General features: G+C 66.8%; 55 protein-coding genes and 5 pseudogenes (2 of these 60 only partly in view). 20 read left to right on the plus strand and 40 right to left on the minus strand.

Translation table 11 applies throughout. The annotated features are described in order from the left end of the window. The 4 genes from ROV95_RS12875 to ROV95_RS12890 form a co-directional block, all read left to right on the plus strand. A protein-coding gene (locus tag ROV95_RS12875; RefSeq protein WP_312544723.1) for a DUF3299 domain-containing protein crosses the window boundary here: on the plus strand, positions 1–559 show its 3' portion. It extends 62 nt beyond the left edge of the window; the window shows 559 of its 621 coding nt (coding positions 63–621); its start codon lies off the left edge, out of view; the stop codon is at positions 557–559. Next, on the plus strand, positions 559–1,305 hold the full coding sequence (locus ROV95_RS12880; RefSeq protein ID WP_312544725.1) for a hypothetical protein: 747 nt from the start codon (positions 559–561) through the stop codon (positions 1,303–1,305). The genes ROV95_RS12875 and ROV95_RS12880 overlap by 1 nt, the downstream gene beginning before the upstream one ends. Before the next feature lie 151 nt (positions 1,306–1,456). After that, a complete protein-coding gene (locus ROV95_RS12885) occupies positions 1,457–2,989 on the plus strand; it encodes an MFS transporter (RefSeq protein ID WP_312544726.1) in 1,533 nt (510 codons plus the stop codon). A gap of 4 nt (positions 2,990–2,993) precedes the next feature. Then, entirely contained in the window at positions 2,994–3,557 is a 564-nt protein-coding gene (locus tag ROV95_RS12890) for a TetR/AcrR family transcriptional regulator (protein WP_312544727.1), read from the plus strand. A 331-nt stretch (positions 3,558–3,888) separates the two neighbouring features. On the opposite strand, the gene ROV95_RS12895 is transcribed toward ROV95_RS12890, so the two are convergent. Beyond that, a complete protein-coding gene (locus ROV95_RS12895; RefSeq protein ID WP_312544728.1) occupies positions 3,889–4,785 on the minus strand; it encodes an AraC family transcriptional regulator in 897 nt (298 codons plus the stop codon). Positions 4,786–4,891: 106 nt separating this feature from the next. Here ROV95_RS12895 and ROV95_RS12900 point away from each other — a divergent pair, with 106 nt between their 5' ends. Beyond that, positions 4,892–5,428, plus strand: a complete 537-nt coding sequence (locus ROV95_RS12900; protein WP_019659816.1) for a peroxidase-related enzyme — start codon at positions 4,892–4,894, stop codon at positions 5,426–5,428. A 39-nt stretch (positions 5,429–5,467) separates the two neighbouring features. Here ROV95_RS12900 and fdhD read toward each other — a convergent pair whose 3' ends face one another. Further along, positions 5,468–6,316: a formate dehydrogenase accessory sulfurtransferase FdhD gene (fdhD, locus tag ROV95_RS12905; RefSeq protein ID WP_312544730.1), complete on the minus strand. Its 849-nt coding sequence runs from the start codon at positions 6,314–6,316 to the stop codon at positions 5,468–5,470. 244 nt (positions 6,317–6,560) lie between these two features. Between fdhD and ROV95_RS12910 the strand changes: the two are divergent. Continuing rightward, positions 6,561–8,848 (plus strand): annotated as a pseudogene (locus ROV95_RS12910) (FdhF/YdeP family oxidoreductase). 18 nt (positions 8,849–8,866) lie between these two features. Here ROV95_RS12910 and ROV95_RS12915 read toward each other — a convergent pair. Continuing rightward, on the minus strand, positions 8,867–9,883 hold the full coding sequence (locus ROV95_RS12915; RefSeq protein WP_245151398.1) for a DUF4034 domain-containing protein: 1,017 nt from the start codon (positions 9,881–9,883) through the stop codon (positions 8,867–8,869). A 632-nt stretch (positions 9,884–10,515) separates the two neighbouring features. Between ROV95_RS12915 and ROV95_RS12920 the strand changes: the two genes are divergently transcribed. Beyond that, complete coding sequence (locus ROV95_RS12920; RefSeq protein ID WP_019659812.1) at positions 10,516–11,052, plus strand: DUF411 domain-containing protein; 537 nt, start codon at positions 10,516–10,518, stop codon at positions 11,050–11,052. Positions 11,053–11,168: 116 nt separating this feature from the next. Here the strand turns inward: ROV95_RS12920 and blaL1 are convergent, their stop codons facing one another. Continuing rightward, complete coding sequence (blaL1, locus tag ROV95_RS12925) at positions 11,169–12,038, minus strand: L1 family subclass B3 metallo-beta-lactamase (protein WP_134729117.1); 870 nt, start codon at positions 12,036–12,038, stop codon at positions 11,169–11,171. Positions 12,039–12,241: 203 nt separating this feature from the next. On the opposite strand from blaL1, the gene ROV95_RS12930 reads away from it, so the two are divergent. Next, positions 12,242–12,508: a hypothetical protein gene (locus ROV95_RS12930; RefSeq protein WP_312544736.1), complete on the plus strand. Its 267-nt coding sequence runs from the start codon at positions 12,242–12,244 to the stop codon at positions 12,506–12,508. 9 nt (positions 12,509–12,517) lie between these two features. Beyond that, positions 12,518–13,690, plus strand: coding sequence for a low temperature requirement protein A (locus ROV95_RS12935; RefSeq protein ID WP_312544737.1), 1,173 nt, complete (start codon positions 12,518–12,520; stop codon positions 13,688–13,690). Between the two features lie 101 nt (positions 13,691–13,791). On the opposite strand, the gene ROV95_RS12940 is transcribed toward ROV95_RS12935, so the two are convergent. From ROV95_RS12940 to pip, 9 genes and pseudogenes are all read right to left on the minus strand, one after another. Continuing rightward, on the minus strand, positions 13,792–14,307 hold the full coding sequence (locus ROV95_RS12940; protein ID WP_134729121.1) for a DUF1697 domain-containing protein: 516 nt from the start codon (positions 14,305–14,307) through the stop codon (positions 13,792–13,794). Beyond that, a complete protein-coding gene (locus ROV95_RS12945) occupies positions 14,304–14,945 on the minus strand; it encodes a response regulator (RefSeq protein WP_312544738.1) in 642 nt (213 codons plus the stop codon). Before ROV95_RS12945 ends, ROV95_RS12940 begins: the two co-directional genes overlap by 4 nt. Then, the gene (locus ROV95_RS12950; protein ID WP_019659806.1) at positions 14,938–15,993 is read right to left on the minus strand and encodes an ATP-binding protein; all 1,056 of its coding nucleotides are present in this window, start codon (positions 15,991–15,993) and stop codon (positions 14,938–14,940) included. The genes ROV95_RS12945 and ROV95_RS12950 overlap by 8 nt, the downstream gene beginning before the upstream one ends. A 234-nt stretch (positions 15,994–16,227) precedes the next feature. Further along, positions 16,228–16,965: an MgtC/SapB family protein gene (locus ROV95_RS12955; RefSeq protein ID WP_312544739.1), complete on the minus strand. Its 738-nt coding sequence runs from the start codon at positions 16,963–16,965 to the stop codon at positions 16,228–16,230. 30 nt (positions 16,966–16,995) lie between these two features. After that, a complete protein-coding gene (mgtA, locus tag ROV95_RS12960; protein WP_312544741.1) occupies positions 16,996–19,476 on the minus strand; it encodes a magnesium-translocating P-type ATPase in 2,481 nt (826 codons plus the stop codon). Continuing rightward, positions 19,464–19,754, minus strand: a pseudogene (locus tag ROV95_RS12965) (cation-transporting P-type ATPase); the annotation flags it as partial. The gene mgtA and the pseudogene ROV95_RS12965, both read right to left, overlap by 13 nt. A 63-nt stretch (positions 19,755–19,817) precedes the next feature. Next, positions 19,818–20,117 (minus strand): hypothetical protein, encoded by a 300-nt coding sequence (locus ROV95_RS12970; RefSeq protein ID WP_155029611.1) that lies wholly within the window; start codon positions 20,115–20,117, stop codon positions 19,818–19,820. A gap of 290 nt (positions 20,118–20,407) precedes the next feature. Beyond that, the gene (locus ROV95_RS12975; RefSeq protein WP_019337231.1) at positions 20,408–20,707 is read right to left on the minus strand and encodes a hypothetical protein; all 300 of its coding nucleotides are present in this window, start codon (positions 20,705–20,707) and stop codon (positions 20,408–20,410) included. A gap of 206 nt (positions 20,708–20,913) precedes the next feature. Then, positions 20,914–21,861: a prolyl aminopeptidase gene (gene pip, locus ROV95_RS12980; RefSeq protein WP_312544743.1), complete on the minus strand. Its 948-nt coding sequence runs from the start codon at positions 21,859–21,861 to the stop codon at positions 20,914–20,916. Between the two features lie 114 nt (positions 21,862–21,975). Between pip and ROV95_RS12985 the strand changes: the two genes are divergently transcribed. Next, positions 21,976–22,641, plus strand: coding sequence for a TraX family protein (locus ROV95_RS12985; protein WP_233652787.1), 666 nt, complete (start codon positions 21,976–21,978; stop codon positions 22,639–22,641). Between the two features lie 458 nt (positions 22,642–23,099). After that, entirely contained in the window at positions 23,100–23,456 is a 357-nt protein-coding gene (locus tag ROV95_RS12990) for a hypothetical protein (protein WP_312544745.1), read from the plus strand. Between the two features lie 221 nt (positions 23,457–23,677). Here ROV95_RS12990 and ROV95_RS12995 read toward each other — a convergent pair whose 3' ends face one another. Next, entirely contained in the window at positions 23,678–25,873 is a 2,196-nt protein-coding gene (locus ROV95_RS12995; protein ID WP_312544746.1) for a TonB-dependent siderophore receptor, read from the minus strand. A gap of 256 nt (positions 25,874–26,129) precedes the next feature. On the opposite strand from ROV95_RS12995, the gene ROV95_RS13000 reads away from it, so the two are divergent. Then, the gene (locus ROV95_RS13000) at positions 26,130–26,732 is read left to right on the plus strand and encodes a TetR/AcrR family transcriptional regulator (RefSeq protein WP_312544748.1); all 603 of its coding nucleotides are present in this window, start codon (positions 26,130–26,132) and stop codon (positions 26,730–26,732) included. Positions 26,733–26,744: 12 nt separating this feature from the next. Then, entirely contained in the window at positions 26,745–27,857 is a 1,113-nt protein-coding gene (locus ROV95_RS13005; protein ID WP_239502409.1) for a crosslink repair DNA glycosylase YcaQ family protein, read from the plus strand. Between the two features lie 252 nt (positions 27,858–28,109). Here ROV95_RS13005 and ROV95_RS13010 read toward each other — a convergent pair whose 3' ends face one another. The 3 genes from ROV95_RS13010 to ROV95_RS13020 form a co-directional block, all read right to left on the minus strand. Beyond that, positions 28,110–28,703 (minus strand): mechanosensitive ion channel domain-containing protein, encoded by a 594-nt coding sequence (locus ROV95_RS13010; protein WP_180876819.1) that lies wholly within the window; start codon positions 28,701–28,703, stop codon positions 28,110–28,112. Positions 28,704–28,709: 6 nt separating this feature from the next. Beyond that, complete coding sequence (locus ROV95_RS13015) at positions 28,710–29,576, minus strand: glucose 1-dehydrogenase (RefSeq protein ID WP_312544752.1); 867 nt, start codon at positions 29,574–29,576, stop codon at positions 28,710–28,712. Between the two features lie 100 nt (positions 29,577–29,676). Further along, a complete protein-coding gene (locus ROV95_RS13020; protein WP_312544753.1) occupies positions 29,677–30,060 on the minus strand; it encodes a sensory rhodopsin transducer in 384 nt (127 codons plus the stop codon). A gap of 59 nt (positions 30,061–30,119) precedes the next feature. Here ROV95_RS13020 and ROV95_RS13025 point away from each other — a divergent pair, with 59 nt between their 5' ends. Beyond that, positions 30,120–31,106 (plus strand): TIGR03885 family FMN-dependent LLM class oxidoreductase, encoded by a 987-nt coding sequence (locus ROV95_RS13025; RefSeq protein WP_312544754.1) that lies wholly within the window; start codon positions 30,120–30,122, stop codon positions 31,104–31,106. Here ROV95_RS13025 and ROV95_RS13030 read toward each other — a convergent pair. Continuing rightward, positions 31,076–32,662: an alpha-amylase family protein gene (locus ROV95_RS13030; protein WP_312544755.1), complete on the minus strand. Its 1,587-nt coding sequence runs from the start codon at positions 32,660–32,662 to the stop codon at positions 31,076–31,078. The two genes, ROV95_RS13025 and ROV95_RS13030, sit on opposite strands and share 31 nt — an antisense overlap. Positions 32,663–32,822: 160 nt before the next feature. Between ROV95_RS13030 and xth the strand changes: the two genes are divergently transcribed. Then, on the plus strand, positions 32,823–33,614 hold the full coding sequence (gene xth, locus ROV95_RS13035) for an exodeoxyribonuclease III (protein ID WP_312544757.1): 792 nt from the start codon (positions 32,823–32,825) through the stop codon (positions 33,612–33,614). On the opposite strand, the pseudogene ROV95_RS13040 reads toward xth, so the two are convergent. The 16 genes and pseudogenes from ROV95_RS13040 to ROV95_RS13115 form a co-directional block, all read right to left on the minus strand. Further along, positions 33,615–35,332 (minus strand): annotated as a pseudogene (locus ROV95_RS13040) (diguanylate cyclase). Between the two features lie 120 nt (positions 35,333–35,452). Further along, complete coding sequence (locus ROV95_RS13045; protein ID WP_312544758.1) at positions 35,453–35,647, minus strand: hypothetical protein; 195 nt, start codon at positions 35,645–35,647, stop codon at positions 35,453–35,455. Next, positions 35,647–36,282, minus strand: coding sequence for a DNA-3-methyladenine glycosylase (locus tag ROV95_RS13050; RefSeq protein WP_312544760.1), 636 nt, complete (start codon positions 36,280–36,282; stop codon positions 35,647–35,649). The genes ROV95_RS13045 and ROV95_RS13050 overlap by 1 nt, the downstream gene beginning before the upstream one ends. Positions 36,283–36,354: 72 nt before the next feature. Further along, a pseudogene (locus ROV95_RS13055) lies at positions 36,355–37,313 on the minus strand (cation diffusion facilitator family transporter). A gap of 69 nt (positions 37,314–37,382) precedes the next feature. Further along, positions 37,383–37,967, minus strand: coding sequence for an AprI/Inh family metalloprotease inhibitor (locus ROV95_RS13060; protein ID WP_312544762.1), 585 nt, complete (start codon positions 37,965–37,967; stop codon positions 37,383–37,385). Between the two features lie 209 nt (positions 37,968–38,176). After that, positions 38,177–38,434, minus strand: coding sequence for a hypothetical protein (locus tag ROV95_RS13065; protein WP_046983345.1), 258 nt, complete (start codon positions 38,432–38,434; stop codon positions 38,177–38,179). After that, a complete protein-coding gene (locus tag ROV95_RS13070; RefSeq protein WP_312544766.1) occupies positions 38,431–39,783 on the minus strand; it encodes a TFIIB-type zinc ribbon-containing protein in 1,353 nt (450 codons plus the stop codon). The genes ROV95_RS13065 and ROV95_RS13070 overlap by 4 nt, the downstream gene beginning before the upstream one ends. 20 nt (positions 39,784–39,803) lie before the next feature. Then, positions 39,804–40,943, minus strand: a complete 1,140-nt coding sequence (locus ROV95_RS13075; RefSeq protein ID WP_312544767.1) for an SPFH domain-containing protein — start codon at positions 40,941–40,943, stop codon at positions 39,804–39,806. A 101-nt stretch (positions 40,944–41,044) separates the two neighbouring features. Then, positions 41,045–41,473, minus strand: coding sequence for an NAD-binding protein (locus ROV95_RS13080; RefSeq protein ID WP_312545134.1), 429 nt, complete (start codon positions 41,471–41,473; stop codon positions 41,045–41,047). Continuing rightward, a pseudogene (locus tag ROV95_RS13085) lies at positions 41,462–41,935 on the minus strand (NAD(P)-binding domain-containing protein); the annotation flags it as partial. The gene ROV95_RS13080 and the pseudogene ROV95_RS13085, both read right to left, overlap by 12 nt. A 45-nt stretch (positions 41,936–41,980) precedes the next feature. Next, complete coding sequence (locus tag ROV95_RS13090) at positions 41,981–43,273, minus strand: transporter (RefSeq protein ID WP_312544768.1); 1,293 nt, start codon at positions 43,271–43,273, stop codon at positions 41,981–41,983. Between the two features lie 46 nt (positions 43,274–43,319). Further along, the gene (locus tag ROV95_RS13095; RefSeq protein ID WP_021202351.1) at positions 43,320–44,069 is read right to left on the minus strand and encodes a hypothetical protein; all 750 of its coding nucleotides are present in this window, start codon (positions 44,067–44,069) and stop codon (positions 43,320–43,322) included. Positions 44,070–44,081: 12 nt separating this feature from the next. After that, positions 44,082–44,786, minus strand: coding sequence for a C39 family peptidase (locus tag ROV95_RS13100; protein ID WP_049481097.1), 705 nt, complete (start codon positions 44,784–44,786; stop codon positions 44,082–44,084). 100 nt (positions 44,787–44,886) lie between these two features. After that, positions 44,887–46,203, minus strand: a complete 1,317-nt coding sequence (locus ROV95_RS13105; RefSeq protein ID WP_049409613.1) for a hypothetical protein — start codon at positions 46,201–46,203, stop codon at positions 44,887–44,889. A gap of 43 nt (positions 46,204–46,246) precedes the next feature. Continuing rightward, positions 46,247–46,864: a hypothetical protein gene (locus ROV95_RS13110; protein WP_312544772.1), complete on the minus strand. Its 618-nt coding sequence runs from the start codon at positions 46,862–46,864 to the stop codon at positions 46,247–46,249. Then, positions 46,861–47,391 carry a hypothetical protein gene (locus tag ROV95_RS13115; RefSeq protein WP_171953058.1) on the minus strand — a complete coding sequence of 177 codons (531 nt, stop codon included), beginning with the start codon at positions 47,389–47,391 and terminating at the stop codon, positions 46,861–46,863. Before ROV95_RS13115 ends, ROV95_RS13110 begins: the two co-directional genes overlap by 4 nt. 396 nt (positions 47,392–47,787) lie before the next feature. Here ROV95_RS13115 and ROV95_RS13120 point away from each other — a divergent pair, with 396 nt between their 5' ends. Beyond that, positions 47,788–49,143, plus strand: coding sequence for a sigma-54 dependent transcriptional regulator (locus tag ROV95_RS13120; protein ID WP_312544773.1), 1,356 nt, complete (start codon positions 47,788–47,790; stop codon positions 49,141–49,143). Here ROV95_RS13120 and ROV95_RS13125 read toward each other — a convergent pair whose 3' ends face one another. The 4 genes from ROV95_RS13125 to ROV95_RS13140 form a co-directional block, all read right to left on the minus strand. Beyond that, positions 49,144–49,452, minus strand: a complete 309-nt coding sequence (locus ROV95_RS13125; RefSeq protein WP_312544774.1) for a hypothetical protein — start codon at positions 49,450–49,452, stop codon at positions 49,144–49,146. Beyond that, positions 49,445–49,981: a hypothetical protein gene (locus tag ROV95_RS13130; protein WP_312544775.1), complete on the minus strand. Its 537-nt coding sequence runs from the start codon at positions 49,979–49,981 to the stop codon at positions 49,445–49,447. The genes ROV95_RS13125 and ROV95_RS13130 overlap by 8 nt, the downstream gene beginning before the upstream one ends. 68 nt (positions 49,982–50,049) lie before the next feature. After that, positions 50,050–50,931 carry a hypothetical protein gene (locus ROV95_RS13135; protein ID WP_312544776.1) on the minus strand — a complete coding sequence of 294 codons (882 nt, stop codon included), beginning with the start codon at positions 50,929–50,931 and terminating at the stop codon, positions 50,050–50,052. Further along, positions 50,928–51,968 (minus strand): twin-arginine translocation signal domain-containing protein, encoded by a 1,041-nt coding sequence (locus ROV95_RS13140; protein ID WP_312544777.1) that lies wholly within the window; start codon positions 51,966–51,968, stop codon positions 50,928–50,930. Before ROV95_RS13140 ends, ROV95_RS13135 begins: the two co-directional genes overlap by 4 nt. 92 nt (positions 51,969–52,060) lie before the next feature. Here ROV95_RS13140 and ROV95_RS13145 point away from each other — a divergent pair, with 92 nt between their 5' ends. The 4 genes from ROV95_RS13145 to ROV95_RS13160 are packed head-to-tail and all read left to right on the plus strand — an operon-like array spanning position 52,061 to position 54,108. Next, positions 52,061–52,987 (plus strand): LysR substrate-binding domain-containing protein, encoded by a 927-nt coding sequence (locus tag ROV95_RS13145; RefSeq protein WP_180876848.1) that lies wholly within the window; start codon positions 52,061–52,063, stop codon positions 52,985–52,987. Next, positions 52,984–53,445, plus strand: a complete 462-nt coding sequence (locus ROV95_RS13150) for a helix-turn-helix transcriptional regulator (RefSeq protein WP_180876850.1) — start codon at positions 52,984–52,986, stop codon at positions 53,443–53,445. Before ROV95_RS13145 ends, ROV95_RS13150 begins: the two co-directional genes overlap by 4 nt. 10 nt (positions 53,446–53,455) lie before the next feature. Then, entirely contained in the window at positions 53,456–53,881 is a 426-nt protein-coding gene (locus ROV95_RS13155; protein WP_005409768.1) for a VOC family protein, read from the plus strand. Then, positions 53,878–54,108: a hypothetical protein gene (locus tag ROV95_RS13160; protein ID WP_021202364.1), complete on the plus strand. Its 231-nt coding sequence runs from the start codon at positions 53,878–53,880 to the stop codon at positions 54,106–54,108. Before ROV95_RS13155 ends, ROV95_RS13160 begins: the two co-directional genes overlap by 4 nt. Before the next feature lie 7 nt (positions 54,109–54,115). Here ROV95_RS13160 and ROV95_RS13165 read toward each other — a convergent pair whose 3' ends face one another. Then, a complete protein-coding gene (locus tag ROV95_RS13165; RefSeq protein ID WP_312544781.1) occupies positions 54,116–54,811 on the minus strand; it encodes an HAD family phosphatase in 696 nt (231 codons plus the stop codon). A gap of 104 nt (positions 54,812–54,915) precedes the next feature. Next, a protein-coding gene (locus tag ROV95_RS13170; protein WP_312544783.1) for a DNA/RNA non-specific endonuclease crosses the window boundary here: on the minus strand, positions 54,916–54,927 show its 3' end. 729 nt of this gene lie beyond the right edge of the window; only the last 12 of its 741 coding nucleotides appear in the window; its start codon lies beyond the right edge, outside the window — the gene reads right to left on this strand; it ends in the stop codon at positions 54,916–54,918.

The raw sequence follows: 54,927 nt of genomic DNA on the forward strand, positions 1-54,927 counted from the left end.
GGGCGGCGATGCCTTGGTGGTCGGGCCGCAGGACAAGCCGGCGCCCTCCGCCACGGCCGAAGCCCCCATCGACCGTTGGGACGCGTTGCGACCCGACGAAGTGACCTACCAGCGCCCACCCCCGCAGATCGGCCTGTCACGCAATGGCATGGATGGCGTGGGTGGCCTGATCGACGACACCGGCTCGGGCACGCCACCGGGGCTGGAGATCGACCATTCCAGCCCGGACCGGGTCAAGCAGTTCGGCTCCTCGCGCGTGGTCGACGCTGTCGACGGTCGCGCGGTGGATCTGGATGGCTACGTGGTGCCGCTCGGCACCAACGATGCCGGCCTGGTCGATGAACTGCTGTTCGTGCCGTTCTACGGCGCGTGCATCCATGTGCCGCCGCCGCCACCCAATCAGATCATCCACGTGACCCTGGCGACACCGATCGCGCTGGGCGATCTGTGGGATCCGTACCGGCTTGCCGGCCGCCTGCAGGTGAAGCGTTTCGACGCGGACATCGCCAGCGCGTCCTACGATGCCGCGGCAGCCACGCTGACGGCGATCCGCAACTGATGCGCAGTCGATGGCTCATGGCTACCGCGGTGCTGCTGGGCGCAGTTGTGCTGCTGGTGTGGTGGCAGCGGCGGGCGGCACCCGCTGCTCCGCCGGCAGTCGCGTTTCCGGCACCGGCGTCCGATGCCAGCCAGCGTATCGAACAGCGCCTGGGTGATGACCCCGCGTTTCGCAACGACGTGCTCTTCCTGCTCGCAGCAACATTGCGCGACCGCTGCCAGCCGGCGCAGGCGGGGCTGCTGGCGCGCATGGCCAATCGTGCATCGCTGCCGGTGCTGGCGGCAGTCAGCGCGGTGACCCAGCAGGACCCATCGCTGGACCGGCCGATCTACCAGTACATTCAGCACCGCGCCGATGCGACGCCGTGCGGGCAGCCGCTGCAGATGCCGTTGGCCGGTGGGCGCAGCATGGCGGTGGATATCGAACAGTACGCGCGCACGTTCCCGGACAGCTACTTCGACCCGCAGCGCAGCAGCGAGCCGCGGGATTTCGGTGGACTGCCGTTGCAGCAGCGTGCCGGCAATGCCTGCAACAGCGTGGTGTATTCGGTGCTGCCACTGGGTGGCGCCGACTGGCGGTGCAGCAGCCTGCGCGCGAATGCCCGTGCGCGGGTGCGCGGCCTGTGCGAGGACGAGCTGCGGCGCCAGCACGGGGGAACTGGCGGGGAACTGGACATGGCCGTGGGGAAGGGCATGCAGGCGGCGGTGGTATCGGCGATTGCCGCACTGCCGGAAGATTGCCGGTGATGATCCCTGACACCGGGCACGACCCGGCATGAGGGGCACGACAACATGAACATTGCCCGGGCCCCAATCTGAATTGGTGGTGCTGTTTTCATAACTATACAGGACATCCTGTATAGTTATGGCCGTATTCCACCCCCGATCAGGTTCTCCCATGGCTTTGTCCCAGCCCTTGGCCGGTGCGCCGGCCCTGTCGCGTGCCCGTCGCTGGGCACTGTTGTTCACCGTCGCCGCTGGCCTGCTGCTGGTCACGCTCGACAACTCCGTGCTCTACACCGCACTGCCCACGCTGACCCAGGAACTCTCGGCCAGTGCCGGCCAGGCGCTGTGGATCATCAACGCCTATCCGCTGGTGATGGCCGGCCTGCTGCTGGGTGCGGGTACGCTGGGCGACCGCATCGGCCACCGCCGCATGTTCCTGATCGGCCTGGTGGTGTTCGGCGTGGCCTCGCTGGCAGCGGCGTTCGCTGACTCCGCAACGCAGCTGATTGCCGCGCGTGCATTCCTGGCGATCGGTGCCGCAGCGATGATGCCGGCCACGTTGGCGTTGATCGGACTGAGCTTCAACGAAGAACGCGAACGCAACATCGCCATCGCGATCTGGGGTTCGGTCGCCATTGTCGGTGCGGCGCTCGGACCGATCATTGGCGGCTGGCTGCTGCAGCACTTCTGGTGGGGCTCGGTGTTCCTGATCAACGTGCCGGTGGTGGTGGTCGCGTTCGTGGCCACGCTGTTGCTGGCGCCGGAAGGACGGCGCGACACCTCGCGGCCATGGGACCTGGTGTCGTCAGTGCTGGCATTGGCTGCACTGTCCGGCCTGGTGCTGGCGATCAAGTCGCTGATCGCCACGCCGACCTCATATGCGCTGGGCGCAGGCGCGCTGGTGTTGGCCGTCATCAGCGGTGCGGCGTTCGCGCGCCGCCAGCAGCAGCTGCCGTACCCGCTGCTGGACTTTGCGATCTTCCGTAATCCGGCGTTCCTGGCCGGCACGCTGTCGGCGGTGTTCACCCTGTTCGCGATGGCCGGCCTGCAGTTGGTCACCACGCAGCGCTTCCAGCTGGTGGCAGGTTTCACGCCGCTGCAGGCGGGCCTGCTGGTGTCGGTGGCGGCACTGGGCAGCCTGCCCAGTGCGCTGCTCGGCGGCAGCATCCTGCACCGGGTTGGCCTGCGCCCGCTGATCTGTGGTGGCCTGGCCGGAGGTGCACTGGGCGTCGGCGTGGTGGCGTTCGGTTTCCCGCACGGCCTTGGTTGGGTGGTGGCTGGCATGGCCATCACCGGCTTCGGTATGGGTTCGGCCATCTCGGTGGCGTCCACCGCCATCCTCAACAACGTGCCGGCGCACCGTGCGGGCATGGCCTCGTCGGTGGAAGAAGTGTCCTATGAGTTCGGTGGCCTGCTGGCGGTGGCGATGCTGGGCAGCCTGAGTGCCGCAATGTACAGCGCGTTCCTGCCGGTCTCGGCCGATATGCCCGCGCTTGCCCGCGAGGGTTTCACCCAGGCGCTGCATGCCGCGCGCGAGAGCGGGCAGGGCGAGTGGTTCGCACAGGCTGCGGCCGCGTATGACCGTGGCTACCAGATCGTGCTGCTGGTGATCACGGCGGTGCTGGCGCTGGGTGCGGCGATCATCGCGCGCCTGCTGCGCGGCCGCGTCGGCAGCCGCGAGGGCGCGGCCGATCGCGTAAAATGAAGCGATGAGAACCAGCAAGCGCGATCGCATCCTCGACGCCGCCGTCAACGTGATCAATCGTGACGGCGTGCGCGCGGTGACCTTCGAGTCGGTGGCGGCCGAGGCCCAGCTGACACGTGGTGGCCTGCTGTATCACTTCCCGTCGCGCGAGGCGCTGCTGCGGGGGATCGACGAACACCTGGTACAGGCCTGGGAGACGTCGATGGAAGCATTGCTGGGCAAGACCGCCGAGCAGGCCACTGCGTTGGAGCGTTACCAGACCTTCGTGCGCGTGTCTGCCCAGAGCGCCACCCGTGCCGAGCTGATGTTCATGCTCGAATCGGCCGACCCGGACGCCGAAGAGCGCCCGTGGGGACCGGCGGTGCGTCGCTGGGCACCGCTGCCGCCGGAGGCGGGTACAGCGGAAGACAGCGCAGCGCTCGACAATTTCGTGGCGCGGCTGGCCGCCGATGGCCTGTGGATCTACGAGGCGATGTACCAGGGCCAGCTGGATGCAGGCGTGCGCGCCCGTGTTGCCGAGCGCATCGCCGGGCTGTTGGCGAAGTCTGACCGATCACCGCACTTGTAGAGTCGACTGTCAGTCGACTGCTCTTCGCTCAGACAACGAAACCCCGCGCTTCGCGCGATAGTCGACTGACAGTCGACTCTACCGCTCGCGCGTCTGCCCAGCCTGGCCCCCAGCCGCTTGCGGAACGCCTTCGACAGCGAGAATGACGGAACGTCCAGTTGAGCGGCCCGCCGGCGCGCAGACATCGCCCGTGGTAGAGCCGACCGCTGGTCGGCTGCCCTTCGGTCAGGCCACGAAAATGCGCTTCGGTAGAGTCGACTGTCAGTCGACTGCCCTTCGGTCAGACAACGAAAACCCCGCGCTTCGCGCGCTAGTCGACTGACAGTCGACTCTACCGCTCGCGCGTCTGCCCAGCCTGCGCGGCGCCCGCGGCCAGCCACGCCCTCGGCGATACCCCCAATCGCTTGCGGAACGCCTTCGACAGCGAGGCGGTATCGGCAAACCCCACCTCGATCGCCACCTGCTTGACCGCCACGCCTGCCCGCAGCTGCGCGCAGGCCAGGCTCAGCCGCCAGTCCAGCAGGTAGCTGGCTGGCGTTGCCTGCATCACGTCCTTGAACACGGCCGCGAACGCGCTGCGCGACATGCCGGCGGTCGCGGCCATGCGCGGCAGCGTCCATTCGTCCTGCGGTGCCTGGTGCATCGCCACCAGCGTGCGTGCCAGCCGCGCATCGGACAGCCCCCGCATCAACCCGTGGCTGACGCCGGCTGCATCCGGGTGGTCGACCACCCAGCGCAGGATCTGGATCAGCGCCACCTCGAACAGGCGGTTGGTCAGCAGCCGTGACCCGCAGCGCTGGCGATCGGCTTCGGCGAACAGCAGCTGCAGGGTGTCATCCAGTTCGGTGATCGCGGCCAGCGGCACCACCATCACCGGTGGCAGCGACTGCACGATCGGATTGCGCGCGCCACCATCGAAATCCAGCGTGGCACAGGTGAAATCCGGGCCGTCCAGCGGAGCGTTGAAGAACACATGGTGCAGCGGCTGCGGATACAGCAGGAGGCTGGGTGTATCGATCTTCAACCGGGGCAGCGTGCTATCGCCCCCAGGATGACGGACTTCCATCTCACCCTGGCGCAGGATGTGCAGGAACGCACGACCGGGCTGCGGCTCGAAGACATGCTGCCCGCACAGCGGGCCACTGTGGAACAGGGCCGCCTGCACCCGGAAGCGTTCCAGCAGGGAGGAGAGTCGATCTGGCGCAGGGGTGGCGGCGCGCATGCTCATGGACGTATGGACAACATATGTGGCGCATTGAGGATGTTGCGTCCAGGGAGTCTACCTAGGATGAGCGGGTCGTCCAATCCCGGGCGCTTTCCCAAGGAGATCCACCATGTCCCGTGTCCCCCTGATCGATGCCGCCAACACCACCGCCGACCGCCAGGCCCTGCTGGGCCAGGTCCACGCTGCCTTCGGCGCCACCCCGGCCATGTTCCGCGCCGTGGCCAACTCGCCGGCTGCCCTGCAGAGCATGTGGGGTTCGTTCGGCGCGCTGGGCGGCGGTCGCCTGTCGCCGCTGCTGGGCGAGCAGATCGCCGTGGCCATCGCCAACCGCAACGCCTGCGAGTACTGCCTGGCCGCGCACACGGCATTGGGCCGCAAGGCCGGCGCCAGCAGCGAGCAGATGGCTGCCGCGCAGATCGGCCAGTCCAGCGACCCGGCCACTGCGGCGGCGCTCGACTTCGCGTTGAAGGTGGTCGAGCAGCGTGCGCAGATCGCCGACGGCGACGTGCAGGCGCTGCGCGCGGCTGGCTTCGATGATGAGCAGGTCGTCGAGATCCTCGCGCATGTGGCGCTCAACCTGTTCACCAACTACGTCAACGTGGCGTTCGACGTGCCGGTGGACTTCCCGAAGGTCGCGCTGCGCTGAGGTGTACCGGGCCGGGGGACGCAGTGCTCCCGGCCATCCTCAGCGGGCGTGGCCGTCGTGCGCCTGCAGCCGCTCCGGATGGGTATACACATTGAACCCGCTTTCCCGCGCGAACCCGACCAGGCACAGGCCGGCGCTGCGGGCCAGATCGATCGCCAGCGCGGTCGGCGCGGACACCGCCGCCAGCACGCTGGCGCCGGCGCGCACTGCCTTGCTGACCATCTCGTAGCTGGCCCGGCTGGAAATCACCAGCAGGCCGCCTTCGATGGCGTGTTCGTTGTGGTGCAGGGCACCGATCAGCTTGTCCAGTGCATTGTGGCGGCCCACGTCCTCGCGTACCCAGCCGATGCGCCCACTGGCGTCGGCCCAGGCCGCGGCGTGGATCGAGCCGCTTGCCGCATTCATCGGCTGGTGCTGCGCCAGGCTGGCCAACGCCCGCTGCAGGGCGGTGGCGGAATAGCTGCGGCGCTCGCGGATCTGCGGCAGTGGGCGCAGCACTTCTTCCAGCTGGCGCGTGCCGCACAGGCCACAGCCACCACGGCCGGGCAGCAGGCGCCCCTTGTCGGGGTCGAGGTTTGCGCCGGGCGCAGCCTCGTCCACGGTCATCTGCAGCTCGACGCCTTCCAGCTGTGGGTGGATATCGATCGACAGCAGCTGCGAGGGCGCGCTGATCAGGCCTTCGCTGAGCGAAAATCCGAGTGCGAAGTCCTCCAGATCACAGGGTGTGGCCATCATCACGGCAAAGGCGGCATCGTTGTAGCGCAGCGCCACCGGCACTTCCTCGGCCACCACGTCGACCTGCTGCTGTTGCGTGCCGCCGCGCCAGCGCTGCAACGGGCGTTGGGCGGTGCCGGCAGGCGGGGTGTGCGGCGGGATCGAATCAGGCATGCAGCGCGTCCGGACAAGGGAGAAACGCGGGCGGGCCACCGCCTGCGGTTTTGAGGATAGCGCAGTGGTCGCGCGCAGACGCGGCTGTAACCGTTGCCATGGCAGGTTGTGCTGAAATCAGGCTGTGCCCTCTGGCGAAGCGCCGTGGGCCGTGCTTGACTGTGCGGCTGGTCGTGCCACTGAATGCACCGCCGGACCGCGTTGTGCCGCTCGTTGCTGCGTTCCTTCCGCCAGGTTCCCGAACATGTCCGAGCAGAAACCGCCGCGCTACAAGCCCTACAAGCAGCCGGCCGGAGGCTGGGGTGCCGCTGGTGCCACCGCCAAGGTGCTGCTGCAGCAGAGTGTGATCGGCAAGGGGTCGAAGGCGCTGCTGGCGATGAACCAGCCCGGTGGCTTCAAGTGCCCCAGCTGTGCGTTCCCCGATGCCGACGAACGCAGGAAGCTGGAGTTCTGCGAGAACGGCGCGAAGGCACTGGCCTGGGAAGCCACGCAGTTCCGTGCCGGTCGTGAGCTGTTCGCCCGGCACACCGTGACCGAGCTGATGGCGCAGACCGACTACTGGCTGGAGATGCAGGGGCGGCTGACAGAGCCGATGCGCTACGACGCTGCGACCGATCACTATGTGCCGTGCAGCTGGGACGATGCCTTCGCACTGATCGGCCGTCACCTGCGGGCACTGGACAGTCCTCACCAGGCCGAGTTCTACACCTCCGGGCGCACGCCCAACGAAGCGGCGTTCCTGTATTCGATCTTCGTGCGCGAGTTCGGCACCAATAATTTCCCGGACTGCTCGAACATGTGCCACGAGCCGACCAGCCGCGGGCTGCCGCCGGCCATCGGGGTGGGCAAGGGCACCATCGTGCTGCAGGATTTCGATCACGCCGAGGCCATCTTCGTGATTGGCCAGAACACCGGCACCAATTCGCCGCGGATGATGAGCAACCTGGTGGAGGCACGCAAACGCGGCATCCCGATCGTGGCGGTCAACCCGATGCCCGAGCGCGCGCTGATCCGCTTCGCAGAACCGCAGGACGTGGTGCAGATGGCCACGTTCGGTTCGACAGAGATCAGCAGCGAGTTCGTGCACATCCGCATCGGCGGCGACCTGACCTGGCCCTGATCAAGGGCATGATGAAGGTGATGTTCGAGCGCGAGGCGCAGGGTGAGCGTGTGCTCGACCATGCATTCCTCGCCGAACACACGGTGGGCCTGGAGGCGCTGCGCGACGACGTGATGGCGCAGGACTGGGATCAGATCGTGCAGGTGTCCGGCATTTCGCAGGCGCAGATCCGTCGCTGTGCGGAGATCTACATCCGCTCCAATGCCACCGTGATCTGCTACGGCATGGGGCTGACCCAGCACCAGTACGGCTCGCGCCTGCTGCAGCAGGTCGCCAACCTGCTGTTGCTGCGTGGCAACTTCGGCAAGCCCGGTGCTGGCATCGGGCCGATCCGGGGCCATTCCAATGTGCAGGGCGACCGCACTGTCGGCATCGATGAAAAGCCGAAGCCGGCCTACCTGGACCGCGTGCAGCAGGTATTCGGCTTCGACCCGCCGCGCGAGCATGGCCATCACGTGGTCGAGTCGATCGAGGCGGTGCTGGATGGCAGTGCCAAGGTGTTCATCGGCCTGGGTGGCAACTTCATTCATGCGGTGCCTGATACACCGCGCGCGTACGAGGCAATGCGCGGCCTGGACCTGACCGTGGGCATCGCTACCAAGCTCAACCGTGGGCATCTTGTTCATGGCCGCGATGCGCTGATCCTGCCGGTGGTGGCGCGCTCGGAGCGCATCGTCACGCCGGCCGGCGAGCAGTTCATCACCATTGAAGACGCGATGTCCAATGTGACCGCCTCGCGGGGCGTACTCGAGCCGGTCAGCCCCGATGTGTTGCCCGAGGTCGAGATCGTCTGTCGCATGGCGATGGCCACGCTGCCACGCAGCAGGGTCGACTGGGCAGGCTGCATGCACGACTACGCACACATCCGTGAGTTGATCGCGGCCGTGTACCCGGAGATCTACACCGGCTTCAACCAGCGCATCCAGCAGACGCACGGCTTCCATCTGGATATCCCGCCGCGTCGCCGCGTCTGGCCCACGCCCAATGGCAAGGCCAACATCCTGGTGATGCCTGGCCTGGACGTGGATGATCCGGTTCACGACCCCGACATGCTGCGGCTGGCCACCGTGCGCTCACACGATCAGTACAACACCACCATCTACAGCTACAACGATCGCTATCGCGGCGTGTACAACGATCGCATGGTGCTGTTCATGAACATCGAGGACCGGCTGGCGCGCGGGCTGCGGAAGGAGGCGCTGGTCAGCCTGGAGACGATCAGCAGTGATGGCGTGCAGCGACGCATTGAAGGCTTGACCGTGCTCGATTACCCGATGCCGCGCGGCGCGCTGGCCGGCTACTACCCCGAACTGAACCCGTTGCTGCCGCTGGATTACCACGACCGGATCAGCGGCACCCCCGCAGCCAAGTCGATCCCGGTGCGGATGCGGGCGATGCCGGCGGTCACCTAGCAGTGGATCAATCCAGTCCTATGGGCTTCCGGCATGTGGATTGGGTTCATCCAGCGCAAAGGAGCAACGGAAATAGTTGGCGGTATCCCGCCAGGCGCCAACGATCGGTTCCTGGATCTGCGCCAGCAGTTCACGGGCCTTGACGGGATCGTTGGCCTGGCAGGCGAAGTACGCGAATGATTGCAGGTTCCATGGCGAGGGATAACGTGACAGCACGTCTTCGAAGCCGCGTTTCATGGTCGGCCAGTTCACTTTCGACTCGGTGAACAAACGGTCCTCGTACTCCCGCTGCGAGGCGACCCAGTAGATACGGGCGTACAGCATGTATTGGTCCTGCGGTGGGGCCGCAGCCATGACCCTGCGTGCATAGGCTTCCAGGCCAGCCGGATCGCCGCCCCACTTCGGAGCGAAATAGCGCACGGCAGCAAAGTAGAGCGGGAAGTAGCCCGGATAGCGCGCGATGCCTTCGTCATGCAATGCGAAGAAGCGGTCTGCATCCCAACTCTGTTCGATTGCCCGGTGTTCCATCGACTCGTACCAGTACGGGTCCGTGCTGGCGATGTCCTTGTACTTCAGCAGGTAGTCAACGGCCTGCTGCTGCAGCGCCTTGAACGGAGCCCAGTCCTCTTCCTTCACCGTATTTGCATAGCCGGGGCCGCGGATGCTCCATCCCTGGTGGCTGAGCATCTCAGCCATGGCCAGGCGCGCCGACGGCGACCTGGGGTAGCGCGAGATCCATGCCTGCACGAGTTTCTCGCGACCCTGCCAATAGGCCGGGTCACGGTTGCTCATGCTGAAGGCATAGCCGATGCCAACGTAGTACGCCGAGAGCTTCCAGACACCGCTGCTGAAGTAGCGATCCGTATCCCGGTAACGACTGGCGAGTTGCTCCAGTCTGGCGAAATCCTGCTTCTCCAGCAGTTGCTTTGCCTGCCGGGAGACTTCGGCGCGTTCGCTTGCTTCATCTTCACCGGATGCACCGGCGTGGGCGATGGTCGCGCACGACAACAACAGCATCACAAGCAGTGTTCGCATGAATCCATTCATGGGAGAAACTCCGTGTCAGGGACAGGGGCATGGCAAGGCAGTGGGCCACGATCGCCATCTCGCCATAGCAGGGGCCGTCGCGCAAGTCGGCAGCGTGGCTGCCAGGCGGGCGTGGGCGCTGCCACCCCATGCTGTGCAGTTGTGCATCGGCTATCATCGGCGGGTGAACCTGCCTGGCCTCATACTGCGATGGATGCTGCTTGTTGCCCTGGTGCTGAATGCACCGGCGCTGGCGCTCGCCGCGTCTTCCTACAGCGGTCCGGCCAGCCAGGACCATTGCGTGGCACCGCACTCGGCCGGGATAGCTTCGGCGGGGTGTTGCGATGATGCAGGTCCGGCGGCTTGCCAGAGTGGCCAGTGCGAATGCCCGCCGGCGTGCTTGGGCATGTTGGCAACGCTGAACGGGACACCAGCCTCCCTTTGGCGCGGGGCGCCCGCTCCAGCCAGTAGCCAGCAGCGCGCGCCCCCGTTGATGCCGGATCCGTTACGTCCCCCCATCGCGTGAATTCCTGCAGGCCTCAAGCGCCTGCCATGACTGTTCGACTTTCTCTCGACGCTACCTGCGCCTTCAATGCGTGGGTGGCGGGCCGCTTTGCCCGCCTCTGCAAAGGAATCACTCAATGAACCGTACTCTTTCCCTCGGCCTGCTGCTGGGCACCGTGCTGGCCACGACCGCCTGCGCTCGTGCCGCCGAAGAATCCTCCGCGGCACCGGTCGCGAGCGAAGCACCGGCACCGGCCCAGGCCAGCCCGGCCAAGATCGATCCAGCCTTGCCGGTCGCCATCGTGCACAAGACCGCCAGCTGCGGTTGCTGCGGCATCTGGGTCGACCACCTGAAGGCCGCCGGCTTCCAGGTCGATGTGCGCGACACCGATGACATGAATCCAATCAAGGTCCGCCTGGGCGTGCCGGTCGGCAAGGCCTCCTGCCATACCGCCGAGATCGGCGGTTACGTGGTCGAGGGTCACATCCCGGCCGAGGACATCAAGCGCCTGCTGGCCGAACGCCCGGCCGCGCGCGGGCTGGTGCTGCCCGGCATGCCAGCCGGTTCGCCGGGCATGGAAATGCCGGACGGCTACGTGCAGCCGTACACCGTCGAGCTGGTGCGCACCGACGGCAGCACCGAGCCGTTTGCCCAGCACGGTCAGGGCGGCTGATGGACGGAGGGTGCCGGTCGTGCTGACGGGCACTCTCCGACGCGTCTTGTGTAGAGCCGAGCCTATGCTCGGCTGTGTTTGGCCGGCAAGCCGAGCATGGGCTCGGCTCTACAGGATCAGCGTGCCGTGGCCGTTTCCTTGGCCAACTGCGCGTCGAACTTCTTCTCGGCCGCATCCGCGTAGGCTTTGCAGCTCAGTACCTTCTCGCTGGCGTTGCTGCCAGCAGCATAGTTCCAGTTGCTGGCGCCCGGATGCGGAGTCAGCAACAGGTCGCAGGGCAGGCCGCGCACCATGGCGAAGCTGCGTCGGTAGTCCTGGACCAGGCGGGGATAGCGGGCGTTGCCCTGGAGCTGGTAGCCCGGCGCGCTCAGACTGTCGGCATAGGCGATGCGCACCGGCTTGCCATCGCGGGTATCGGTCCAGGTCCAGGCAGTGCTGCCCGGGGTGTGTCCCGGCATGAAGTGCGCGGTGAACGCGATGCCGCCCACGTTGACCACCTCGCCATCCATGATGATGCGGTCGGGGCTGACCGGCGGAAAGGTGATGCTGTCGCCAAAGTGCAGGTCGTTGCTGCCACCGCGCGCCAGCAGCACCGCCGTTTCTGCATTGGCCGCCACATGCGCGCCGGTGCGACGCTTGAGCTCGGCGACCGGGCCGGCGTGGTCGGCGTGCGCATGGCTGAGCAGGATCAATCGCAGGTCCTGCGGGGCCACGTCGCGCAGCTTCATGTTGTCCAGCAGGTGACCGGCCATCTGCGGCATGCCGCCGTCAAGCAGCACCGCACCGTCGGCGGTCTGCACCAGTAGCGCGGTCAGATCCTCGGTGCCGATCTGCCAGGTGTGGTCGGCAATCTGCAGCGGTGCCATCGGCTGCAGCCATGAACTGTCCACCGTGTAGGCCCGGAGCTGGGGCAGCGGTTCGTCGGCGGCAGTGACATCAAAGGCAAGCGTGGCAGCCAGGGCGAGGGTAGTCAGGCAGAGGCGCATGGCAGAAAGGTGTCTGGACTGGGGCCGATGAAGCTAGCACGCGGGCCGCGCCGGCCGTTTCGCGAATAATTCATGGCTGCCATAAGCTCCGCCGCAGTCGATGCAGGGATTGTTCGCTTGCTGTGGATTGTGAATCCATCTCCACAGGCTGGAGCGCAGAATCGGCCGGGGCTAGCCTGCTTTCAGGCTCAAGGAGGTGGACCATGCATGTGCTCATGGTGATGCTGGGTGGCGTGCTCCTGCTAGGGGTGTTCCTGCTGTTTGGCCGCCTCTGGAGCGTGGGCACCTCGCAGCTGCCCACGGCGCTGATCGCCTTCATTGCCACCTGGCTGCTGGTGGCCGTGGCCAACATGTGGGTGGGGGTCAGCAGGGCCGGTTACGCACTAGGCGAGGAGCTGCCGATCCTGCTGCTGGTGTTCGCCGTGCCGGCGCTGCTGGCCAGTTTCCTGTACTGGCGCCTGGCGCGCTGAAGGAGTTGCATGAGTACCCGACTGCGCCTGCCCGCGCTGCGCCACCGCGATGGCCATCATGCCCGCGTGACCTACGAAGAACTGTTCTTCGACCTGGTCTACGTGTTCGCGGTCACCCAGCTCAGCCACCATCTGCTGCATCACCTGGACCTGGCCGGCGTGCTGCAGACCCTGGTGCTGTGGTTCGCGGTCTGGCTCGGCTGGCAATACGCGTGCTGGGTCAGCAACTGGTTCGACCCGGAGGCGCCGCGCATCCGGGGCCTGATGTTCGGCACCATGCTGCTGGCGTTGTTGATGTCCTCGTCCATTCCCGAGGCATTCGCCGATCGTGCGTGGATCTTCGCCGGGGCGTACGCCACGATGCAGGTCGGACGCACCGCGTTCGTGTTGCTGGAGGTCGGCCGCAAGCATCCGTTGGCGCCGAACTTCCGCCGCATGCTGGCCTGGGTCAGCGTGTCGGCCTGCTTCTGGCTGGCCGGCGCGGCGGCCGAGGGCCACCTGCGGCTGGCACTGTGGGCGGTGGCGGTGGCCTGCGAATACATCTCGCCGATGTTTGGCTTCGCGTTCCCGGGCATGGGTCGTTCGCACACTCGCGACTGGACCATTGAGGGGGGTCACCTGGCCGAACGCTGCCAGCTGTTCGTCATCGTCGCACTGGGTGAGACGTTGCTGGCCACCGGGGGTGTGCTCAGCGACGTCGAGCACTGGGACCTTGAAGTGGTATCGGCGGTGCTGGCCACCTTCGCCGGCACGATTGCGATGTGGTGGCTGTACTTTGGCATCTCCAGCCACGATGCCACAGAGGCCATCACCCACGCGGAAGACCCCGGACGGATGGGGGCCAACTTCCATTATGTGCATGCATTGCTGATCGCCGGCATCATCGCCACCGCGGTGGGCAACGACCTGGTGATGGATCACCCGGAAGCGGCGGTGACGCCGGTATATGCAGCGGTGCTGGCCGCCGGGCCGTTGATCTACCTGCTTGGCAGCGCCCTCTACAAGCGCGTTGTGTACGGGCGCGCCCCGTATTCGCATCTGTTCGGTGCCATGGCGCTGGTCGTGTTGGGCGTGGTCTTGCCGCACAGCCATCTGCTGGCCGCCGGTTGGCTGACCAGTGCGGTGCTGCTGGCCGTGGGGTTGATGGATACGCGGTTGAAGCGTCGCCTGCAGCGGGCGTGATCCGTTGCGTCAGCAAAGCGCTCCAGCCGCCATCGAGCGCAAGCGCTGAGCAGTCGATTGACACTCGACTTCAACACCGCTGCACAAGAAATGCTGGCAGGCTAGGCGAGCGCGGCGGCCATCGCTGCAAGCTTGCCCACCGTGTTCATGTTGCGGGCAGTGCCTTGCTGGGCATAGGGCATCCGCAGGCGCGAGCCGGCCATGCCGTCTCCGTAATGGATGAAGATCTCGCGCGTGCCGAGTGCGAGCTGTTCGTCGCGCAGGCCGGTCACGCCGTCGAGCGGATCGGCGGGCGGGCTGCCGTCGAGGAACAGGGCGACCACACGGTTGCCGGCCGCCTGCGGAAATGGATTGCGCGCCACCACGCCGGCGATCTCGTTGGCCGAGCGCACCAGCACGCCCACCGGCTTGCCAGCATAGACCTTGAGCCGCTCGCCGAGGGCCTGGCGCACGCCCGCCTCGTCGAGCGAGCTGCGGAACACCACGTTGCCGCTGGCGATGTAGGTGCGGACATCGGCGAAGCCTGCGTCCTCGCACATCGCCACCAGTTCGCGCATCGGCAGCTTGCCGGTGCCGCCGACGTTGACCGCGCGCAGCAAGGCGACGTAGGCGTTCATGGCGTCCCCGCCTGCAGGCGGTCGTACATGCGTACCAGGTCAACCAGGGTGCGCGCGCCCATCTTGCGCATCACCTGCGCACGACGCACCTTGACCGTGATCTCGCTGACCCCGAGGTCAGCGGCGATCTGCTTGTTGAGGCGGCCGCGCACCACGCCATCGACCACCTCGCGCTCGCCCGCGCTCAATGAATCCCAGCGCTGCTGCAGGGCGCCCAGCACGTCGCCGTCGCGGCGGCGCTGGCGGTCGATCTCGATGCCCCTGTGGATGGCATCGAGCAGCTCCTGGTCACGGAAGGGCTTGGTCAGGAATTCGATGGCGCCATCCTTGATTGCGTTGACACCCATGGTGATGTCGCCGTGGCCGGTGATGAACACCACCGGCAGCCGCAACCCAAGGTTGCCCATCGTGCGGTGGAATTCCAGGCCGCTCTGGCCGGGCATGCGCACGTCCAGCACCAGGCAGGCCGGTGCGTCTACCAGGTCGTGTTCAAGGAACGCCTGGGTGGATGCAAAGGCGTGCACCCGCAAGCCCATCGATGCCAGCAGGTCTTCCAGCGCCGCGCGCACCGACGGATCGTCGTCGACCACATACACGATGGGTGCCGGATCGACGGCAGGGGTAGCGGGCCTACGCATGTTGGGCATCCGTGACGATGGGCAGGTCGAACACGAAGCAGGCACCGCCGCCTGCCGGCCGTTCGGCGCGGATCTGGCCGTCGTTGGCTTCGATCATCGAACGGCTCAGGCTGAGGCCCAGGCCCAGCCCGTGTGACTTGGTGGTCCAGAACGCATCGAAGACGCGTTCGGGATGGTCGGCGGGCAGGCCGACGCCACGGTCGCGTACGCTGAGGCTGACACGCTGGCCGTCGCGCCGGGTCAGCAGCGACAGACGCCGGTCGCCTGCGGGTATGGCTTCCATTGCATCCACTGCATTGAGGATCAGGTTGCCGATCACCTGCTGCACCTGCACGCGGTCGGCGTGTACCTGTGGCAGGTCGGGGTCCAGCAGCAGGGCTACGGCCACGCCATGCCGGTTCAGTTCGCTGCGCGACAGCGCCAGCATTTCCTCCACCGCCTGGTTCAGGTCGAAGGCGCGTCGTTCCGGTGCCGCGCCCTGGGTCAGACCGCGGATGCGGGCGATCACGTCACCGGCGCGGTGCGCGTCGGCGAGGATGCGGGCCACGGTCTGCCGGGCCTTGTCCACGTTCGGCGGGTCCTGCGCCAGCCAGCGCTGGCAGGCTTCGGCGCTGCTGGCGATTGCGGCCAGTGGCTGGTTGACTTCATGGGCGATGGAGGTGGTGAGCTCGCCTACGGTGGACGCGCGTGCCACCCGCAGCAGGCGGCCCTGCGCTTCCTGCACGGCGGCCTTGGCCGCTTCCATGTTCAGGGCGAGGTAGGTGGTGATGCCGATCACCAGCATGCCGATCACCGAGTTGACCAGGCCGATGCGGTAGGTGCCGAAGCGGGTCAGGAAGAAGCTCAACCCGGTCAGCGCGATGCAGGCGATGGCCAGGGTGATCAGCCCGCGCGCGCCCAGCACGCGCGACGCCGCAAGGATGACCGCTGCATAGAAGCAGGCCGCGGCAACCGCATAATCGGTGACGGTGTCGATCAGGAAGATCGCCGCCATCACGACGATCAGGGCCAGCAGCACCAGCGGGCGGCGGGGCGACAGCGATGGCATCGGGGAGCTCCCTGGTGTGGGGGAAAAGGATAGCAAAGCCATCACCGTTGGATGCCGACCTTGGTCGGCGTGCTCTCGTGCGGTGGGTGCCGACTCCTGGCAGGTGCCGACCGTTGGTCGGCACAGCAATTGAATGGCGGGGGCGATGAGGGTTTGTGCCGACCAACGGTCGGCACCCACCAAAGCGATGCACGGTGCGTCCGGGGATCATGGGGTTGCCGGCCGGCGGGCCCACTACTCCTCCAGGCTGGCGTTCCAGAAGCCCTGCAGTACGCCGGGCGTGGTCGCCAGCGTGGCCAGCACGGCATCGAGCTCACCGGCATCCACCGTGGTGGCATACAGCACCGCTTCGATCTCCACGTCACGCTCGCCGAATGGCCGCTGGTCCACCGCGCGCACCGGGTACTGCGCCTGCTCAAGCAGCAGCAACAACCGGTCCAGTACCTCGGCCTGCTGCTCGCGCTGGCAGACCACGTTGATCGCATAGGTCGCCTCGCTGAACGCTTCCGGCAGCGGCTGCCGCTGGATGCGGTTCACCACCGGCCGCAGCAGGGTGTTGGCGGCCAGCACGAACACTGCCGCCAGCACCGCTTCGGGCAGCAGCTTGATACCGGCACACGCACCCACCGCCGCCGAGCCCCACAGGGTGGCGGCGGTGTTCAGGCCGGACACCTGGGCGCCGTCCTTCATGATCGCGCCGGCGCCGAGGAAGCCGACGCCGGAGATCACATAGGCCACCACATGCAGCGGCGAGGGTGAACCACCGTACAGGTCATGGAAGCGCACCGCCAGATCGACGAACACTGCCGCGCCCACCGCCACCAGCGTGTTGGTGCGCAGGCCTGCGGTGCGCTGGCGCAGCTGCCGCTCCAGGCCGATGACCGTGCCCAGCACGAACGCCACCGACAGGCTGATCAGCGAGCTCAAGGTCGCGCCGGCGTTGAAGGCCGGCAGGTTGGGATTGATGTCCATTGTGTTTCTCCCTGGACAAGCGGCGGGCGTTTACTGCCAGCCGTACCGGCGGATGTAGAACTTCTTCAGCGCGGTGGTCAGCACCGCATAGCCGAACAGGATCGCCACCAGGAACGGCCAGTAGCCGGCCGGCAGCGCCTGCAGCTTGAAGTAGCCGGCCAGCGGGCTCATCGGCAGGGCCACGCCAATGGCCATGATCAGGCCGGTCATCAGCAGCAGTGGCGGCGCGGCGATGCTCTGCAGGAACGGCACCTTCGGCGTACGGATCATGTGCACGATCAGGGTCTGGGTCAGCAGGCCGACCACGAACCAGCCGGACTGGAACAGGCTCTGGTCGCCGGCGGTGCGCGCATCGAACACGTACCACATCAGCGCGAAGCAGGTCAGGTCGAAGATCGAGCTGATCGGCCCGAAGAACACCATGAAGCGGCCGATGTCCGCCGGGTTCCACTTCAGCGGCTTGCGTACCAGTTCCTCATCCACGTTGTCGAAAGGAATGGCGATCTGCGAGATGTCGTACAGCAGATTCTGCACCAGCAGCTGCAGCGGCAGCATCGGCAGGAACGGCAGGAAGGCCGAGGCCACCAGCACCGAGAACACGTTGCCGAAGTTGGAACTGGCGGTCATGCGGATGTACTTCAGCATGTTGTTGAACGTGCGCCGGCCCTGGATGACACCTTCCTCCAGCACCATCAGGTTCTTTTCCAGCAGGATGATGTCGGCCGCCTCCTTGGCGATGTCCACCGCACTGTCCACGCTGATGCCGATGTCGGCCGCGCGCAGCGCCGGTGCATCGTTGATGCCGTCGCCGAGGAAGCCGACTACCTTGCCCTGTGCGCGCAGCTCGCGCACCAGGCGCTCCTTGTGCAGCGGCGTCAGCCGGGCGAACACGCGGTGGTGGTGCAGTGCCCGCGACAATGCGCCATCATCCATGCGCTCGATCTGAGGGCCGGTCAGGATGGTGTCGGCGTCCAGCCCCACCTGCGCGCAGACGCGGGCGGTCACCAGTTCGTTGTCGCCGGTGAACACCTTGACCTCCACGCCATGCGCGGCCAGCGCCTGCAGCGCCTGCGCTGCCGATTCCTTCGGCGGGTCCAGGAAGGCGACGTAGCCGACCAGGGTCAGGCCACATTCGTCGGCCTGCGAATAGGTGGTCTGGCTTGCGGCGGTCTCCTTCATCGCCACCGCCACCACGCGCAGGCCCTGTTCGTTCAGTTCCTCGGTGGTCTGCCGCACGCGGGCCAGGCGGTGCTCGTCCAGTGGCATGTCCTGGCCGTTCTCGCGCACGGTGCTGCACACCGCCAGCATTTCTTCCACCGCGCCCTTGCAGATCAGCTCATGGTGGTCCTCGCGCTCGGAGACCACCACCGACATGCGGCGGCGCTCGAAGTCGAACGGGATCTCATCCACCTTGTGGTAGTCCTGCGACAGCCGCAGTGAACTCTGCAGCTCCACGTGTTCCAGTACTGCACGGTCGAGCAGGTTGATCAGGCCGGTCTGGAAGTGGCTGTTGAGGTAAGCGAACTTCAGTACGTCTTCCGAATCGTGGCCGAACACATCAGTGTGGCGCTCCAGCGCGATCCTGTCCTGGGTGAGGGTGCCGGTCTTGTCGGTGCAAAGCACTTCCATCGCGCCGAAGTTCTGGATGGCATCCAGGCGCTTGACGATCACCTTGCGCCGCGACAGCAGCACCGCACCCTTGGCCAGGGTGGAGGTGACGATCATCGGCAGCATTTCCGGCGTCAAGCCCACCGCCACCGACAGCGCGAACAGGAACGCCTCGGTCCAGTCGCCCTTGGTCCAGCCGTTGATCAGCAGCACGAACGGCACCATCACCAGCGCGAAGCGGATCAGCAGCCAGCTGACACTGTTGACGCCGGCCTGGAACGCGGTGGGCGCATGGTCGGTGGCGGTGCTGCGCTGGGCCAGCGTGCCGAAGTAGGTGCGGTTGCCGGTGGCCAGCACCACGGCAGCGGCGGTGCCGGACACCACGTTGGTGCCCATGAACAGTAAGTTGTGCTGTTCCAGCAGGCCAGCCAGGCCATCGCCGGGGGATGCGAACTTTTCCACCGGCAGCGATTCGCCGGTCATCGCTGCCTGAGCGACGAACAGGTCCTTGGCGGTCAGCACGCGGCAATCGGCTGGAATCATGTCGCCGGCCGACAGCACGATGTGGTCACCGGGCACCAGTTCGCGGATCGGCAGGTCCAGCAGGCGCGCCGGGCGCGGCTGTGCAGGTGCGCGCCGAAGTACTGGTCGGCCACATCCGCAGCCTCGGTGCCCGGATTGCGGCGCAGCACGCGTGCGGTATTGCCGACCAATGCCTTCAGTCGCTCGGCGGCGCGGTTCGAGCGACCTTCCTGCACGAAGCGGATCAGCGTCGACAACAGCACCATCGCGCCAATCACGATCGTCGCCTTGATGTCCTCGGTCAGCCAGGACACCGCCGCCAGCACGGTCAGCAGCAGGTTGAACGGATTGCGGTAGCACTGCCACAGATGGCGCCACCACGGCAGCGGCTTTTCGTGATCCACCTCGTTGGGGCCGAGCGTGGCCAGTCGCTCCTCGGCCTCATGCGGGCTGAGGCCATCGGCATGCGATTCCAAGGTGGCCAGCAGCTGGGTTTCATCCTGCTGGGCAAGGGTAACCAGGCCGATGGTAAGCGCGAACGGCGCCGCTTCGGCGCTGCCCGGGCCAAACCCGGCTTCGGGCATCGCGCGGCGGCGGAACAGGTTGCCTGCGCGACGGCTGCGCAGGAAGGCGTTGAACCAGGCATTGAGCAGGCTCATGGGACGCTCCTCGAATGTCAGAGCCGGCCGCAGCCGGAACACGAACGGAATGGGTGAGGCAGATCAGGCGTGGCGCATCGCCAGCACTGCCGGCGACCACGGCTGCATGTGCAGGCGCTGGCTGCCGCCGACGCACAGCGGCTTCATTGCATCGCGCAGGGGATAGGGCAGGTGGCGCAGCACGGTGATGCGCTCGCTGATCGGCAGCAGCGACAGCGCGTCGGCCACCACGCGTGGCGAACCGAGTGACAGCGAACGGGCGAACATGACCGGGCCGTGCTGCAGCAGCTGGCTGCGCAGGGCGGCAACATCGCGCTCGCCAATCAGGCGGCGCAGGGTGATGTAGAGGATCTTGTAGGACATGGGGCGATCTCCAGGCAGGCGGCGCCTGGCGATCCCCCGTCACTCAGGCAGGCAGGGACCGGCGGGCAGGCGCCAGGAACAGGCAACAAGCGGTCATCCGGGGCGCGGTGCGCCCGGCAGGGTCGGGGTCCATCTGCGTCTCCATGAGGGAGGGTGCCGGGCAGGATTGCCCTGGCCAGTGGCGCTATTGTCCGCCCCTGAATGGGACGGGCCTAGAGGCTCGTGGGTTAGCCCGGCTATACCTTGGTATAGCCGGCATGCGCAGCGTCAGTCGAGGGCTCAATGATGGATCAATGCGAAGCGCTGGTCTGCTTGCACACGTCGTACTCGCCGCGGCTCAGCGTCTTGTTGCGGTCGGTGTCGCAGGCGTGCAGTCGTTCGGCCCAGTCCGGTGCCACGGCATCCACCTCGGCCAGCGTGACGATGCCGTCCTTGTCCTTGTCCAGCGATTCGTAGGCAGGGATGAGCCTTACTTCTGTCACGTCCTCGGCGGCGGTGGCCTTGCTGGCCTCCTGGGGATTGGAACAGGCGCCCAGCAGCAGGCCCGCAGATAGCGAGAGAGCGATGGGAAGGCAGCGATAACCGGTCATGGCGTGCTCCTGGGGAAAGGGCGAACCACCGGTGCGGTGGTCACCGCCGGATCTTCTGCGCGGAGCTGTAAGCGGGCTGCGAAGAATGGGGCCGTGGCCCGTTGCCGGTGGGTGGCCATTCACCTGGCCGCGCAGCAGCGATTGCGCGGAGTCGACGCTACCCTCGAACGGTGGGATGCCGGCCAGCGGCCGGCACTACCATCTGCTCAGAAACGGTCGGCAAAGGCGTCCGTCGCCCGCACCAGCGCATCCACCGTGGCCGGCTCGTTCGCGCTGTGGCCGGAGGTCACCATCTCCAGCCGGGCTTCCGGCCAGGCCTTGGCCAGGTCCCACGCGCTGCGCGGCGGGCAGATGATGTCGTAGCGCCCCTGCACGATCACGCCGGGCAGGTGGCGGATGCGATCGATATCGCGCAGCAGCTGGTCGGGTTCCAGGAAGATGCCGTTGCGGAAGTAGTGCGCCTCGATGCGGGCCTTGGCCAAAGTATCCAGCGGATCATCGGTGGATTGAGCGTCGACGTCGTGCTGCAGGGTTGCCGCATTGTCTTCCCAGCCCAGCCAGGCCTGTGCGGCCTCGATGCGGGTCGCTTCATCCGGGCCGTCCATGCGGGTCCAGTAGGCCGCGATCATGTCGCCTCGCTCGGCTTCCGGGATGTAGGCCTCGTAGCGGTCCCAGCGCTCCGGGAAGATCCAGCGCGCACCCCCATCGGCCTCGGCGAACCAGCGGTTCTCCGTTTCGCGGCCGAGGAATACGCCGCGCACGATCAGGCCGGTGGCGCGCTCGGGATGCGCCTGCGCATAGGCCAGTGACAGGGTCGACCCCCAGGAGCCTCCATAGACCAGCCAACGCTCGATGCCCAGGTGCTCGCGCACCTTTTCGATGTCCGCCACCAAGTCCTGCGTGGTGTTCTCGCGCAGCTCGCCGAACGGCGTCGAGCGTCCGCTGCCACGCTGGTCGATCAGCACGATGCGGTAGCGCGCCGGGTCGAAGAAGCGGCGATGGCTGGGTGAAATGCCGGCGCCTGGGCCGCCGTGCAGGTACACCACCGGAATGCCCTCCGGCGTGCCGCACTCTTCGATGTGCAGCGTGTGCAGATCGCTCACCTTCAGGGTGAACTCGCGGTAGGGCTCGATGGCGGGGTACAGGGTGCGCATGGCAGGTGTCTCACAAGCTGGGGCGGCCAGCATAGCGCCGCCACCTGCGGGCTGCAGCGACGGGCTCCTGCGCGGCGCTGGAAATGGGCTGGCCGATGCGCATAAGCTTCCGCGATGCAAGCGACCACGACCGGGACGTCAACCTTCAACTTCACCCTCTGCAGCGGCGCGCGCGAGCTGCTGAAGTGGATCGCACTGCTGGCCATGACCGGTGATCACGTGGCCAAGGTGGTCTTTGGCGGCTACGTACCGGTGGTCAGCGAACTGGGGCGCATTGCCTTCCCGCTGTTCGCGCTGGTGATGGCCTGCAACCTGGCCCAGCCCGGGGCCGACCTGCGCAAATCGATACGCCGGCTCGTGCTTTGGGGGCTGATCGCCCAGCCAGTGCACGCATTCGCGTTTGGTTCCTGGCTGCCGCTCAACATCCTGCTCACCTTCACCTTGGCGGCGGTGGCCGTGCATGCGCTTGCGAACCATCGGCCCGTTCTGCTGTTGCTGGCTGCCGGCGTGCTGCCGATGTTCGTGGATTACCAGTGGGCGGGTGTCGGCTGCGTGCTGCTGGGATGGATCGCGTTCCGGCATCGCGCGTGGTGGCTGTTGCTGGTCGGGCTCGCAGCGGTGTGCTGGGCCAATCACAACGGCTGGGCATTGCTGGCCGTACCGTTGGTGCTGCTGGCCGCGCGGGTGACATGGCCACTGCCGCGCTGGCGGTGGGTGTTCTATGGGTACTACGTTGGGCATCTGGCGGTGCTGGCATTGGTTGCCCATCTGCTTGCGTAATGTCGGAACTGGCATGTGGCATGTCCTGAATGCCGGATGCGGTCAAGGAATGCGCGGTGCCGATGCGGGTGAAGCATGCCGCCATCGGCATGCTGCAAGTTATTGAATTTTCGGCGCGATTGTCGATATGCGACAATGCTGCCACTGCGTGAACGTTGCTGTCTTTGCACTTGGGTTGTTGGCGCCTGCCACCCCGCTGTGCACATGATGGATTGCCACCGAAAAAGGGTGGCCGGGTGTGGAAACCCGTTTAGCTATGCGTTGTTTACGCTTGCCAGCCGGCGTCGCCTTGCGCGGCGCCGGCTGGCATTCCGTTCGCGTTCTATGGCGGGCGGTACGTGGGGTGCGCGCAAGCGAACCCACCGGGTAATGACGCTTAGCTACCGGTTTCCACACACGTACCGTCCGCCGCCTTTGTTAAGGGCGGTGGTCCCGCATGCCTTGCACAGAGACCTGCCATGAACGCATCGGAGTTCCCCCATCAGCGCGCCCCGGCCAATGCCGATGAGGGGCACGACATCCCGCCCGATCCCAACAACCTGACGGCCCTGCTGCACAGCATCGGGCTGGGCGCGGCTTCTGACGGCCAGCCTTGGCCCGAGCGCCACCAGCTGCCGGGCCGATGCATGGCATTGGCCGATGCCGATGGTGCGTTGGCCGGCCTGCGCATCGTCAACGAGATCCTGCTGGCCGCCGAGCGCGCCCGCCAGAACGGTGGCCCGGAACACTACGTGGGCGACCGCGTGATGGAAGGGCTGAAGCTGGCCGCGCTGGCGCTGACGAACCACGCCATTTTTCGTCTGCACCCCGAGTAGACCTACGACGAGCGTGGATGCTGTTGGTGTAGAGCCGAGCCTGCGCTCGGCTCATCGGGCAAAACGCAGCCGAGCGTGGGCTCGGCTCTACAGGATATTCGCATCCTGCCTGGATGCCGTTGGCGGATGGCCCCGCGTTCTGTAGAGCCGAGCCTATGCTCGGCTCACCGGACGAAACGGAGCCGAGCATGGGCTCGGCTCTACAAGGGGTCCATGCCAGCTCAGAAATCCATCGTCGCCGACAACAACACCGTCCTCGGTGCACCCAGCGCCAGGCTCGACAACAACGGCATGCCCCAATACGCCTTGTTGGTCACGTTGTTGACGGTGGCGCGCAGCGCCAGCGGCCTGCCAGCCAGTGTGGTGCTGTAGCGCGCGCCGACATCGAACAACGTCCGCCCAGGCACCGACAGGCGGTTGTCGGCACTGATGTACTGCTTCGACATCGCCGTGGCATTGCCGGTGAGGGTCAGGCCTTCCAGCGCGGGCACATCCCATTCCACACCGAGTTTGGCCTGCCGCTGCGCAATTGCCGTGGTCATGCGGCCTTCATTCACGCCGCCAGCCGTCCGGGTCAGCTTCGGCTGTACATAGGCCATGCCACCGAGCAGGCGCACGCCGTCCATCGGTGCACCGAAGAAGCCCCATTCCACACCCCGGTTACGTTGCTCGCCGCCAAACGAGAAGATATTCGTGACCGGGTCGGTGTAGCTGCTCGGTCGCTTGATTTCATACACGCTGAAGGTGTGCGCGAAGGTGCCCAGGTCCAGCTTCAGGCCCAGCTCCTTCTGCTTGGTGCGGAACGGTGCGAACACATCGCCGGCATTGGCGGCGGTCATCGGCGCGGTGGCGCCCTGGCTGAGGCCTTCGATGTAGTTGGTGTAGAGGGAGATCGTGTCGGTGGCCTTCAGCAGCAGCGCCGCAGCCGGGGTGGTGGCGCTCTCGTCGTAGCGTGAGGTGCGTGCGCCCGTGGCCACGCTGAAGGTCTCGCTGACTACCTGCTGGCGGCGCACGCCCAGCGTCAGCTGCACGCGGTCATCGGCGAAGGCCAGCGTGTCGGCGACGCCGAGGCTGTCCAGCCGCAGTTCGGTATGCGAGATGTGCGGTGCCACGAACGGCGCGGCCGGGCCCCATACCGGGTTGTACAGATTGGTGGTCCAGTCCCAGCCGGGTACGCTGCGGCGGCCGTAGTCGTTCTGGGTGTGCTGGTAGTGGGTCACGTTGGCGGCCCACCGGTGGCCAACGCTGCCGGTACGGAAACTGCCGCGCAGGCCGGCATCACCGGATTGTTTTTTGAGGTCGAACGCCAGCTGGCCCATCACCGTGGTGAAGTCACCGGCCGGGTTGAGGATCTGCGCGCTGATCGAACCGTTGTAGCGGTAATCGGTCTTGCTGGTGCCGTAGGCCAGGTAGGCCATCAGGGTGTCGTTGATATCCAGTTCGCCGCGCAGCATCGCGCCCTTGTCCTGGCTGTCCACGTAGGCCCAGTCCGGGTTGATCAGCGTATCGCCACGCGGCGGCCGCGGAGTGGCGACGCCGGGCGCCAGGCCGACGCCACGTGCGGGGCCATCAACACGGTCATCGGCGCTGTACAGATCGCCCGACAGCCGCGCACGCTCGCCGCGCCAGTCCAGTGCCAGCGAACCGAGCTGCACCTTCTTGCGCTGCTTGCCGACCGCGCCATCGCCATCACGGTACGCGCCGTTGAAGCGGATGCCGAACTGTTTGTCGGCGCCGAGGCGACGGCCCATGTCCACATGGGTGCCGAACTGCGCATCGGAGGCGAAGTTGGCGCTGACCCGCAGCAGCGGTTGCTCGCTTGCGCGCTTGGGGACCAGGTTGACGCTGCCACCGACCGAACCACCCGGCGGCATGCCGTTGAGCAGCGCGGAGGGGCCCTTCAGCACTTCGATGCGCTCGAACATTTCCGGCGAGGTGCGGTAGTAGGGCGCCATGCCGCTGAGGCCATTGAAGGTGGTGTCGCTGGTGTTGGAGGCAAAGCCTCGGATCGCGTAGTTCTCGCTCCACGCACCGGTGACGCCGTTGCTGAACACCGTAGGGTCGGTGGCGGCGATGACGTCGGTCAGGTCCTTGGCCTGGCGGTCGCGGATGAAAGATTCGGTGTAGCTGATCGTGCTGAACGGCGTGTCCATGAAGTCCTTGTCGCCGAGCAGGCCGATACGGCCGCCGGCGGCCACCTGACCGCCGGCATAGTCGCCGGTGACGCGGCGCTGTTCCTGCACCTGCACCGAGGGCAGGGTGGACGGCGCGGTTTCGGCCAGCGCGGCGCACGATGCCATCAGGCCAAGCGCGAGCGCCGATGCGCGGTAGCGCCGCGCCAGGCCGTGTGGGAGTGGCTGGCTGCAGAACGCGGCGGCAGCTCGGATTTGTGGAGAGGAGAAGGGGTACACGGTCATGCCAGGGTCCTGTGAATCGCGAGGGCGAGCGCGCCTCGCGCGCGGCCATCGGCACGCACGGGAAGAGGGGCGCAGCGCAGGGTTGTTGGCTGGGTGGGGACCTGGCGGAAAGTGAGCCACGGGGCTCGATCCGGGCGGCGCCATGAGTGCGAACCAGACGCATTCCGAATTAGTTGAGTAAATTAAACTAAATAGACCGAAGCGGACAAGAGGGTCCCTTTGCTGGCACCCTCGGCAGGGTATGAACACGCACCGTATGAGCCCGCACCCCGATCCAACGGCGCCGACCCGTGGCCGCCCGCCCACCATCACCCCAGAGCGCCTGGCCGACATCGGCATCCGTCTGGGCCTGCCCAACCTGACCATGGCCAACGTGGCCGCCGAACTGGCGGTGACCCAGGCGGCGCTGTACAAGCGCGTGGCCAACCTGGAGGCGTTGAAGCGGCTGGTGGCCGAAGCCGTGTTCCAGCGCTGGCAGATCCCCCGCGCCTCGGCCGATGCGGCGGGTGGCCTGCAGGGCTACCTGACGGTGTTCGTGGAGTCACTGTGCGAGGTGGTGAAGGCGCATCCCGGGCTGCCCCCGTACCTGCTGCGGCGCACGGTGGCGACCGCGCCGATGCTGGAAAAGATCGCCTCGCACCAGGCACACGTGGCTGATGTGTTCGGCCTGCCGGTGGACAAGGCGCGCTGGCTCCTGGCCACGATCGCGTTCTACTGCATCGCCGGCGCCGACACCATCTACGCGATTGCGGATGACGAGGAGGGACAGGTGATCATCGAGTTCAAGCAGGGCATGCGGGCGCTGGTGATCGGGTCGTTGCAGTTGTTGGATGCGGACGACGGGGACGGATTGCCGTGACCCCATCCACGCATGGCGTGGCTCTACAATGCGGCCATGCCTGCCACGCCCACTCTCGATGACCTTCGCCGCTACGCGGTGGCGCGCACCCTGTTCAAGCCGACCACGCTGCTGACCGCGATACGACGGTTGGGCTTCGTGCAGGCCGACCCGATCAGGGCACCGGCGCGCGCGCAGGACCTGACCCTGCGCCACCGGGTGAAGGACTATCGCGCAGGCGATCTTGAGCGCCGGTATACCCGCCTGCCGGTGGAAGAGGATTGCCTGGTGAACTACGGCTTCCTGCCGCGCGAGCATCTGGCACTGATGCACCCGCGCGTGTCCAAGCGCGAATGGGACGCCGAGACCCAACGCCGCGCCGCCGACGTGCTGGCCTTCGTGCGCGAGCGCGGCAGCGTGCACCCGCGTGAGGTGGACCAGGCGTTCGCGCATGGGCGGGTCACCAATTACTGGGGCGGCACCAGCAACGCAAGCACGCATCTGCTTGACGGCATGCACTACCGTGGCCTGCTGCGGGTGCAGCGGCGCGATAGTGGCACCCGCATCTATGCAGTGGCCGAGCACGCCGAGCCGGACGCCAGCGAACAAGCGCAGGTCGAGCGCGCCGCCGCCCTGATCGACCTGGTGGTGCGCAAGTACGCGCCGCTGCCGTCGGCCAGCCTGACCTATCTGGTGCGCCTGCTGGGCTATGGTGCACCGCATCTGGCCGAGCAGACCCGCAAGGCATTGGCGCTGGCCAAGCAGCAGCTGGCCAGCTGCACGCTGGAGGGCACCACCTGGTACTGGCCGGCGGACGAGAATCCGCGTTCGCGCCGCTATGCACCGGACGAACAGGTGCGCCTGCTGGCGCCGTTCGACCCGGTGGTGTGGGACCGCCGTCGCTTCGAGCTGCTGTGGGGATGGGTGTACAAGTTCGAGGCCTACACGCCTGCACCGAAGCGCCAGTATGGCTACTACGCACTGCCGGTGTTGTGGCACGACCAGGTGGTGGGCTGGGCCAATCTCAGCGTGCGCGAGGGTGAGTTGGTGTCGAACGTGGGTTATGCCGGCAAGTCGCTGGCCCGCGACAAGGTGTTTGGTGGTGCGCTGGACGACGAGCTGCAGCGCATGGCGGAGTTCCTGTAGCGTCAAGCGGCGCATGGGTACCTATCTGGTGCTGGCCGCGTTGATGTGTTGGTCTGTGATCGGGCTGGGCTTCGGCTGCTTCCCGGCACACAGTGCTGCACAGCTGGACCCTATCCAGGCATTGACGGCGGAATAGGGCCGCCCGCTATGCACCTGTAGAGCCGAGCCCGCGCTCGGCTGCACTCCGTTCAGGTCGCGCCGTACCGAGCGCTGCGCGCAGCAAGCCGAGCATGGGCTCGGCTCTACAGCTACTCAGCGCACCTTGCCTTTGATCGGCACGCTTCCCGGCAGCTGAGAATAGCCGCTGTCACCCCAGTGGCGGGTGATGCGCTGGAAGAACAAGGAATTGGGCACGCGCAGCAGGCAACCGCGCGCGCCTTCGCCACGATCACTCAGCGTGGTGTAGATCAGGTTGATGTCAACCACCTGACCGCACAAGCCCGGCTTGTCCACGCTTTCCAGCACTTCGATGGTGTCATTGATGCGGAACGGGCGCGTGGCGACGATCAGGAACGAACAGAACAGGTTGGACAACACGCTCCATGCGGCGAAGAACGCCACCGCACCGACGGCCATGAATCCGGTCAGCGCGGTCCACAGCACCGAGCGCGAAACGCCCAGCCGCTCCAGTATCAGCAGCGCGGCCGCCAGATACAGTAGCAAGGCACCGCCGCGGCGCAGGCCCACATGAAGCTCTGGCGCCAGCCTGCCGCGCTGCCGGGCCTGCACCAGCAGCCACGCCAGCGCACGCACCATCAGCCATGCGACGCCGAGGATGGCCAGCACCTCGGCCACCGGCACAACCACGGTCAGCCAATCCTGGATCCAGGCGGGCAATCCGGCCATGGGGGGTCACAGTGTTGCGGCGCCGCCGGAGATCGTCAGCAGTGCACCGGAGGTGTAGCTGGCGCTGTCCGAAGCCAGCATCACATAGGCTGAGGCCAGCTCGGCCGGCTGTCCGGGGCGGCCGAACGGCGTGTGCGCGCCGAACTGTTCGACCTCTTCGGCGGCCATGCCAGCGGGAATGAACGGCGTCCAGATCGGGCCGGGCAGCACGGCATTGACGCGGATCTGATGTTCGGCCAGCAGGCCGGCCAGCCCCAGCGTCAGGTTGGCGACGGCACCCTTGGTTGCAGAATAGGGAAGGATGTTCGGCGTCGGCCGCTTGGAGTTGACCGACGCCGTGTTGATGATCGCGCCGCCACCGCGAAGATGTGGCACGCACAGCCGGGTCAGATTGAACACGGCATGCACGTTGGTATCGAACGTCCGCTTCCAGTCATCTAGGGTGATGTCGTCGAAATGCTCGTAGTAGCGTTGGTAGGCCGCGTTGTTGACCAGGATGTCGAGGCCGTCAAGCTCGCTGGCCACGCGGTCGACCAGCGAGCGCGCCTGCGCCGGGTCGCTGATGTCACAGGGCACCAGCACGGCCTTGCGCCCGGCCTGTTCGATCTGCTGCTGCACATGGCGGGCGTCGTCCTGCTCTCCATCGAGGAATGCGATGGCAACGTCGGCGCCTTCGCGCGCGAACGCGATCGCCACCGCCGCGCCGATGCCGCTGTCACCGCCGGTGATCAGTGCCTTCTTGCCCTGCAGCAGTCCATGCCCGCGGTAGCTGTCCTCGCCGTGGTCCGGCCGGGGCTGCATCTGCGCGGTCTTGCCGGGGAAGGATTGCTGTTGGGCGGGGAAGGGCGGGCGTGGGTAGTCGGGCAGGGCCATCGTCACTCTCCGGAAGGAAACCGGGGCCAGTCTCCCTCCATGGCGGTAAACGGCCGGAGGGCGCGGTGTCGTTGCGGCGTGGATGTGTGCGCGCAGGACTTCACAGCGGATGGGCGATGGTGGTCATGATGCTGTTGGCCGGTTGACGCGAATCCAGTCGCGTGTGCTGCACGATGATCGGCTGGTCGGATTCGACGAGGGTAGCGAAGCCGGTGCCGCGCGGTACCGGCGCCGGATCCTGCAGGTCATTGAAGCGCAGGTGACAAGTGCGTCGTGCCGGCACGGTGACCCGGTAGGGGCCCACGGGATCTCGGTCTTCGAAGTAGAGGGTCAGGGTGACATGCGCGTCCTCGTTGCCGGCATTGAGGACACAGCAGGTTTCGTGACTCTGCATCTCCGGTGACGGGCCGTTGCTCCAGGCTGGAATGTAGCCTTCGGCGATAGCCCAGCGTCGATGCCCGATGCAGGAAGCGTTCCTTTCCATGACGCCGTTTTAGCCCGGCGGGTGTTGCCATCGTGTCCAGTCCCCGCACGGAATCCGTGATGACCATCGGCTACCACGCATCGCATGAGCAGTTCCCGCCCGCCACTTTGCTGGGCCTGGCACTGCGCGCCGAACAGGCGGGATTCGAGGCTTTGATGTGCTCGGACCACTTCCACCCGTGGACGACCGCGCAAGGGCAGTCCGGCCACAGCTGGGTATGGGCCGGCGCGCTGGCGGTGCAGAGCGCATTGACCCTGGGCATGGTGACCTGCCCGATGCTGCGCCAGCACCCGGCATTGGTGGCACAGGCAGCGGCGACGCTGGAGCAGTTGGCGCCGGGCCGGATCTGGCTGGCGCTGGGTACCGGCGAGGCCCTGAACGAGCGCATCACCGGCCAGCCGTGGCCAGCCAAGCGCGAGCGGCAGAAGGCACTGCGCGATGCGGCCGAGGTGATGCGGCGGCTGTGGGGCGGCGAGCAGGTCGACCACGACGGTGGCTTCCGGGTGCGCCAGGCACGGCTCTACAGTCGCCCGGCGCTTCCCCTGCCGCTGCCGGGGGCGGCCGTCACCGAGGAAACCGCACGCTGGATGGGGGGCTGGGCCGATGGCCTGATCACCATCAGCCAGCCACTGGCGCAGTTGCGGCGTGTGGTGGCGGCGTTCGAGGACGGCGGTGGCAGGGGCAAGCCGATGTACCTGCAGGCCAAGCTGTCCTACGCGCGCGCCGAGCAGGCGGCGCTGGAAGGCGCGATGGAGCAGTGGAGCGCCAACGTGCTGCCGCCGGAACTGGCCGAAGGGCTGGACCAGCCCGAACAGTTCGAAGCACAGGCCCGATCGGTCAGCGCCGAGGTGCTGCGCCAGCACGTGCATGTCTCGGCAGACCTGGGCCAGCATCGGGCCTGGCTGCAGGAGCTGCAGGGACTGGGCTTCGATCGCATCTACCTGCACAACGTGAACCGCGAGCAGGAACGCTTCATCGATGATTTCGCCGAGCACGTACTGCCTGCGCTGCGCACTCAGGCACCCTCGGCGGCCAGCCACGTATAGCCATGGCCCTGCAGGTGACAGCGGCGATCCTGCAGCTTGGCGCCGCGGCCAACCAGCGTGTTCAACGGACCGCGCAGGGGCACGTCCACCTCGACCGGCTCGTCGCCGAAGTTGATCAGTGCCAGCGCCTGATGGGGTGCCTCACCGTAGCGGAGCATCAGCAGCGCGGGAGATGGCGGGTCGAGCGTGTGAGGACCCTGCTGCAGCACGGGATGTGCATTGCGCTGCTGCAGCAGATCGCGCACCCGCAGCAGCAGTGAACCTGGCGTCGCGCGTTGCGCCTCGACGTTCACCGTGCGGTAACCGTACGGGCCGTCTGCCGGTGGTGCGCGCCAGGCATGCCGCGGTTGATCGGTAAACCCCGCCGCTGGTCCACCGTGCCAGTGCATCGGCATGCGCACGGCATTGCGCTCTGGCAGCTCCAGGCAGTCACCGAGGCCGATCTCTTCGCCATAGCGGATCACCGGTACCTGGCCCAGCGACAGCAATGCCGCCCAAGCCATACCCTGCCATGCGATGTCGCCCTCCAGCATCGGCGCCAGCCGGCGACGGATGCCACGGTCATAGATGCGCATGCCACGCTCAGGGGCGAAGCGCTCCATCACCGCTTCGCGCTCCTCCGGCTCCAGCTGCTCCAGGTCAAGCTCATCGTTGTTGCGCAGCCAGGCGATGCGGGTGTGCGGCGGCGCCTGCGGTCCGTATTCGGCCATGACCCGGGCCACTTCGCTGGCGTCGCCGCGCGCCAGGGCCAGGAAGAAATGATTGTTGAGGTGGAAATCCAGCAGGTGCGAAAGCCGCCGGCCCTGGCAGAGGAAGTCACCGTAGCGCGACGCGGGGACGTCCGCTTCGCCGATCAGCGGCAGGCCTGGCTGCTGCGCGTCTGCCGTGGCGCGCATTTCCTCCAGCAGCCACAGCCCGTCGTCGCGGGGGTCGGCGTGTCTCGCGCGCTCGACCATGTACGGAGCGGCGTCCACGCGGAAGCCGGCCACGCCGCGCTGCATCCAGAACGTCATCACCCGCAGCAGTTCCTCGCGTACCGGCGCATGGGCCAGCTCCAGGTCTGGCTCGTGCCGGTAGAACATGTGCCGGTTGAACGCGCCGGCCTCGGCGTCCCATGTCCAGGCAGACGCCTCGATCGGCGGGAACATCGGCTGCAGGCCGTCGTCGGGCACGTGGTCGCTCCACAGGTACCAGTGGCGCCATGCCGGGTCGCCCCGCTGCGCGGCGACGAACCACGGGTGCGCTCTTGCAGTGTGCTGCATCACCAGCTCGACGATGATGCCGATACCGCGTGCGGCGGCAGCATCGACCAGGCGCTGGAACGCCGCCTCGTCACCCAGGCGTGGATCGATGCGGTAGTGATCGGTGACATCGTAGCCACCGTCACGGCCGGCGTTGCAGTAGAACGGCAGCAGCCACAGGTGGCTGATGCCGAGCCATTGCAGGTAGTCCAGCTTTTCGGTGATGCCATCCAGAGTGCCCCAGCCGCGCCCATTGCTGTCGCGGAAGAGGTAGGGGTCGACCTGGTAGATCGCGCGCAGCGGACGCACCGCCATTGGGCCGCTCCAGCACCGTTCAAGGGTGACCAGCCTGCTGCGCGACATGGCAGCGGTCCGTGAACCGGACGGCATTGCATCATGACGCGGCATCCACGGCCCCTGCATGCCCGGACGCGCACAGTGAACGCTCACTCGATGCGCCGAGGAGCCTCTAGCCATGTCCCGCCGCAAAACGCTTCGTATTGCGACGTTCAACGTCAACGGCATCGGCACACGCCTGCCGCAGCTGTTGGACTGGCTGCACAGGGAATCGCCGGATGTGGTTGCCCTGCAGGAACTGAAGGCGACCGACGCCGCGTTTCCCGCTGCGGCATTGGAAGGGGCCGGCTACGGTGCACTCTGGCAGGGTGAGGCGCGCTGGAACGGGGTGGCGCTTCTTGCACGGGGGGCCACGCCGGTTGAAAGCCGCCGCCGATTGCCGGGCGAGCCCAAGGACACCCAGAGCCGCTACCTGGAGGCGGCGGCGCATGGCATTGTGGTGGGCGCTCTCTACCTGCCCAACGGCAACCCGCAGCCCGGGCCCAGGTTCGACTACAAGCTGCGCTGGATGGCGCGCCTGATCCGGCATGCGCGCAGCCTGGTCGAGCTGCCGCACCCGGCGCTGCTGCTGGGTGATTTCAACGTGATTCCTACCGAAGCCGACGTCTACGACCCCAAGGCCTGGCGCCGCGATGCGCTGTTCCAGCCCGAGGTTCGCGATGCCTTCGAGCGGCTGCTCGCGCAGGGCTGGACCGATGCGCTGCGAAAGGTGCACGGCGACGCCACGATCTACACCTTCTGGGACTATTTCCGCCAACATGCCGAGCGCGACCGTGGGCTGCGCATCGATCATCTGCTGTTGAATCCGATACTGGCGGAGCGACTGAAGGATGCCGGCGTCGACCGCTGGGTACGACTGCAGGAAAAGGCCAGCGACCACGCGCCAGCCTGGGTGACGGTCAGGGCGTGATCAGCGTGCGGCCGGGTCTTCGCGCCGCTCGCGGCGTACCCGCGCGCGGGTGCGGTACAGGCGGCTGTCCGCCTTCTGGATGGTGTCGGCCACGGGTTCGCCGGGCGTGTTGATGGCCGCACCCATCGAGAACGCGCTGGGCGAAAGCGCGGCGTGGTCCTGGTACCAGTGTTCCAGTTCGCTCAACCGGCCATTTTCGGGCGCGACCAGCACCACCATGAACTCGTCGCCACCCAGCCGTACCACGGTCTCGTCCTTGCCCAGCGGCGAGCGCAGGAAGGTGGCGAACTCGACCAGCACGGCATCGCCACGGCGGTGGCCCTGGGTGTCGTTGATGTGCTTGAAATGGTCCAGATCGAACATCACGCACGCCCAGCGCTCGTCAATCAGTTCATCCAGCCGGTGCAGGTAACGCCGGTTGTAGCACTGCGTGAGCGGATCCTTGAAGGACATGTCGCGCAGCTGCTGCTCCTGCATCCTCAGCGCGGTGACGTCCTGCGCATGCCCCAGCACGTAGGGCGGGCTGGCTTCGTTGTCGAGCACGTTGTGGTACGCCCAGTAGTGGCGCGTACCATCGGCGGCAATCAGCTCTATCACGCCAGCGTCGGTGTGGTTTGCCTGGATCCGGGCGAGGTAGGCCTTGAAGCCCTCGCGCTTTTCCGGTGGCATCAGGTCACACAGGCTGCGCCCGATCATCTGGCTTTCCTCGAAGCCCAGCGACTGCACCGCCGCCGGATTCACCGAGGTCAATGTCCCGTCCAGCGTGTGGGTGCAGATCAGGCCCAGGCTGTAGTGGAACAGTCGCCGGTAGCGGGTTTCGCTGGCTTCCAGCGCGTCGAGCGCGGCTCGCTCATCCGTGATGTCCTGGATGGCCCCGACCAGGCGCGGATGGCCGTCGACCTGTTGCCGGCTGCCGACCACCCGGGTCCAGATCGCGCGCCCGTCGGCGGTCGTCATTGGCAGCTGCACCTCCCAGGACGTGCCTTCGTCGATGCAACGCTGCACTGCCGCGCGGATGATGTTGCGGCTGTCTTCGCGATAGAACGACAGCGCGGTGTCGAGCGTCGGTTCAAAGTTGCTGCGCACGCCGCGCAACTGCTTGGTCTCGCGGGTCCAGCGCACCTCGTTGGTCAGCAGGTCCATCTCCCAGCCGCCTACCCGTGCGGCACGGTTGGTACGCTCCAGGAAGTCCTCGCTGCGTTTCAGCTCGCGATGCAGCGCCTTGGCCTGGCCCACCTGCGCCATCAGGGTGCTGCGCTGTTCCAGCACCTGGGTGGTGACCCGCGCCAGATGCACCATCAGTTCGCGCTGGGAGGGGGACAGCACACCGGGCATCGGGTCGAGCAGGCACAGCGTGCCGATACGTGCGCCGTGCGCCGAGCCCAGAGGGATGCCAGCGTAGTGGCGGATGCGCGGCCCACCCGTCACCAGCGGATTGGTGGAAAAGCGTGGGTCCTGGCGCGCATCGGGTATCTCGAACAGCTGGTCCTGGCGTATGGCATGGGTGCAGAAGGAGATCTCGCGGGCTGTCTCGCTGACGCCCTCCAGGCCGATGTTGGCCTTGAACCACTGGCGGTCTTCGGCCACCACGGTGATCAGGCCCATCGTCAGGCCGGTCGCGGCGCGGGCGGCGGCGACGATGGCATCGAACACCGGCTCCGGGGCGTATCCAACAGGTGCAGTCGTTCGATTTCGAGCAGTCGTTCGGCTTCGTCCATGGCGCTTTTCAGGGCTGGGTGGCGAGGGCGCTTGCGGCGGCTGTCTTGGATCACGGTAGTGCGTGCGGCGTTATGTATCGCCATGGCAGGGTGATGCCGGCGTGAGGTGGGTGCGTCGGTTCATTGCTCGCGCAGCGATGCCTGCAATGCGGTCGCCAGCGCCGCGTCTCCGGACACCAGATCCTGCCAACGCAGCGCAATGCCCTTGCGTCGTCCCTTCTCAACCAGCTTCAGGCCTTCAGGGTCCACAGTCAGGGTGTAGGGCTGGCCATCGATCTCCAGTTCGCGTCGCAACGGCTTGTCGAGAGGTGTCATCAACGTCTCCTTGCGGGGGCGGAGATGCGGCGTCGCCGCACCGATACGTGACGGTGGTCACGGACATGCCATCGCCAGGGGAAATCGACGGCGCGCGTGATGCCGATCCGTGGACCAACTTCCGGGTCGAACGGAGGCGGGGTGCCATCGCTGGCGATCACGATGCCATGGCTGCCTGTCACCAGATCCGCGCCGTCGAAGCTGCGGTCCAGCCCGAAGGCCTGCGAGAGCTTGCCGGGCCCGCTGGCCAGATCGTGGTCGCGGCGCGCAGCGGGGCGCAGTTCGCGCATGCGCTCCAGGCCCAGCAGCGGCTCGATGGCCCGCAGCAGCACCGCTACGCCTTCGCCCACTTCGCCGCAGACAACGTTGCTGCCCCAGTGCATGCCGTAAGTGAAGTAGACATAGAGGTGGCCGGCCTCACCGAACATGCTGGCCGTACGCGGCGTCTGACCGCGATAGGAGTGTGCGGCCGGATCGACACTGCCCGCGTAGGCTTCGACTTCAACAATGCGGCCGGCTCGGCCATCGTCACGGACCAGGAGCTTGTTGAGCAGCTCGGGCGCAACCTCGACGGGCGGGCGCCGGTAGAAGCTGCGGGGGAGGATCTGAAGAGAGGCAGGCAACCAATCCGGCACGGTAGAGGCAGGCTCGGGCAAACGGTGATGGCACTGTGGCACCAAACAGGTGAAACGGGCGCAGACGCAGTGTCATTCCGGCGCAGGCGGTGCGGCCAATGCAGCGCGCCGGGCGGCATACACCTCCGGCGTCTGCGGCTTGATGAACAGTGCCACCAGTTCCGGATACTCGCGCTTCACCGCCGTTTCGATGCGGGTGATGCAGGCTTCGATCTGCGGGGTCCGCCGGTCGTCCTCGAACTCGGCGCTGAGCATGGCCACGACCTGTTCCGGGCCCATCTGCATGGTGGTCACGCCATTGGCGCGGCGCAGGTCTGGATCGGTTTCCGCCACGGCCATGATCCGCTCGGCCACCGCCGGGTGGGCCGGCTCACCCACCAGCAGTCCCTTGGTTTCGCGTGCGAGAAGAAAGGCGGTGGCGGCAAGCACGCCCGCGATGCACAGCGACGCCACACCATCAAGCACCGGCGTGTCCAGGATCTGTGCGGCCACGAGCCCGATCAGTGCGAAACCCAGGCCCAGCAGGGCCGCGCTATCCTCCAGCAGCACGGTAAAGGTGGAAGGATCCTTGCTGCGGCGGAAGGCTTCGAAGTAGCCAAGCTTGCCCTTGGTACGCCGGAACTCGCGCAGCGCCACCACCAGGAGGCACCCTCGAACAGGATGGAGATGCCCAGCACGCTGTAGCTCAACGCGTGGTTGGTGGCCGGCTCCGGCTGGCGGATGTGCTGGATACCTTCGTAGGCCGAAACGCCGGCGCCGGCAGCGAACACCAGCAGGGCGACGATGAAGCTCCAGAAGTACAGTTCGCGGCCATAGCCGAACGGATGTACCGGGTCCGGCGCCTTGCCGGCGCGGCGCAGCCCGTACAGCAGCAGCACCTCGTTGACGGTGTCGACCAGCGAATGCACGCCTTCGCTGAGCATGGCCGAGCTGCCGGAGATGCCGGCGGCGATGAACTTGGCAATCGCAATGGCGAGGTTGCCCGCGAGCGCGGCATAGATGACAAGGCGGGAACCGGTGGGAGCGGACATGTCAGCAGCGGGGCACGGTGGACGGCTGATCTTCGCGGTCTGCCCGTGCCCATCGCGTGCACGTCGCGGTCAACGCCCCCTGGGATTGAGATAAAGCCGGGCTCCATCCGACTCGCGGAACCCCGACCAGCGCCCGCTGCCTGACGCGCGGAAACGCCCGTACACCGTATTGCTGGTATCGGTCAGCAGCAGCTGGTTGCCCGACAGTACCCAGCGGTTGGCCGAGAAGAAGCCGTCCGGGCAGCCGGCAGGCACGTAGGCGCTGTAGCCACCGAACCACTCACTGTTCTTCAGCTCGATGGTGCAGGTGCTGCCGTTCTCCTGGCCCAGCGTCCAGCCGCCGAACAGATCGCTGTCGCGCACATCGCGGTCGCCGCGGTGGCGGTCATGGTTCCAGTCGTCGTTGTCGTCGTGGAAACCGAAGCCCACGTCGATCTCCTTGCTTTCGGTGCGCGACTCGGACTGCGAGCTGCCACTGGTGGTGGTCTGCGTGGTCATCGAACCACTGGTCTGGGTCTGGGTGCTGCTGGATTGCGTGGTCTGGTCGGTGTGGGTGGTCTGTTCGCCGAAGCCGAACGAAGCGTCCTGGGCAAGGGCGGGCAGGGCCAGGAAGTACAGCGCCGACAGGCAGCTACGGGCAAGCAGAGCAGCCATCGCAGGATCCTCGGAAGGGTGGATCGCGCGAGTATCGAACCGGTGGGGTGGGAGACGGTGTGAGGGCGCGCCCTGAGGCAAGCCAGCCAAGAACAGGTGCTGTCCGCTGAAGGGTAGTGCCGGCCGCTGGCCGGCTCCCCTTTGACGCCCAGAGCCGAAGGAATGCCGGCCCGCGGCCGGCACCTCCCGCAGCCAGGCATGGCTTGGCTCTACTGGTCGGGTTTCACCCTTACCACCCGTTTCCGGTACTCGTACACGTTGTCACCGCGGATGCGCTTTTCCTCGGTGCCGGTGACCCGGCCCACCTGCTGGTCCGAACCGGTCACGGGCTGTGCCTCGATTTCGGTCTCGTGCTCGAAGGAATGCGATTTGTCGGTGTTGCGGTAATAGCGGTACAGCGCCCAATACAGCGCGGTCGCGCCGGCTGGACCTGCCGCCAACAGCCAGAGGCCACTGTCGTCGCTCATGTCGATGCTACCAGGAAGGCAATTGCGAGGGCTTCAATGATGGTGCCGGTGGCCAGTGCCGCCAGCAGCATCTTCCATTGCTGCACGGGCACGCTGCCCATGGTTTCGCCGGTACGGCCGTTCACCGCGATGTAGTGCAGCATGCCGCCGTTCTTTCCGGGCTGGTGATACGAGTACAACCACACCGGCAGGTACATCGACACCCAGCGCGTTCCATGCACCTCCAGCTGTTCCTGTTCCCAACGCACGCCACGGTTGTAGCGCCTCACCGAACCTTCCACCTGTGCGCGGGCAATCGACAGAAGCTGGTCTTCCAGCCGCGGCCGCAGCTTTTCCACGTCGAGATTGCGTTTTTCAGAGGTGAAGCCGGCCAGGTACGAAGCGTTCCATTTCACCGCGTTCTTGGTGTCGAATGGCAGGATGGTGTTGATGATGTTGTTGGTGTTGGCCCGGGTATCCAGATTGCCGCGCTCGGCCGAGGATTCCAGGGGCAGGTCATCGACAGTGAAGTCGACCTGGCGTTCGACCTGGTAGACATCTGCGTCGTACAGGGTGCGCTTGTTCTTCTCGGTGCCGACCGTGTATTGCCGGGTCTGGATCTCGCCCTTGCCGGCCACGGCCGCGCTGACATTGCTGTCGACGATCATGTAGGGGAGGAACACGCCCACCACGTTTTCCGGGGTGAACTGGTCCTTGAACGCTTTCAGCGCGAACATCCGGCGCTTGTCGACGAACTGGCGGATGCGCGCGACCGCATCGTCCTTCTTGATGTGGAAGGGCAGCACCGCATCGGGCACGGCGCCATTGCTGATCTGTTCGTTGACGCCGAAGACGTGGCGGCACCAGTGGCAGCGCGCCGTCATCGTGCTTTCGGTATTGACCGTGACCTCGGCACCGCAGCCGGTGCACTTGAACGTCATCAACGCCGAGGTGTCGGCGTCGATGTCACGCGCGCCGGAGGCGATGACCGTACCGCGCAGCTGGTCGATGGCCTCGCCCAGCCCGAATTCCTCCTCCACGCGCGCGCCATGCCATTCGTGACGGCAGTACAGGCAGACCAGGATATCGGTGCCGGCCTTGGGCCGGATGTCGGTGGCGCCGCACTTCGGGCAGCGGTTGAGACCGTCTTTCAGCTCGCTGGCCGAGGTATCGATGGCCACAGGATCGGGCGCTTCCACTTCATCGCGGATGGCCTGTGGCAGAGTCGACGTGTCCAGCGGGAAGCTGCCGGGCAGGGGAGGGACGTCCTGCGGCGAACCGGGCCCATCCAACGACGCCGCCGGCAGGGGCGGCGGCGTCGCGGGCACGGATCCGGGCAGCGGCGGTGGGCCGTTTCTGGGATCGGACATGTGGGTTGTGCGTTCTGCTGTTACAGGCCCAGTGCCTTGGCTTTCAGGGCGTCATAGTCGCCCTGGGTGATCAGGCCCAGGTCCAGCATTTCCTTTGCCTTCTTCAGCTTGGCCACCGGGTCATCCGCAGCCGGGGTGACCGGCTGCTGCATGCCGCCCACACCGAACATGCCCGAGGCCATGCCGACCCCGACCAGGCCCGCCGCACCGCCGTTCTCGCCGGCCGACTGGATGCCCTGGGCGACGCTGGCCTGCAGGTTGGAATTGCCGCGCGAACCGGACAGCGCATCGGCGCGCTGCACGGTCTTCAGCAGTTCGCGGGTGTTGGCGTCGTACTCGATCGAGACGATGGCGGTCTTGACGATGGCCAGGCCGCGGTCGGACTTCCACTGGTAACCCTGCTCGACGGCGGCGGACAGGCTCTGCGCGAAGCCCAGCGAGTCCTGCTGCAGCCTGGTGATGCGGTTGCCCTTGCCCGGATCGTTGGTATACAGGCTGAAGGCCGGGGCCAGCGAACCGACCACTTCATTGAACAGTTGGCTGGCAGCGGCGTTGTCCAGATCGGTGAAGTCGAACACCTGGCCCGGCCGCAGGTAGCTGGCCGGCACGAAGTTCTTCACGAACAGGATCGGGTCGACGATCTTCAGGGTGTACGAGCCACGGGTGATCGCACCGACCTGGGTATTGAGGAATCCGTCGTCCCAGTAGATTTCCGACTGGGTGCCGAAGCGGTTGTCCGGCAGTTCCTTCAGCGAGACGAAATAGGCCGCCTGCTGCGAACCCGGCTGGCCGCCAAACTTGAAGCGTTCCCAGCTCTGCTTGATGAAGGTGCTGACCAGGCCGTCGCCGGCGAAGATCGACTGCGAGTTCAGGTCGTCCGAACGCCATTCGTAGCCACCCGGTTCGGCGACGAAGGCGGTGATCGCGCCGTCCTGGAGCAGCAGCAGGCCGTAACCTTCGGGCACGATGATCTTCGAGCCGTTGGTGATGATGTTGGACGAGCCGCTGGTGTTGGAGCCGCGGCCGGCATTGGTGCCCTGCGGCACTGCCGCGAACAGGGCGGCAGTGGACGGCAGGCCCGCCGGCACGGTGTAGAAGTCCTTCCACTGGTCGGCCAGCACACCGCCAACCGCCCCCTTCACCGCCTGTACCAGACCCATGTCCAACTCCCTGTGATTCGAGGGCAGGCACCATGCCTGCCGAGCTGGACTGAATATAGCAGCGGTGGAGGACGGCAGTAGTGCCGGAACATGAATCCGGATCAGCGTCGGCCAGTGCCGGTTGGCCCGGCCCGTACCGCCTGCAGCACGGCCGCCATGTCCAGCGCCCCCGATCCGGACGCCAGTGCCTGTGCGAACAGCGCGTCGCTGGCGTCGATCAAGGGCGCATGCATGCCCACCTCATGGGCGGCAGCGGCTACCAGCCCACTGTTCTTGCGCACGTCGGTGATCGACGCCTGCACGCTGAAGTCACCACGGATCATTTTGTCCAGCTTGATTCGCGATACTTCGCTGGCCATCGGCCCTGCGTTGAGCACCTGCGCGAAGCGGTCAAGCTCGATGCCGTGTGCTTCGGCGAAGCACACCGCTTCGGCCAAGCCGGTGACCAAGGTGATCAGGTACAGGTTCACCGCCAGTTTCATGCGCAGTGCGGACGGCACTGCACCGCAGCACACCGTTTGCCTGCCCATCGGTGCAACCAGTGGGGCGGCTGCCGCGAGGTCGACATCGGCACCGGCCAGCAGGATCACCAGCTGCGCCGCTTCGGCCTGCACGCGTGAGCCAGACACCGGCGCTTCCACGTAGCGGCCGCCCGCGGCACGGATCTGTTCGGCCAGCGCCTGTGAGTACGCTGCCGAGCTGGTACCCATGTTGATCAGCAGGCGGCCCTCGACCCGCTCGCCAAACGCCGCGCCATGCCGATCGAGCACGCTGTCGATGGCATCGTCATTGGCCAGCATCAGGATGAGGGTGTCGCAGGCCGCGAATACCTCGTCCACCGCCTCGCAGACGTTGATGCCGGCGGTGCGCGCGGCCGCATGGTTGCGGTCGGAGCGCGACCAGCCGCATACCTCGTAACCTGCGCGAGCCAGATGGGCCGCCATGGGCGTTCCCATCACTCCAAGTCCCAGGAATCCGATGCGCATGATGGACGTCCGCTGGCCGCAGAGCGCCCATCATGCCATGGGCAGTGGCCGCTAGAGCATGTAAGGAATCTTGAACGCCAACGTGAAGTCCGGCGCATCCGGGGTCAGCCCGATGCCCAGCAGCGTCACCAGCGTGGTGTGCTGGTTCAACGCATAAGTCACGCCCAGGTTCAAGGATGCCGCATTGGCGTCACTGCCGATCACCTTCATCCACTTGCCACCCTGGAAGCGGGTGGAGGCGCGGGCGCTGATGCGGTCGCTGAAGGACAGGCTCAGGCTGGTCCGCTCGTTGAATGCGAAGGCAACACCTGCACCGAAGTACACCGAGCCGCCCAGCTTCACGTCGCCTGGGTTGACCGTATCCGGATTGCTGTCGATGTCGTTGAAGCCGCGAGGGATGGAGTGCACGTACCCGACGTTGGCGAACAGGATGGCCGGGTCGGCGGTCTTCACCATCGACAGGCCGAGGTTGGCCTGCCAAACGCCGTTGCCGGTGGGCTGCTCGCGCGGCACGGCGAAGCGGATGTAGTCGTCGTCATCGCGCTCGATCACCTTCCAGTCCAGGCCGTAGGGTGCGCGCCCGGTGGGGGCGGTGACGCCGGCCGTGAGCACGGTCTCCGGACGCCAGCCGCGTTCGCCGAACAGCCGGTAGTTCGCGCTCAGGCCAATGTCGCCCAGGCCGTTGCCGTTGGTCTGCTCCTGCGCGATGGCGGCTGCTGCACCGCCGGCGCCGCCTTTCTGGTACACGGTGCGCCGCGCCAGGTAGGGCACATCCAGGTTGAGGGTCAGGTTCGGGCTGACGCCCCAGCGGGCTGCCACGTTATAGGTCAGCGAGTCGGACTCCACGTTCTCGATGGCGATATTGCCGAGGAAGATCGCGTCCAACGCGAGGAAGCCGTTGAGGGTGAGCTGCTTGCGGTCATAGCGGGCGTAGGTGAGGCTGTTCTCGACGGTGAAGCGACGCGAGAACAGGGCCGATTGCTGCTGTTTCACGTCGTCCACGCTGCGCCGCGACTCCTGCCTGGCCTGCTGGGCCTCTGCGACGGTACTGGCGTAGCCCTCGCTGCTTGGTGGAACCGCGGCGGCCGCCGCCTGTGCCAATGGCGCGGCCGGTGGGGTCGAAGCCGGGCCAACCCGCCCGCCCAGGCGCGCCTGCATGGCCTGCACCTGCATGTCCAGTTCGCGCAACCGCCGCACTTCCTGTGCGTAGTTGGCTTTCAGCTGTTCCAGCTGGTTGGCCAGGGCCTGCACGTCTGCGCCATCGTCAGGCGTCGGCGGCACGGCAAGGGCGGTGCCCGCCAGCGCCGCCAGCGCCAACGGGGTGATCCTCATCAGGGTGTGCATGTTCGTGTCCTGCGTTGTGGAGCGTTTCCCCCAATGCCAGGCCCTGCTACTGGCCCGGCCCCATGCCGCGGTTCAACGCAATCGCCTGGGCCACGTTCTGGCTCAACGGCAGATTGCCGCCCACGGCGTTGCGCACCAGCTCCAGCCGCAGCTGGTTGCTGGCGATCTGGCCGTCACCGGTAAGGGCGATGCCCTGGCCGACGCTGCCATTGCGGATCCACTGCTGCACCAGCCCCTGGCCATCCACCTGCAGCAGCAGGTGTGCCTGGTTGCCTTCCAGCACGGCCGTCGCGCTGGCGCCGGCCGGCTGCGCGGTGACGTTGCCTGCGCCATCAGAGAGAACAGCCGGCACGCCACCCTCGCGGACGGTCAGCGTGGTGACGTTGCGCGCGACATTGCCATCGCCGGCCACCTGCACGCTCTGCACCAGGCCGCTGGCATTGGCCAGGCCGCTGCTGTCGATGCTGCGTCCGTGGGTATCGGGCAGCGGCGCATCGGCTGCCGTGACATGCACGCTGGGCTGGAAGCTGAGCTTCGGCGCGCCAGCACCACGGAAGTCCATGCCCAGGGTCAGGCTGCCCTGCAGGGTCGTGCCGTTGCTGGCCTGCCACTGCGACACCATGGTGACCCCGAACCAGGCAACGTTGTTGCCACCCACGGTGTAGCGCCCCCGCATCAGGCTCAGCTCCGGGTCGGGGATTTCCGTGAGTCCACGCCCCGTCCTGCCGTCGGCGGCCTGCAGGGGCAGGGCAGGGGCCATCAGCAGCAGAGCCATCCATACGTGTTGACGGAACATGGTCGTACCTCCTCAGAACAGGTCGGCGTGGCTGAAGCCGAAGTCGACCAGTTCGGCATCGGTGATCGGCCCTTGCCGCGCGTAGAGCGCGCGGGCGCTTGGCCGTTCGCTGGGTTGCAGAAGAACGGTGTTGCGATCGAAGTCGCTGCCGATCACCACGAAGACCGCGCGCGATGGCCAGGCGGCCAGGAACTCCGGCAGCGCCAGGCTGCGGTTGCCGAGGATCGGGTCAGCCACTTCCACGATGCCGTTGCGCACCTGCTTGAGCACCACGAAATGGCGGAAGCCGCGCACGTCCATCAGCACCAGTCCTGGCACGCGAAGGGTGCGCAGTCGTGTTTCATCGATGCGGTAGCCCCGGCCACGCATGCCGAGTGATTCCACGTAGCGCTTGATGTCGAGCAGGGAGAAGCCGCGTTCGGCCACCAGCGCTGGATCGGAAACCCCCATCATTCCTTCGATCACCGTCGCTTCGTCGGTCTGCAGGTGATAGGCATGGCGCAGGATGGTCGCCAATGCGGCCGCCCCGCAGCTGTAATCGGTGTGCTGGCGCACCACGTTGCGGTAGCGCCGCTCCTGCATGCTTTCGACCTTCTGCTGCAGCAGCGCGCCGTTGGGCAGCACGCCGGCGAAGTGGACCTCGCCGGCCCACGCCGATGCGGTGCCCAGCAGCCACAGGCAGGCCAGCAGGCGCATCGATGGAGGGCAACGGATCATCTACGTTCTCCGGCAGCAGGGGGGAGCCCCCGTTCCAAGGGGGAGGAGGAACAGGGGCTCCCGGGGACCCGGCCATTGGCGGACGGCCGGGGTGTTGCGCTTACTCGCCGCTGCCACCACCGCCGCCGGTGCTGGGCTGGGCGACTGCCAGGGCCAGGCTGTTGGCCTGCAGGTTGCCGGTGCCCGCAGCAACGTTCACGCCGATGTTGCCGGAGGCGCCCGAGAAGGCACTGCCGGACAAGGCCGAGGTGTTGGTCGCATTGACGTTCACCCACCGCGTGGTGCTGACCGTGCCGCTGAGGCTGGCATACAGGTCAGCCACGCCCAGTTCGACGAACTGGCTGGTGCCACTCTCACGCGTATCGAAGCCCAGGCCGCCCACCCCTGGCCGGTTGGGGTTCATCGTGGCGTTCTGGATCTGGTTGTCCAGATCGATATGGCCGGTGCTGTTGCCACCCGGGTGCGGCAGCTCGCCACTCCACGTATCCAGGTAGTAGTTGGCCATCTGGTAGGCGTTGCCGGTGCCGCGGTAGGTGCCCGCGCCATAGGCCAGTGTCAGGCCGCTGACGCCGCCACGCATGCCGACCTGCACGGTATCGGTGTAGGACTGCACGAAGCCGGCGTTGCTGACCGTGTTGCCGGTGGAGACCTGGTTGGAGCTGATGCTCGACTGGGCCACCGCCGTGGTCGCGACCGAGGCCGCGAGGGCGTTCTTCTGCTCGTTGTTGTTGCCCGAGGCGATGTTCACGCCGATGTTGCCGGACGCGCCGCCAAAGGCGTTGCCGCTGAGACCTGCGGCGTTGGTGACACCGGAGTTCATGGTGGCGTTGCCGAAGCCGGCCTGGTTGACGAATACCTCGGCGTCGGCCATGCCGAAGCTGAAGGACGCATCGGCCGCAGATAGTGAGGCCGCGTTGTCCTGCGCATTGTTGTCGCCGGAGACGACATTGAAGCCCAGATTGCCCGAGGCACCGGCGCCGACGCTGTCACCGATCGACGCGCTGTTGGTGACCAGGCTGTTGCTGGTGGCGTTGTTGCTGATCGACTGCCGGTTGTCGATCACGGCAATGGCCGCCGAGTCGAGGTCGATGTCGCCGGTGATGTTCGGGTCGCCGGAGAAATTGATGTCGGTGCTCAGGCGCAGGTCCTTCTCCAGGTTCACGTCGACGCCGTGGTTGTTCTTTTCCTTGCGTTCGTCGGCCTGGATGTTGCTGTGCTTCTGCACGTTGACGTTGACGGTGCGGTTGCGCACGTCGTTGTCGGTGTGGTTGTGCGTGTCGTTGCGGGTCTCGCTGACGGTGTGGTTGTGGTTGATGTTCGCGTTGGCGTTCTGGTTGTCCCAGCCATTGGCCGCAGCGGCGGTCGAGGCAGTGGCAATCGCCATGGCGAGCATGGTCTTTTTGACGGTCGCTTTCATGGTGCCCTCTCTCTCATCAGGTGGTGCATCGGTTGGGTGGTTGTCACGGGCGGTCCTGCACGACCAGGCCCAGTACGTTGGCCGTGTCGTTGCCGTTGCCCGCGATCTGATTGAGTTGCAGGACCCCGTCGAATCCCCGCAATGCGGTGCTGGCTACACCGGCGCTGCGGGTGCCCGTCGCGACGCCGTAACCGGTGTCGTCCCGCCCCCCTGCCAACGCGGAACCCTCGGCGGCCAAGGCCGTATCGTCGGTTTCGCGTATGCCCTGTCGGGCCAGCGTCGCGCTGACGACGTTGAGCGTCGTGTTGGCGATGCCGCTGGCCTGGTTGATGGATGCGATGCCACTGGCACCGGCCAGTGCGTCACCGCCAATGAACGCGGTGGCCTGCAGCGGCCCGGACAGCACGCGGTTGCCCTGCTGCAGTTGCCGGGCATTGATCGCCACGTCGGCGCGATCGCCCTTGGCGATACCCCGCAGGTTGGCCTGCACGTTGAGGTCGCCGGCGGCCTGGTTGAGGGCGATGGCACCTGTCGCCCCGGCCAGTGCGTGGCCGTCGATGCGGGCCACGTCGAGATAGGCGAGCATGCCGCTGTAGTCATCGGCCCGGGTCGCCCAGGGCGCGGCAGCGAGCAGCAGAAGCACGCCGTGCAGGGCCTTCATTTTCCACCTGCCGGGGCCGTGCCCTGCAGGGGGAACTGGGCCAGTGCGCCGCGCACGGTATCGGCGATACCGCGGGTGCTGCTGCCGACCGCACCGAGCGGACCGCTCATGGCGCCCCCGAGGTTGCTGCCGACCATGCCATCACCACCGCGGCCAAGCGTGCCGCCCAGGGCCTGTTGGGTGACCCGTTCAACGGTAGTGCCGCCCGGTGTCGCGACGGACGCTGCCTGGCCGGCACCCATGCCGGCATAGTCCTCATCGCTCAACTCGTCCATGCCGTTCGTCGTGCCACCGGCGCCCAATGCGGTGGCGATCTCGCGCTGTGGCTTCGGGTCGGCAATCAGGGCCATGCCCGGTGGTGCCATGCGATAGGCCGGCCGCGCGGAGACGTCCCGCAACAGGACGATTTCGCCCGGCTGTGCCTTCACGCCTTGGCGGGCGCCCGACGCGGATGCGCCCGTGCCAACCGACAGCAGGGCGATTGCCAGTGCTGCGGCCAGGCCGCGAACCAGGGTGGTGCCGTCCATGCCGATCTCCCGCGATGGGTGCGGCGGAACCACGCATCAACCGTGCCAACCTGGAAGTGCCCACCCGCCAATGTCGGGACCGTGCAGCACCTGACCGTGCTGCTGCCACGGTGTTACAGGCACGTCGGGGAATTGTCGGGATTTCGAAGCCCCAGGCACCGCAGGGCAAGGGCGGCGGGCAACTGTTGCATGGGTGTTACAGGTGGCGCCGCCGTCTGCAACGGTGCCGGTTCAGCCACGAATTTCTTGACGCATTGCTCATTGCGCCGCCGTTTAGGGAAGCGCTAGGATCCGCCCAACAAAGGCCGCCCCGGTGGCCGTAGAGGTCCCGGCGGGGGGCGGCACGCCGGCGATTGCCTGACAGTCCGCCGACGGTGTCCGGATGCTGGGGGAAGCATGGCAGCGGTCCCGGAGGCTTCTACGTCACGTTGCGTGCTCTGGTTTGGCGAGCCGTTGGCGAACGAGCGCAGTGCGCTGGCGGCAGCAGGCTGGCATGTGCGCAGCATCCATCCCGATCCCGCCATGGCGATAGGCCTGCGTGGGCGCGATCGATTGCTCGCCGTACTCGATCTGCGCCATCTCGATGCGGCGTCGCTGCAGCTGCTGGCGCCGTGGATCGAGCAGCACCAGCATCTGCCCTGGCTGGCGGTACTGCCACCGGGCGCCGGCCCCACATCGCCGGCCTGGCTGCCGTTGCTGCAGCGATGTGGCGCGCGCTTCACGCTGCCGTTCGGCCTTCAGGATCTGGTCTGCGCAATGCGCCAGCAGTTCGATGCGGATGATCCGTCTGTCGATGCAACCTGCAGTGGGTATGGACCGCATGCACTGATTGGCGAAAGCGCTGCGCTGCATGCGGTGCGCACGGTGCTGCACAAGTTCGCGCCGGTGGAACTGCCGGTGCTGGTCACCGGCGAAACCGGTACAGGCAAGGAACTGGCTGCACATGCGCTGCATGCGCTGTCGGGGCGCGCCGGCAGGCCTTTCATTGCGGTGAACTGTGGTGCGATTCCGGCCAGCCTGGTGCAGTCGGAGCTGTTCGGCCACGAACGTGGCTCGTTCACCGGTGCCGACAAGCGGCAGATCGGTGTGTTCGAATCCGCCCATGGCGGTACGGTGTTTCTTGATGAGGTAGGCGATCTGCCGGCAGAAGCGCAGACCAGCCTGCTGCGCGTGCTGCAGGAGGGGACCTTCGAGCGCGTGGGCAGCAGCCAGCCGCTGCGCGCGGACGTGCGAGTACTTGCCGCGACCCACGTCGAACTGGAACACGCGGTGGCGCAGGGGCGGTTCCGCAGCGATCTCTACTACCGCCTGAACGTGCTGCGCCTGCTGATGCCACCGCTGCGCGAGCGCGGTGCCGACGTGCAGCTGCTGGCCGAGCACTTCCTGCGCTGCTTCCGGTTGCGCCACAGCGTGCGTGCACGCGGCTTCGCACCGGCCGCACTGCAGGCGATGCGGCGCTTCGACTGGCCCGGCAACGTACGCGAACTACTGAACCGTGTGCAGCGTGCAGCGATCATGGCCGAAGGCGAGCTGATCAGTGAGCGTGACCTGGAGCTGGGCGCATCGGTAGCGGCCCTGCCCGCGGCGATGCTGCACGATGCGCGCGGCCAGGCCGAGCGCGATGTACTGCTGCAGACCCTGCGCCAGACCGGCTACAACGTCTCCGAGTGCGCGCGGCAGATGCAGGTATCGCGGGTCACGGTGTATCGCCTGTGCCGCAAGCACCGGTTGGAACTGCCTGCCCAGCGCTGATCAGCCGGCCGCCAGGTGCTTGAACAGGCGCAACGGTTTGCCCGCGACGCGCTCGATCACGCCCTTGGCTTCCAGGTCCAGCTGCACGGCCTTCAACCACCAGCCGGCGGTGGCACCTGCCGGGAACAGCGCGGCGGGCAGGTGTGGCAGCAGTGCCTGTTTCGCCTGCGCGACGGTCAGGCCGGGCGGTTGCGCGGGCAGCGCCCGCAGCAGGGCATGGCGCATGGCGAGGTACTTGGCGCGATCCACGCGCTGGATGTGCCCGGGCGTGGTGATGTTTTCGATCTCGATCCGTCCTGGCTCAGGCATGGGTATCTCCCGCGACCTCGATGCGTGGGCTGCGGAAGCCCATGGCGATCCACGCCTTCATCAACCGCGCATAGAAGCGCAGCGACCGGGTCTTCAGGTTCGGCACATCGTCAGGAAGCACAGACGCATCAGGAAGATCACTGACCATGGTCCGCATCTCCACGGCAGGTCTTGTCGATGCCGGCCACAACAGGCCATACAGGCTCAGCCAATGGCCGCCGCTGAACTCCAGGAAGAGCGGCGTATTGCAGCAGCCGGCCAGCACGCGGCGGCTGCCGCCCCGGCTGGACAATCGCAAGGCACGCAGCATGGAATGCCCGGCATCGATGCTGACGCGATCCTTGCGGTGCATTACGAAGAGCGTCTGGCCGTGCGGGCCCAGCACGTCCGGTGCTCGGGGCATCGACTGCAGCATGGCGCCGGCCTTGCGGCAGCTGTCGCAGCAACATTCGACGGTGGCAATCGGTTGGCCCGTGGCGGTCAGGCGTACCTGGCCGCAGGCGCAGGCAAGGGACTGGTGTGAGGCCATCTGCGTTTTCTCCTGGGGTAGTCATCCTCTCGACGAACCGGGGCGCGGAAAATCGACAACATCTGCCTTCAAGGGCGCATCATCCGAAAGCGGATGCGGTACAGGTCCAACCCTGCACCGACCGCGCGCCGCGCCGAATAGGTCAAGGTGTCGGGTTGCGAGCCATCCAGCATCGCGCCGTAGCTGTCGCCGGAGGCCTCGTTCAAGGGGGAGGGCAATGCAAGGCCCGCGTCATACCGGCCTCCACGCTCGTAGGCGATGAACTGGCGTACCGGTGCACTGCCGAAGTCCAGGGCGCGGGCAAACACCAGCGTCCGGCCGTCGCCCAGGAAGGTGGCATCGAACTCCTGCGCTGCGGTATTGAGGTCTCCCGGCAGCGGCCGTGCCGGCTGCGCCATGTCACGGACCATCGCTGCGACGTAGAGGTCATGGCCACCCGCACCGCCTGCGCGATCGCTGGAGAACAGCAGCGTGGCTGCGTCCGGCGAGAGCATCGGCGCGAATTCATCGGCCGCGCTGTTCACTGCCGGGCCAAGATTGACCGGCTTCCCGAATCGACCGTCGCTCCCCATGCTGACCCGGTACAGATCGTCGCCGCCCAGGCCGCCTGCGCGATCCGAACAGAAATACACCACGCGGCCATCGGCGGAAAAAGCGGGATCGAAGTCGCGCCCCGGCGAGTTGAACGGCACCGGCATCGCCGGCCGCCAGCGCTGCCCATCGTTGCGGGAGACCCAGATGTCATACCCACCCGGCCCGCCGGGCCGGTTGCGGCTGAACCACAGTGCGGTTTTTCCGTCCGGGCTCAAGGTCAGTCGAATCTCGTCGTATTGCGTGGATGCAACGCCCGGGGCAAAGCGCTCGGCGGGGCCGACGATCCGCAGCACCCGTGATGGAGACGCGGGAGGCGACGCAGCAACCAGCAGCATCACGGCCAGCAGCGCCTTCATGCCTGTCGCTCGAAGTCGCTGACCCAGTTGGTTTCCCAGCTGCGCCCGCCATCGGTCGATGCCGCCTGTTCCCAGCGCGCCGAGCGCGGGGTAATGCGTGACCAGATCACCCGCGTCTGGATTGATCGACCGTCGTGCTGGTCTTCGCCGAAGAAGCGGCCGACACCGGCATGGAAACCACCACGCAGTGGCGCGCCGATCCGGGTTGGCTCCCGGCCATCCAGCCACCAGCTCAGCCAGTGCCGCTCCGCCGCATTCCAGGCGCGGATGCCCATGCCTCGCAGCGGCGCTCCAGGCATGTCCATCAGGTTTTCACCTACGTTGCCGAATCCTCCCAGGACCGGCCAGTTGTGCAGGGTGCCGTTGAACGCGTCCCATGCATCGCTGCCTGCCAGCCGAGCGCGCAGGCGACGATGGCGCACGTTCCAATGGCCCACCAGGAAATCAAAATCGCCCGGTGCATCCGGCAGCTTCGGAAGCGGAGAGGGGACCGCAGCAGTGCGGCGGAACCAGTTGCGCCAGTTCACTTCCCAGTGCGCACCGGCATCGTCGGAGAACGCCTGTTCCCACCACGGCTCCTCGCCGTGGATGTCATGCCAACGGAACCAGACCTCGACGGGGCGCCCGTCGATCCGGTCGGTGCCGCGGAAGCTGCCGGCATCGCCCTTGAAAGCGCCGCGCACAGGGGCTTCGATATGGGCAGGATTGCGGCCATCGATCCACCAGATCGACCACGTGGAAGACACTGGATCAAATGCACGCACGCCCAGCCCCCTGTAGGGGCCCGAAGGCAGCGCCATGACGTTGTCATCGATGGTGCCGAGTCCGCCCAGGGTGAGCCATACCGCGCTGGAGCCGGTGAAAGACTCCCAGCGGGTATCGCCGACCAGGCGCTCCTTCAGGCGTTGGTGCCGGACCCGCCAGTTGCCCTGCAACCATGTCCAGTCTTCGCTGTGGCTGGGCAGGGCCCACCCGGAGGGCAGCGCCGTAGATGCCGCCGCGGCGGCCAGGGTGGCCAGGAACTGCCGTCGATCCATGTGCGTGATCCCCTGTCGAAGGTGCCTCCATCGTTGCGGGCACGAGGGGGGATTGACCACGCAGATATCGGGGCTCAGGCTAAGTCACACTTATGGTCACCCAACGCCAGCTGCCATCGCTTGCCGCCATCCGTGCCTTCGAGGCGGCGGCGCGGCTGGGCAGCTTCGCGCGTGCCGCCGAAGAGCTCGACACCAGTGCGGCATCGGTGAGCTACCACGTGCGGCGGCTGGAGGCCCAGACCGGTACCTGCCTGTTCCTGCGCCATGCACAGCACGTAGAACTGACAGCGACGGGTGCCAGCGTCGCCCAGGAGGCCACCCGGGCATTCGATGCACTGCGCGCCAGCTTCATGCGCGCCGCAGACATGGATGCGGCGCGACTGCGCCTGTCCGTGCTGCCCACGCTGGGCACCAGTTGGCTGACGCCGCGACTGGGCACGTTCCGTGCCCGCCACCGGCAGCTCGTGCTGGAACTGGACCTGTCGGCAGCGCCGCAGGATCTGGCCGCCGGTCACTTCGATGCCGCCATCCGCAATGGCCAGGGCGAATGGCCGGGTCTTCAGGCAACTCCCTTGTTTCCCAGCGTGTTCACACCGTTGTGTGCGCCGGCGCTGCTGCCAGCGGCCCGTGGGTTGGGGACCAGCGCGCTGGAGATTCCCCTGCTCGGGCGGCCGGACTGGTGGGCCCTGTGGTTTGCCGCGCACGGGCACATCCCACCGCCGGCAGCGGAGAGTTTCGTCGCGCCCTTTGCCGTCGAGCATCTGGATGTCGGCGCCGCGATCGCCGGGCAAGGCATCGCCATTGGTTCGCCGATCCTTTTCCAGGCCGAGCTGGACAGCGGGCGGCTGGTGCAGGCGCATCCGGGTGTCGCCAGCGACGGTCGCAGCTTCTGGTTCGTGGCACCCACGGCGCGAAATGGCAGTGCCAAGGTGATTGCATTGCGTGACTGGCTGGTCGAGCAGGCCGCTGAGGCGCGGCACGCGGCACGCCACTACCTGGCCCAGGCGGTGGTGCCATGAACCAGAGCCCCGAACTGCTGCGGCGCCTGCTGCGTGCCAAGGACCGGATGGACCGCGCCAGCCATGAGGAATGGCCGGTCGCGCGCCTGGCCGAGGTCAGTGCAGTGTCGCCGGCGCACTTCGCCCGCTCGTTCAAGCAGGCCTTCGGGCTGCCACCGCACCGCTATCTCCTCAGCCGGCGCATCGAACGGGCCGTGGCGATGTTGCGTGACACCGAGTTGCCGGTCACCGAAATCGCCGCGCAGACCGGGTGGAGCAGCCTGGGTACCTTCGGCCGCATCTTCCGTGCCATCACCGGTGACAGCCCGGGCAATGTGCGTGAGCGTGAGCGTGCAACCCGGGCGGCGTCGGCCAGCGTGCCGGAATGCCATGCACGCGCCGCGCAGCGCCCGGACCTGAAGATCGCAGTTTTGGAGAAGCGCCGCCGCGAGGCGGTTGCTAACGTGGACCCCACCTGAGGGAGGTCCCATGACGAACACTGTGAACACGGTCGGCCTGTATGTGCGCGACCAGGATGAGGCGCTGGCGTTCTACGTCGGCAAGCTCGGCTTCGAAGTGCATACCGACGTACGCAATGGCAGCTACCGATGGCTGACGGTCCGCAGCCCGGGCCAGGACGGTTTCCAGCTGGGCCTGTTCGTGCCAGGCCCGCCCACCCACGACGCCGCTACCGCACTTGCGCTGCAGCAGCTGGTGGCCAAGGGCGCAATGCCGCCCCTGGTGCTGGCCGTGGATGACTGCCAGGCGCGCTACACGCAATGGCTGGCACAGGGCGTGGAATTCACCCAGGAGCCGATCGAGCGCTATGGCGCCGTCGACGCCGGATTCCGTGACCCGTCAGGCAATGGCTGGAAGATGATCGAAGCCCGTTCCGAAGCGAGGCGCCGGCAATGAGCCGCGGTGGCTGGGCACGGCCCGTGCATCGTTGGACCTCGATCGTGTTCACCCTGGCGGTGATCGCCAACTTCGCCGTTCGCGGGCTGGGGCAGGGCGAACCTGCAGCGTGGATCACCTATGCGCCGCTGCCGCCGCTGTTCCTGCAGCTGTTCACCGGGTTGTACCTGTTTGCGCTGCACTACAGCGGCAGGTGCCGCAGCGCCGGGCAGGGCGCTGCGGGTTGACGCCGGGTCAGGCGGCAGCGTCGGCGGCGTAGGCCGCCAGCAGTGCGGGAAGATCTTCCATGCGCTGGAAGATCACCTGGGCACCGGCCGCGCGCAGAGCTTCGGGTGTGCTGTGGTGCGGGCCGCCCTCGCTGAAGCCGAACACGGTGGCACCTGCCGCCACGCCGGCGGTCGCGCCGGTCACGGTGTCTTCAATGACCGCGCAGCGCTTCGGATCCACACCCAGCGCGGCAGCGGCCGCCAGATAGACGTCCGGGTGCGGCTTGGTGTTCGGCATGTCCTGGCCGCTGTAGACGTGGTCGCCGAATGCATCGAGGATGCCGACCTTGCCCAGCTGCAGTTTCACCTTGATCAGGTCGGCACCGGACGCGCAGGCAATGCGGCCACCGGTCGCTGCGGCGATCGCACGCACGGCCTCGGGCGCCCCCCGGATCGGCTCCAGATCCCGTTCCAGCGCCCGGTTGCGCTGCTGGCGGAACTCCTCCAGCCATTCCTCGGTGAACGGCTTGCCGGTGCGCTCTGCGATCAGCCCTGCCAGATGGGCCACGGACTGCCCGAGGAAGACTTCACCCGCCTGCGCCGGGGTCAGCGGCCAGCCGCGTGCGGTCAGCATTTCCGAGAGAACGCGGGCGACCAGCGGCTCGGAATCGACGAGTACGCCGTCGCAGTCGAACAGCACGGCATCGAAGGGAAGACGGGACATCTACAGCTCCAGGGGGCAATGCGGTGGTGCAATTGCCCGCCATTTTCCCACAGCCATCCTTGCGTGGCACCCGGACCGGGTGCCACCCATTCCCGGCAGACCGGTCAGCCCAGATC

Source organism: Stenotrophomonas maltophilia group sp. msm1 (genome assembly GCF_032025805.1).
Taxonomy (GTDB): Bacteria; Pseudomonadota; Gammaproteobacteria; order Xanthomonadales; family Xanthomonadaceae; genus Stenotrophomonas; species Stenotrophomonas hibiscicola.

Coding starts and splice junctions, on each gene's coding strand:
- ROV95_RS13070 (WP_312544766.1), bottom strand. CDS start 39,783: ATGTCCGATCCCAGAAACGGCCCACCGCCGCTGCCCGGATCCGTGCCC.
- pip (WP_312544743.1), bottom strand. CDS start 21,861: ATGCGCACCCTGTACCCCGCCATCGAGCCCTACCGCGAGTTCACCCTG.
- ROV95_RS13165 (WP_312544781.1), bottom strand. CDS start 54,811: ATGTCCCGTCTTCCCTTCGATGCCGTGCTGTTCGACTGCGACGGCGTA.
- ROV95_RS13140 (WP_312544777.1), bottom strand. CDS start 51,968: ATGGATCGACGGCAGTTCCTGGCCACCCTGGCCGCCGCGGCGGCATCT.
- ROV95_RS12970 (WP_155029611.1), bottom strand. CDS start 20,117: ATGTCCTACAAGATCCTCTACATCACCCTGCGCCGCCTGATTGGCGAG.
- ROV95_RS13135 (WP_312544776.1), bottom strand. CDS start 50,931: ATGAAGGCGCTGCTGGCCGTGATGCTGCTGGTTGCTGCGTCGCCTCCC.
- ROV95_RS13030 (WP_312544755.1), bottom strand. CDS start 32,662: ATGGCGGTGCGTCCGCTGCGCGCGATCTACCAGGTCGACCCCTACCTC.
- ROV95_RS12940 (WP_134729121.1), bottom strand. CDS start 14,307: ATGAACGCCTACGTCGCCTTGCTGCGCGCGGTCAACGTCGGCGGCACC.
- ROV95_RS12885 (WP_312544726.1), top strand. CDS start 1,457: ATGGCTTTGTCCCAGCCCTTGGCCGGTGCGCCGGCCCTGTCGCGTGCC.
- ROV95_RS12920 (WP_019659812.1), top strand. CDS start 10,516: ATGAACCGTACTCTTTCCCTCGGCCTGCTGCTGGGCACCGTGCTGGCC.
- ROV95_RS13005 (WP_239502409.1), top strand. CDS start 26,745: ATGGCGTGGCTCTACAATGCGGCCATGCCTGCCACGCCCACTCTCGAT.
- ROV95_RS13125 (WP_312544774.1), bottom strand. CDS start 49,452: ATGCCTGAGCCAGGACGGATCGAGATCGAAAACATCACCACGCCCGGG.
- ROV95_RS13145 (WP_180876848.1), top strand. CDS start 52,061: ATGGTCACCCAACGCCAGCTGCCATCGCTTGCCGCCATCCGTGCCTTC.
- ROV95_RS12935 (WP_312544737.1), top strand. CDS start 12,518: ATGAGTACCCGACTGCGCCTGCCCGCGCTGCGCCACCGCGATGGCCAT.
- ROV95_RS12915 (WP_245151398.1), bottom strand. CDS start 9,883: ATGCGAACACTGCTTGTGATGCTGTTGTTGTCGTGCGCGACCATCGCC.
- ROV95_RS13130 (WP_312544775.1), bottom strand. CDS start 49,981: ATGGCCTCACACCAGTCCCTTGCCTGCGCCTGCGGCCAGGTACGCCTG.
- fdhD (WP_312544730.1), bottom strand. CDS start 6,316: ATGCCTGATTCGATCCCGCCGCACACCCCGCCTGCCGGCACCGCCCAA.
- ROV95_RS13115 (WP_171953058.1), bottom strand. CDS start 47,391: ATGGACGGCACCACCCTGGTTCGCGGCCTGGCCGCAGCACTGGCAATC.
- ROV95_RS13080 (WP_312545134.1), bottom strand. CDS start 41,473: ATGGGCAGGCAAACGGTGTGCTGCGGTGCAGTGCCGTCCGCACTGCGC.
- ROV95_RS13100 (WP_049481097.1), bottom strand. CDS start 44,786: ATGATCCGTTGCCCTCCATCGATGCGCCTGCTGGCCTGCCTGTGGCTG.
- xth (WP_312544757.1), top strand. CDS start 32,823: ATGTCCCGCCGCAAAACGCTTCGTATTGCGACGTTCAACGTCAACGGC.
- ROV95_RS13120 (WP_312544773.1), top strand. CDS start 47,788: ATGGCAGCGGTCCCGGAGGCTTCTACGTCACGTTGCGTGCTCTGGTTT.
- ROV95_RS13095 (WP_021202351.1), bottom strand. CDS start 44,069: ATGTTCCGTCAACACGTATGGATGGCTCTGCTGCTGATGGCCCCTGCC.
- ROV95_RS12880 (WP_312544725.1), top strand. CDS start 559: ATGCGCAGTCGATGGCTCATGGCTACCGCGGTGCTGCTGGGCGCAGTT.
- ROV95_RS13075 (WP_312544767.1), bottom strand. CDS start 40,943: ATGGGTCTGGTACAGGCGGTGAAGGGGGCGGTTGGCGGTGTGCTGGCC.
- ROV95_RS13105 (WP_049409613.1), bottom strand. CDS start 46,203: ATGAAAGCGACCGTCAAAAAGACCATGCTCGCCATGGCGATTGCCACT.
- ROV95_RS13065 (WP_046983345.1), bottom strand. CDS start 38,434: ATGAGCGACGACAGTGGCCTCTGGCTGTTGGCGGCAGGTCCAGCCGGC.
- ROV95_RS12900 (WP_019659816.1), top strand. CDS start 4,892: ATGTCCCGTGTCCCCCTGATCGATGCCGCCAACACCACCGCCGACCGC.
- ROV95_RS13010 (WP_180876819.1), bottom strand. CDS start 28,703: ATGGCCGGATTGCCCGCCTGGATCCAGGATTGGCTGACCGTGGTTGTG.
- ROV95_RS13150 (WP_180876850.1), top strand. CDS start 52,984: ATGAACCAGAGCCCCGAACTGCTGCGGCGCCTGCTGCGTGCCAAGGAC.
- ROV95_RS13045 (WP_312544758.1), bottom strand. CDS start 35,647: ATGACACCTCTCGACAAGCCGTTGCGACGCGAACTGGAGATCGATGGC.
- ROV95_RS13160 (WP_021202364.1), top strand. CDS start 53,878: ATGAGCCGCGGTGGCTGGGCACGGCCCGTGCATCGTTGGACCTCGATC.
- ROV95_RS13020 (WP_312544753.1), bottom strand. CDS start 30,060: ATGGAAAGGAACGCTTCCTGCATCGGGCATCGACGCTGGGCTATCGCC.
- ROV95_RS12995 (WP_312544746.1), bottom strand. CDS start 25,873: ATGACCGTGTACCCCTTCTCCTCTCCACAAATCCGAGCTGCCGCCGCG.
- ROV95_RS12975 (WP_019337231.1), bottom strand. CDS start 20,707: ATGACCGGTTATCGCTGCCTTCCCATCGCTCTCTCGCTATCTGCGGGC.
- ROV95_RS12930 (WP_312544736.1), top strand. CDS start 12,242: ATGCATGTGCTCATGGTGATGCTGGGTGGCGTGCTCCTGCTAGGGGTG.
- ROV95_RS13110 (WP_312544772.1), bottom strand. CDS start 46,864: ATGAAGGCCCTGCACGGCGTGCTTCTGCTGCTCGCTGCCGCGCCCTGG.
- ROV95_RS13155 (WP_005409768.1), top strand. CDS start 53,456: ATGACGAACACTGTGAACACGGTCGGCCTGTATGTGCGCGACCAGGAT.
- ROV95_RS13015 (WP_312544752.1), bottom strand. CDS start 29,576: ATGGCCCTGCCCGACTACCCACGCCCGCCCTTCCCCGCCCAACAGCAA.
- ROV95_RS13025 (WP_312544754.1), top strand. CDS start 30,120: ATGACCATCGGCTACCACGCATCGCATGAGCAGTTCCCGCCCGCCACT.
- ROV95_RS12990 (WP_312544745.1), top strand. CDS start 23,100: ATGAACGCATCGGAGTTCCCCCATCAGCGCGCCCCGGCCAATGCCGAT.
- ROV95_RS12955 (WP_312544739.1), bottom strand. CDS start 16,965: ATGGACATCAATCCCAACCTGCCGGCCTTCAACGCCGGCGCGACCTTG.
- ROV95_RS12890 (WP_312544727.1), top strand. CDS start 2,994: ATGAGAACCAGCAAGCGCGATCGCATCCTCGACGCCGCCGTCAACGTG.
- ROV95_RS13000 (WP_312544748.1), top strand. CDS start 26,130: ATGAGCCCGCACCCCGATCCAACGGCGCCGACCCGTGGCCGCCCGCCC.
- ROV95_RS13060 (WP_312544762.1), bottom strand. CDS start 37,967: ATGGCTGCTCTGCTTGCCCGTAGCTGCCTGTCGGCGCTGTACTTCCTG.
- blaL1 (WP_134729117.1), bottom strand. CDS start 12,038: ATGCGCCTCTGCCTGACTACCCTCGCCCTGGCTGCCACGCTTGCCTTT.
- ROV95_RS12950 (WP_019659806.1), bottom strand. CDS start 15,993: ATGCCATCGCTGTCGCCCCGCCGCCCGCTGGTGCTGCTGGCCCTGATC.
- ROV95_RS12985 (WP_233652787.1), top strand. CDS start 21,976: ATGCAAGCGACCACGACCGGGACGTCAACCTTCAACTTCACCCTCTGC.
- ROV95_RS12945 (WP_312544738.1), bottom strand. CDS start 14,945: ATGCGTAGGCCCGCTACCCCTGCCGTCGATCCGGCACCCATCGTGTAT.
- ROV95_RS12895 (WP_312544728.1), bottom strand. CDS start 4,785: ATGAGCATGCGCGCCGCCACCCCTGCGCCAGATCGACTCTCCTCCCTG.
- ROV95_RS13090 (WP_312544768.1), bottom strand. CDS start 43,273: ATGCACACCCTGATGAGGATCACCCCGTTGGCGCTGGCGGCGCTGGCG.